Annotated in this window: 51 protein-coding genes and 2 pseudogenes (2 of these 53 cut by a window edge); 30 read left to right on the top strand and 23 right to left on the bottom strand. The window is 61.4% G+C overall.

What is annotated here, in order from left to right:
- Nucleotides 1-969: the 5' portion of an MFS transporter gene (locus tag M5B43_RS01525; protein WP_248748470.1), read on the bottom strand. It extends 174 nt beyond the left edge of the window; only the first 969 of its 1,143 coding nucleotides appear in the window; it begins with the start codon at nucleotides 967-969; the stop codon falls past the left edge of the window.
- A 161-nt stretch (nucleotides 970-1,130) separates the two neighbouring features.
- Nucleotides 1,131-2,624: an aldehyde dehydrogenase gene (locus M5B43_RS01520; protein ID WP_248748469.1), complete on the bottom strand. Its 1,494-nt coding sequence runs from the start codon at nucleotides 2,622-2,624 to the stop codon at nucleotides 1,131-1,133.
- A gap of 230 nt (nucleotides 2,625-2,854) precedes the next feature.
- Here M5B43_RS01520 and M5B43_RS01515 point away from each other — a divergent pair, with 230 nt between their 5' ends.
- Nucleotides 2,855-3,217, top strand: coding sequence for a cupin domain-containing protein (locus tag M5B43_RS01515; RefSeq protein WP_248748468.1), 363 nt, complete (start codon nucleotides 2,855-2,857; stop codon nucleotides 3,215-3,217).
- Between the two features lie 71 nt (nucleotides 3,218-3,288).
- Here M5B43_RS01515 and rpmG read toward each other — a convergent pair whose 3' ends face one another.
- On the bottom strand, nucleotides 3,289-3,444 hold the full coding sequence (gene rpmG, locus M5B43_RS01510) for a 50S ribosomal protein L33 (protein ID WP_003176906.1): 156 nt from the start codon (nucleotides 3,442-3,444) through the stop codon (nucleotides 3,289-3,291).
- An 11-nt stretch (nucleotides 3,445-3,455) separates the two neighbouring features.
- Entirely contained in the window at nucleotides 3,456-3,689 is a 234-nt protein-coding gene (rpmB, locus tag M5B43_RS01505) for a 50S ribosomal protein L28 (RefSeq protein ID WP_003176907.1), read from the bottom strand.
- A gap of 458 nt (nucleotides 3,690-4,147) precedes the next feature.
- On the opposite strand from rpmB, the gene M5B43_RS01500 reads away from it, so the two are divergent.
- Entirely contained in the window at nucleotides 4,148-5,740 is a 1,593-nt protein-coding gene (locus tag M5B43_RS01500; RefSeq protein ID WP_248748467.1) for an ABC transporter substrate-binding protein, read from the top strand.
- Nucleotides 5,741-5,805: 65 nt separating this feature from the next.
- Here the strand turns inward: M5B43_RS01500 and radC are convergent, their stop codons facing one another.
- Complete coding sequence (gene radC / locus M5B43_RS01495; RefSeq protein WP_248748466.1) at nucleotides 5,806-6,480, bottom strand: DNA repair protein RadC; 675 nt, start codon at nucleotides 6,478-6,480, stop codon at nucleotides 5,806-5,808.
- A gap of 143 nt (nucleotides 6,481-6,623) precedes the next feature.
- Here radC and coaBC point away from each other — a divergent pair, with 143 nt between their 5' ends.
- The 6 genes and pseudogenes from coaBC to M5B43_RS01465 all read left to right on the top strand — a co-directional run bounded on the left by coaBC (nucleotide 6,624) and on the right by M5B43_RS01465 (nucleotide 12,686).
- The gene (gene coaBC, locus M5B43_RS01490; protein ID WP_043048060.1) at nucleotides 6,624-7,832 is read left to right on the top strand and encodes a bifunctional phosphopantothenoylcysteine decarboxylase/phosphopantothenate--cysteine ligase CoaBC; all 1,209 of its coding nucleotides are present in this window, start codon (nucleotides 6,624-6,626) and stop codon (nucleotides 7,830-7,832) included.
- A gap of 6 nt (nucleotides 7,833-7,838) precedes the next feature.
- Nucleotides 7,839-8,294 carry a dUTP diphosphatase gene (gene dut, locus M5B43_RS01485; protein ID WP_248748465.1) on the top strand — a complete coding sequence of 152 codons (456 nt, stop codon included), beginning with the start codon at nucleotides 7,839-7,841 and terminating at the stop codon, nucleotides 8,292-8,294.
- A 240-nt stretch (nucleotides 8,295-8,534) separates the two neighbouring features.
- Nucleotides 8,535-9,956, top strand: a pseudogene (locus M5B43_RS01480) (phosphomannomutase/phosphoglucomutase); the annotation flags it as partial.
- A gap of 21 nt (nucleotides 9,957-9,977) precedes the next feature.
- A complete protein-coding gene (gene argB, locus M5B43_RS01475; RefSeq protein WP_003213275.1) occupies nucleotides 9,978-10,883 on the top strand; it encodes an acetylglutamate kinase in 906 nt (301 codons plus the stop codon).
- A gap of 198 nt (nucleotides 10,884-11,081) precedes the next feature.
- A complete protein-coding gene (locus tag M5B43_RS01470; protein WP_248748464.1) occupies nucleotides 11,082-11,915 on the top strand; it encodes a hypothetical protein in 834 nt (277 codons plus the stop codon).
- Nucleotides 11,916-12,272: 357 nt separating this feature from the next.
- Nucleotides 12,273-12,686: a hypothetical protein gene (locus M5B43_RS01465; protein WP_248748463.1), complete on the top strand. Its 414-nt coding sequence runs from the start codon at nucleotides 12,273-12,275 to the stop codon at nucleotides 12,684-12,686.
- Between the two features lie 70 nt (nucleotides 12,687-12,756).
- On the opposite strand, the gene pyrE is transcribed toward M5B43_RS01465, so the two are convergent.
- Nucleotides 12,757-13,404, bottom strand: a complete 648-nt coding sequence (gene pyrE, locus M5B43_RS01460; RefSeq protein ID WP_248748462.1) for an orotate phosphoribosyltransferase — start codon at nucleotides 13,402-13,404, stop codon at nucleotides 12,757-12,759.
- Nucleotides 13,405-13,486: 82 nt separating this feature from the next.
- Between pyrE and M5B43_RS01455 the strand changes: the two genes are divergently transcribed.
- Nucleotides 13,487-14,266: an exodeoxyribonuclease III gene (locus M5B43_RS01455; RefSeq protein ID WP_003195493.1), complete on the top strand. Its 780-nt coding sequence runs from the start codon at nucleotides 13,487-13,489 to the stop codon at nucleotides 14,264-14,266.
- 58 nt (nucleotides 14,267-14,324) lie between these two features.
- Here M5B43_RS01455 and M5B43_RS01450 read toward each other — a convergent pair whose 3' ends face one another.
- Complete coding sequence (locus M5B43_RS01450; RefSeq protein ID WP_248748461.1) at nucleotides 14,325-14,693, bottom strand: DUF4870 domain-containing protein; 369 nt, start codon at nucleotides 14,691-14,693, stop codon at nucleotides 14,325-14,327.
- Nucleotides 14,694-14,715: 22 nt separating this feature from the next.
- Nucleotides 14,716-15,438 (bottom strand): ribonuclease PH, encoded by a 723-nt coding sequence (gene rph / locus M5B43_RS01445; RefSeq protein WP_016975928.1) that lies wholly within the window; start codon nucleotides 15,436-15,438, stop codon nucleotides 14,716-14,718.
- A 227-nt stretch (nucleotides 15,439-15,665) separates the two neighbouring features.
- Here rph and M5B43_RS01440 point away from each other — a divergent pair, with 227 nt between their 5' ends.
- The 6 genes from M5B43_RS01440 (at nucleotide 15,666) to M5B43_RS01415 (ending at nucleotide 20,977) form a co-directional block, all read left to right on the top strand.
- Complete coding sequence (locus M5B43_RS01440) at nucleotides 15,666-16,529, top strand: YicC/YloC family endoribonuclease (RefSeq protein ID WP_248748460.1); 864 nt, start codon at nucleotides 15,666-15,668, stop codon at nucleotides 16,527-16,529.
- A 10-nt stretch (nucleotides 16,530-16,539) separates the two neighbouring features.
- Nucleotides 16,540-17,160 carry a guanylate kinase gene (gmk, locus tag M5B43_RS01435; RefSeq protein WP_248748459.1) on the top strand — a complete coding sequence of 207 codons (621 nt, stop codon included), beginning with the start codon at nucleotides 16,540-16,542 and terminating at the stop codon, nucleotides 17,158-17,160.
- Between the two features lie 167 nt (nucleotides 17,161-17,327).
- Nucleotides 17,328-17,591 carry a DNA-directed RNA polymerase subunit omega gene (gene rpoZ, locus M5B43_RS01430; protein WP_248748458.1) on the top strand — a complete coding sequence of 88 codons (264 nt, stop codon included), beginning with the start codon at nucleotides 17,328-17,330 and terminating at the stop codon, nucleotides 17,589-17,591.
- A gap of 60 nt (nucleotides 17,592-17,651) precedes the next feature.
- Nucleotides 17,652-19,757 carry a bifunctional GTP diphosphokinase/guanosine-3',5'-bis pyrophosphate 3'-pyrophosphohydrolase gene (gene spoT / locus M5B43_RS01425; protein WP_017735756.1) on the top strand — a complete coding sequence of 702 codons (2,106 nt, stop codon included), beginning with the start codon at nucleotides 17,652-17,654 and terminating at the stop codon, nucleotides 19,755-19,757.
- A gap of 39 nt (nucleotides 19,758-19,796) precedes the next feature.
- Nucleotides 19,797-20,177, top strand: coding sequence for a RidA family protein (locus tag M5B43_RS01420; RefSeq protein WP_003176922.1), 381 nt, complete (start codon nucleotides 19,797-19,799; stop codon nucleotides 20,175-20,177).
- A 56-nt stretch (nucleotides 20,178-20,233) separates the two neighbouring features.
- Complete coding sequence (locus M5B43_RS01415) at nucleotides 20,234-20,977, top strand: hypothetical protein (protein ID WP_248748457.1); 744 nt, start codon at nucleotides 20,234-20,236, stop codon at nucleotides 20,975-20,977.
- Between the two features lie 99 nt (nucleotides 20,978-21,076).
- On the opposite strand, the gene M5B43_RS01410 is transcribed toward M5B43_RS01415, so the two are convergent.
- The gene (locus M5B43_RS01410) at nucleotides 21,077-21,934 is read right to left on the bottom strand and encodes an SDR family oxidoreductase (RefSeq protein WP_248748456.1); all 858 of its coding nucleotides are present in this window, start codon (nucleotides 21,932-21,934) and stop codon (nucleotides 21,077-21,079) included.
- 187 nt (nucleotides 21,935-22,121) lie between these two features.
- On the opposite strand from M5B43_RS01410, the gene exbB reads away from it, so the two are divergent.
- From exbB to M5B43_RS01380, 6 genes are all read left to right on the top strand, one after another.
- Nucleotides 22,122-23,138: a tonB-system energizer ExbB gene (gene exbB, locus M5B43_RS01405; RefSeq protein ID WP_248748455.1), complete on the top strand. Its 1,017-nt coding sequence runs from the start codon at nucleotides 22,122-22,124 to the stop codon at nucleotides 23,136-23,138.
- A gap of 6 nt (nucleotides 23,139-23,144) precedes the next feature.
- Nucleotides 23,145-23,570, top strand: a complete 426-nt coding sequence (exbD, locus tag M5B43_RS01400) for a TonB system transport protein ExbD (RefSeq protein ID WP_017526806.1) — start codon at nucleotides 23,145-23,147, stop codon at nucleotides 23,568-23,570.
- Nucleotides 23,567-24,310: an energy transducer TonB gene (locus tag M5B43_RS01395; protein WP_248748454.1), complete on the top strand. Its 744-nt coding sequence runs from the start codon at nucleotides 23,567-23,569 to the stop codon at nucleotides 24,308-24,310. Before exbD ends, M5B43_RS01395 begins: the two co-directional genes overlap by 4 nt.
- A gap of 142 nt (nucleotides 24,311-24,452) precedes the next feature.
- The gene (locus M5B43_RS01390) at nucleotides 24,453-25,373 is read left to right on the top strand and encodes a hydrogen peroxide-inducible genes activator (RefSeq protein WP_248748453.1); all 921 of its coding nucleotides are present in this window, start codon (nucleotides 24,453-24,455) and stop codon (nucleotides 25,371-25,373) included.
- A gap of 8 nt (nucleotides 25,374-25,381) precedes the next feature.
- Complete coding sequence (recG, locus tag M5B43_RS01385) at nucleotides 25,382-27,457, top strand: ATP-dependent DNA helicase RecG (protein WP_248748452.1); 2,076 nt, start codon at nucleotides 25,382-25,384, stop codon at nucleotides 27,455-27,457.
- 77 nt (nucleotides 27,458-27,534) lie between these two features.
- Nucleotides 27,535-28,935: an aminoacyl-tRNA deacylase and HDOD domain-containing protein gene (locus M5B43_RS01380; RefSeq protein ID WP_248748451.1), complete on the top strand. Its 1,401-nt coding sequence runs from the start codon at nucleotides 27,535-27,537 to the stop codon at nucleotides 28,933-28,935.
- 11 nt (nucleotides 28,936-28,946) lie between these two features.
- Here the strand turns inward: M5B43_RS01380 and M5B43_RS01375 are convergent, their stop codons facing one another.
- On the bottom strand, nucleotides 28,947-29,804 hold the full coding sequence (locus tag M5B43_RS01375; protein ID WP_248748450.1) for a hypothetical protein: 858 nt from the start codon (nucleotides 29,802-29,804) through the stop codon (nucleotides 28,947-28,949).
- Nucleotides 29,805-29,911: 107 nt separating this feature from the next.
- On the opposite strand from M5B43_RS01375, the pseudogene M5B43_RS01370 reads away from it, so the two are divergent.
- Nucleotides 29,912-30,136, top strand: a pseudogene (locus tag M5B43_RS01370) (histidine kinase); the annotation flags it as partial.
- 164 nt (nucleotides 30,137-30,300) lie between these two features.
- Here the strand turns inward: M5B43_RS01370 and M5B43_RS01365 are convergent.
- From M5B43_RS01365 to tagH, 13 genes are all read right to left on the bottom strand, one after another.
- Nucleotides 30,301-30,675, bottom strand: a complete 375-nt coding sequence (locus M5B43_RS01365) for a hypothetical protein (RefSeq protein ID WP_010207528.1) — start codon at nucleotides 30,673-30,675, stop codon at nucleotides 30,301-30,303.
- A gap of 123 nt (nucleotides 30,676-30,798) precedes the next feature.
- Nucleotides 30,799-31,722: a type VI secretion system-associated lipoprotein TagQ gene (gene tagQ / locus M5B43_RS01360; protein ID WP_248748449.1), complete on the bottom strand. Its 924-nt coding sequence runs from the start codon at nucleotides 31,720-31,722 to the stop codon at nucleotides 30,799-30,801.
- A gap of 84 nt (nucleotides 31,723-31,806) precedes the next feature.
- Nucleotides 31,807-33,519: an SUMF1/EgtB/PvdO family nonheme iron enzyme gene (locus M5B43_RS01355; RefSeq protein ID WP_248748448.1), complete on the bottom strand. Its 1,713-nt coding sequence runs from the start codon at nucleotides 33,517-33,519 to the stop codon at nucleotides 31,807-31,809.
- Nucleotides 33,512-34,696, bottom strand: a complete 1,185-nt coding sequence (locus tag M5B43_RS01350) for an ABC transporter permease (RefSeq protein ID WP_248748447.1) — start codon at nucleotides 34,694-34,696, stop codon at nucleotides 33,512-33,514. Before M5B43_RS01350 ends, M5B43_RS01355 begins: the two co-directional genes overlap by 8 nt.
- A complete protein-coding gene (locus M5B43_RS01345; RefSeq protein ID WP_248748446.1) occupies nucleotides 34,696-35,400 on the bottom strand; it encodes an ABC transporter ATP-binding protein in 705 nt (234 codons plus the stop codon). The genes M5B43_RS01350 and M5B43_RS01345 overlap by 1 nt, the downstream gene beginning before the upstream one ends.
- Nucleotides 35,400-38,390: a serine/threonine-protein kinase gene (locus M5B43_RS01340; protein ID WP_248748445.1), complete on the bottom strand. Its 2,991-nt coding sequence runs from the start codon at nucleotides 38,388-38,390 to the stop codon at nucleotides 35,400-35,402. The genes M5B43_RS01345 and M5B43_RS01340 overlap by 1 nt, the downstream gene beginning before the upstream one ends.
- On the bottom strand, nucleotides 38,387-39,106 hold the full coding sequence (locus M5B43_RS01335; RefSeq protein ID WP_248748444.1) for a protein phosphatase 2C domain-containing protein: 720 nt from the start codon (nucleotides 39,104-39,106) through the stop codon (nucleotides 38,387-38,389). Before M5B43_RS01335 ends, M5B43_RS01340 begins: the two co-directional genes overlap by 4 nt.
- Nucleotides 39,107-39,760, bottom strand: a complete 654-nt coding sequence (gene tagF / locus M5B43_RS01330) for a type VI secretion system-associated protein TagF (protein ID WP_248748443.1) — start codon at nucleotides 39,758-39,760, stop codon at nucleotides 39,107-39,109. It abuts the gene before it with no gap.
- Nucleotides 39,757-43,257, bottom strand: coding sequence for a type VI secretion system membrane subunit TssM (gene tssM / locus M5B43_RS01325; protein ID WP_248748442.1), 3,501 nt, complete (start codon nucleotides 43,255-43,257; stop codon nucleotides 39,757-39,759). The genes tagF and tssM overlap by 4 nt, the downstream gene beginning before the upstream one ends.
- Nucleotides 43,254-44,543: a DotU family type VI secretion system protein gene (locus M5B43_RS01320; protein ID WP_248748441.1), complete on the bottom strand. Its 1,290-nt coding sequence runs from the start codon at nucleotides 44,541-44,543 to the stop codon at nucleotides 43,254-43,256. Before M5B43_RS01320 ends, tssM begins: the two co-directional genes overlap by 4 nt.
- 6 nt (nucleotides 44,544-44,549) lie before the next feature.
- A complete protein-coding gene (gene tssK, locus M5B43_RS01315; RefSeq protein ID WP_248748440.1) occupies nucleotides 44,550-45,884 on the bottom strand; it encodes a type VI secretion system baseplate subunit TssK in 1,335 nt (444 codons plus the stop codon).
- 18 nt (nucleotides 45,885-45,902) lie between these two features.
- Nucleotides 45,903-46,412 carry a type VI secretion system lipoprotein TssJ gene (gene tssJ, locus M5B43_RS01310; protein ID WP_248748439.1) on the bottom strand — a complete coding sequence of 170 codons (510 nt, stop codon included), beginning with the start codon at nucleotides 46,410-46,412 and terminating at the stop codon, nucleotides 45,903-45,905.
- A 51-nt stretch (nucleotides 46,413-46,463) separates the two neighbouring features.
- Nucleotides 46,464-47,789, bottom strand: a complete 1,326-nt coding sequence (gene tagH, locus M5B43_RS01305) for a type VI secretion system-associated FHA domain protein TagH (RefSeq protein ID WP_248748438.1) — start codon at nucleotides 47,787-47,789, stop codon at nucleotides 46,464-46,466.
- A 392-nt stretch (nucleotides 47,790-48,181) separates the two neighbouring features.
- On the opposite strand from tagH, the gene tssA reads away from it, so the two are divergent.
- The 8 genes from tssA to tssH all read left to right on the top strand — a co-directional run.
- Nucleotides 48,182-49,204 carry a type VI secretion system protein TssA gene (gene tssA, locus M5B43_RS01300; RefSeq protein WP_248748437.1) on the top strand — a complete coding sequence of 341 codons (1,023 nt, stop codon included), beginning with the start codon at nucleotides 48,182-48,184 and terminating at the stop codon, nucleotides 49,202-49,204.
- A gap of 54 nt (nucleotides 49,205-49,258) precedes the next feature.
- Nucleotides 49,259-49,765, top strand: coding sequence for a type VI secretion system contractile sheath small subunit (gene tssB / locus M5B43_RS01295; protein WP_248748436.1), 507 nt, complete (start codon nucleotides 49,259-49,261; stop codon nucleotides 49,763-49,765).
- A gap of 2 nt (nucleotides 49,766-49,767) precedes the next feature.
- On the top strand, nucleotides 49,768-51,264 hold the full coding sequence (gene tssC, locus M5B43_RS01290) for a type VI secretion system contractile sheath large subunit (protein WP_248748435.1): 1,497 nt from the start codon (nucleotides 49,768-49,770) through the stop codon (nucleotides 51,262-51,264).
- A 150-nt stretch (nucleotides 51,265-51,414) separates the two neighbouring features.
- Nucleotides 51,415-51,903 (top strand): type VI secretion system tube protein Hcp, encoded by a 489-nt coding sequence (locus M5B43_RS01285; protein ID WP_005792512.1) that lies wholly within the window; start codon nucleotides 51,415-51,417, stop codon nucleotides 51,901-51,903.
- 90 nt (nucleotides 51,904-51,993) lie between these two features.
- Nucleotides 51,994-52,509 carry a type VI secretion system baseplate subunit TssE gene (tssE, locus tag M5B43_RS01280; protein WP_248748434.1) on the top strand — a complete coding sequence of 172 codons (516 nt, stop codon included), beginning with the start codon at nucleotides 51,994-51,996 and terminating at the stop codon, nucleotides 52,507-52,509.
- Complete coding sequence (tssF, locus tag M5B43_RS01275; protein WP_248748433.1) at nucleotides 52,506-54,365, top strand: type VI secretion system baseplate subunit TssF; 1,860 nt, start codon at nucleotides 52,506-52,508, stop codon at nucleotides 54,363-54,365. The genes tssE and tssF overlap by 4 nt, the downstream gene beginning before the upstream one ends.
- Entirely contained in the window at nucleotides 54,329-55,372 is a 1,044-nt protein-coding gene (gene tssG / locus M5B43_RS01270; protein ID WP_248748432.1) for a type VI secretion system baseplate subunit TssG, read from the top strand. The genes tssF and tssG overlap by 37 nt, the downstream gene beginning before the upstream one ends.
- Nucleotides 55,365-56,952: the 5' portion of a type VI secretion system ATPase TssH gene (tssH, locus tag M5B43_RS01265; protein WP_248748431.1), read on the top strand. 1,082 nt of this gene lie beyond the right edge of the window; 1,588 of the gene's 2,670 nt are visible here — the first part of the coding sequence; its start codon is at nucleotides 55,365-55,367; the stop codon falls past the right edge of the window. Before tssG ends, tssH begins: the two co-directional genes overlap by 8 nt.

The following is a 56,952-nucleotide window of genomic DNA, read 5'->3' as shown; positions in this document are numbered from 1 at the left end:
ATTGGCACGCACCAATGCGTCGTCACGGTAGCGTTCGCCAATCAAGATCAACGACAGGGTAAACAACCCTCCCGCACTGGCACCGAACACCACCCATACCGGCCAGATCAGCGGGGTGTGCATCAACGGCGCAATCGCCAGGCTCGACGCCAGCAACAGCAGCGCGCACCCCAGGAACAGCGTGCGTCGCGGCAGGTAGTCGGCCAAGGCACCGATAGGCAATTGCAGCAGCGCATCACCGACCACCACCGTACTGACCATCGCCAAGGCGATCTCGGCAGTGAAACCCTGTTGCAGGCAGTACACCGGCAACAGCGTCAGAATCATCGCTTCGAACGCGGCAAAAAGCGCCACTGCCCAGGCAATCGCCGGCAGGCTCAAACAGAAGCGCCACAGGTCACCAAAGGTGACGCTGAAGGACTCCGCGGTCGGTGCACCAGAACGCCTCAGCAGCAACAACGGAGCCACCATCAGCAGGCCCACACCCACCCAGAAACCGTAGTCATGATCGGTGCCGATCAGCCCCAGCAGTAAGGGCCCCGACAGTTGGCTCAAGGCGTAACTGCAGCCATACAACGCCACCAGTCGGCCACGCCACTGCTCCACCACCAATTGATTGATCCAGCTTTCGCCAAGAATAAACACGATGGTCAGGATCACCCCGATCATCAGCCGCAGCACCAACCACACCGGGTAGCTGGGCAGGATCGCCAGCAAGCCGATGGACACGGCACCGGCCCACAGGCACAGGCGCATCAAGTGGGCGGTACCGAGCCAAGAGGCCATTCGGCTGGAGACCTTGGCCCCCAACAGCACGCCAAACGCCGGCATCGCAGCCATCACGCCAATGGCGAAACTGCCGTAGCCCCAACCTTCCAGCCGCAAGGACACCAGCGGCATGCTGACACCCAGCGCCAGGCCAACGCTGAGCACCGAGGCCAGGACGGCGAAATAAGTCGCCCAACGCATTTCCACGCTCCTGTGGAGGATTATTTTCAGCGCTGCAAACGAACTGTAGGAGCGAGCTCGCTCGCGAAGAACTCAAGGACACCGCGTTTAACTGGAGTTCACGCGTATCGTTGACGCTTTTCGCGAGCAAGCTCGCTCCTACAGGGGATCAGCGGTGCTGCTTACAGCTTGATCCAGGTCGCCTTCAGCTCGGTGTACTTGTCGAACGCATGCAGCGACTTGTCGCGACCATTGCCCGACTGTTTGAAACCGCCAAACGGCGCAGTCATGTCACCGCCGTCGTACTGGTTCACCCACACGCTACCGGCACGCAGGGCCTTGGCAGTCAGGTGCGCCTTGGAGATATCCGCCGTCCACACTGCGGCAGCCAGCCCGTATTGGGTGTCGTTGGCGATGGCGATGGCCTCTTCAGCGCTGTCGAAGGTGATCACCGACAGCACTGGGCCAAAGATCTCTTCCTGGGCAATCTTCATGGCGTTGGTCACGCCGTCGAAGATCGTCGGTTCCACGTAAGTCCCGCCCGTGTCTTCCAGAGTACGCTTGCCGCCGGCCACCAGCTTGGCACCGTCAGCATGGCCAGCCTCGATGTACGACAGCACGGTGTTCATCTGCTGAGTGTCCACCAGCGCCCCCACAGTGGTGGCGGGGTCCAGCGGGTTGCCCGGCTTCCAGCCTTTGAGGGCCTCGATCACCAGTGGCAGGAATGTGTCCTTGATCGAGCGCTCTACCAGCAGGCGCGAACCCGCGGTGCAGACTTCGCCCTGGTTGAAGGCAATGGCGCCGGCGGCGGACTCGGCGGCAGCTTGCAGGTCCGGAGCGTCGGCAAACACGATGTTCGGGCTTTTGCCGCCCGCTTCCAGCCAGACGCGCTTCATGTTCGATTCGCCGGAGCGGATCAACAGTTGCTTGGCGATCTTGGTGGAGCCGGTAAACACCAGGGTGTCGACATCCATGTGCAACGCCAGCGCGTTACCCACGGTGTGCCCGTAGCCTGGCAGCACGTTGAACACGCCTTTTGGAATACCGGCTTCAACCGCCAGGGCCGCAATGCGGATGGCGGTCAGCGGGGACTTTTCGGACGGCTTGAGAATCACCGAGTTACCGGTCGACAGCGCGGGGCCGAGTTTCCAGCAGGCCATCATGAGCGGGAAGTTCCACGGCACGATAGCGCCGACAACCCCCACGGGTTCACGGGTCACCAGGCCCAGTTGATCGTGCGGGGTGGCCGCGACTTCGTCGTAGATCTTGTCGATCGCCTCGCCGCTCCAGCTCAAGGCTTGCGCCGCGCCGGGCACGTCAATGCCCAGGGAGTCGCTGATCGGCTTGCCCATGTCCAGGGTTTCCAGCAGCGCCAGCTCTTCGGCATTGGCCTTGAGCAGTGCGGCGAAACGGATCATGGCGGCTTTGCGCTTGGCCGGCGCCAGGCGCGACCAGACACCGGAATTGAAGGTAGCGCGGGCGTTTTCTACGGCACGCTGGGCGTCGGCGGCGTCACAGCTGGCGACGGTAGCCAGCAGACGGCCATCGACCGGGCTGATGCATTCGAAGGTGTTACCGGAAGCGGCGGCGGTGTATTCGCCATTGATATAGGCGCGGCCTTCGATCTTCAGATCCTTGGCGCGTTGTTCCCAGTCGGCACGGGTCAGGGTGGTCATGCGAGTGTCCTCCTCTTATTGAATACAAGGGCCAGGTGATGTCCCCCGGCAGCCTCAAAGAATTCTTGCCCGGCCAGCCTGCTGTTCGGCTCAAGGCAGCTGCCACCCTAAACCAGCGGCCGGGGATGTTTCAATATATTTGACATAACGGCGGCAAACGCCCTTGCGATGTTCATTTTAATAAACATAGACTTTGGGCTCTCCAACCGCAGGCCAGACGGGAACCGCACATGAGCATCCAGGACATCGTCGACTTCAGCCAAGCCAGCACCGCGCCCGACCGCTACCGCCCTGCCGCCGAAAAAATCCTCAAGGGCGATCCCGAGCAAACGATCTACAACCACTACAACAGTCCGTGCGGCCAGATGAGTGCAGGGGTCTGGGAAGGTGAAGTCGGGCAGTGGAAGGTCAACTACACCGAACATGAGTACTGCGAGATCGTGCAGGGTGTTTCGGTGCTGCGCGATGCCGACGGCAACGCCAAGACCTTGCGCGCCGGCGACCGCTTCGTGATCCCCGCCGGCTTCAGCGGCACCTGGGAAGTGCTGCAAGCGTGCCGCAAGATCTACGTGGTGTTCGAACAGAAAGCTTGATCAGCAAATCGAAGGCAAAAAAAAGCCCGGATCGTGAGATACGGGCTTTTTTTCACAAGGAAGAAAATCAATTACTTGATTTTGCCTTCTTTGTAGATCACGTGCTTGCGAACGCGCGGGTCGAACATTTTCTTTTCGAGCTTGTCCGGGGTAGTACGCTTGTTCTTGTCGGTAGTGTAGAAGTGACCAGTACCGGCGCTAGAGATCATTCGAATCAATTCACGCATGATAGAGCTCCTTAGATCTTGCCAGCGGCGCGGATTTCGGCCAGCACGACAGTGATGCCACGCTTGTCGATGATACGCATGCCTTTGGCAGATACACGCAGGCGAACAAAACGTTTCTCTTCTTCAACCCAGAAGCGGTGATGCTGCAGGTTCGGCAGGAAACGACGACGGGTTTTGTTATTTGCGTGGGAAATGTTATTCCCAGTCACCGGACCCTTACCGGTAACTTGACAGACTCTCGACATGCCTCAGCCCTCTAAAACCACATGCCCAACCCGGCATGGGTTGGCCGCTTAATCTCTCAGTCATTTGGCGCCAGGCGCCGCGTTTCTTTAGGGTCTTACCGGCTACACCTACAAGCGAAGGAACCGGGCCCCTAGAAAAGAGCGCTGCTTTATACCAGAAAGACCCCAGTGCAACAACAGGCCGTGTATTTTTACACGCGTAAATCTCGCCGACAGACGCCTGAACCACTGCCAGGAGGGGCCGCTACAACAGCCGACCGCTCGTCGCACAGAATGATTTACGGCGCTCGCGAGCACGGGGAAGTGCACGGCGAAACGCGCTGAGACGCCATCAAAACAGCATTTGCACCAAAAGCACAGGCAAAAATGGGCTAGTCATTTATCAACCAGACCACTACGGTAGGCTTTTTCCAGACTGCACTCGCAGATGGGCCTTCGATCTGCACAGGAAACCGAATATGCGCCTCGCAGCCCTACCGCTATTGCTTGCCCCTCTCTTTATCGCGCCGATGGCCGTTGCCGCCACCAGCTTGAGCGTATGCACCGAGGCCAGCCCCGAAGGGTTCGATGTGGTGCAATACAACTCGCTGACCACCACCAACGCCTCGGCGGACGTGCTGATGAACCGCCTGGTGGACTTTGACGCAGCTAGCGGCAAATTGATACCAAGCCTCGCAGACAGCTGGGAAGTTTCACCCGATGGCCTGACGTACACCTTCAAGCTGCACCCTGACGTGAAATTCCACCGCACTGACTATTTCACTCCAAGCCGCACCCTCACCGCCGAAGACGTGCGCTTCAGTTTCGAGCGCATGCTCGACCCGGCCAACCCATGGCACAAGATCGCCCAGAGCGGATTCCCTCACGCCCAGTCTCTGCAGTTGCCGGCGCTGATCAATAAGATCGACGCCCTTGATCCGCTGACCGTGCGCTTCACCCTCGACCACGCCGACTCCACTTTCCTGCCGGCGCTGAGCATGGGCTTTGCCTCGATCTACCCGGCTGAATATGCCGACAAGCTGCTCAAGGCCGGCACCCCCGAAAAGCTCAATAGCCAGCCAATCGGCACAGGCCCTTTCGTTTTCGTGCGTTTCCAGAAAGATGCCGTGGTGCGCTACAAGGCCAACCCGGACTATTTCGCCGGCAAACCGGCTGTGGATAACTTGATCTTCGCCATCACGCCGGATGCCAACGTACGCCTGCAGAAACTGCACCGCGACGAATGCCAGATCGCCCTGTCGCCCAAGCCCCTTGACGTGGGCGAAGCCGAAAAAGATCCTGCCTTGAAGGTGGAAAAAACCGCCGCCTTCATGACCGCATTCGTCGCCATCAACAGCCAACACCCACCGCTGGACAAGCCCGAAGTACGCCAAGCGATCAACCTGGCCTTCGACAAGGACAGCTACCTCAAGGCGGTATTTGAAGGCACTGCCGAAGCCGCCAATGGTGTTTATCCGCCGAATACCTGGAGTTACGCCAAGGACTTGCCAGGTTATCCACAGGACCTCACCAAGGCCAAAGCGTTGCTGGAACGCGCCGGGTTCAAGGACGGTTTCAAGACGACTATCTGGACTCGTCCGACCGGTAGCCTGCTAAATCCCAACCCAAACCTCGGCGCCCAACTGCTGCAGGCCGACCTGGCCAAGGTTGGCATACAGGCCGAGATCCGCGTGATCGAGTGGGGCGAGTTGATTCGCCGGGCCAAGGCCGGTGAGCACGACCTGCTGTTCATGGGGTGGGCTGGCGACAACGGCGACCCGGACAACTTCCTGACCCCGCAGTTTTCCTGCGCAGCGGTGAAGTCCGGCACCAACTTCGCTCGCTACTGCGACCCCGCGCTGGACAAGCTGATCCGCGCTGGCAAGACCACCAGCGAGCAAGGGGTTCGCAGCAAGTTGTACCAACAGGCCCAGGCGCAGATCCAGCAGCAGGCACTGTGGCTGCCCCTGGCGCATCCGACGGCGTTTGCCTTGACACGCAAGGATGTCGAGGGCTACCAGGTCAGCCCGTTTGGACGGCAGGATTATTCGAAAGTCAGCATCAAGCCCTAACCCCAAGTTGCACGCTGCAAGCCCACTTGAGGCTTGCAGCTCAAAACTTGCCGCTGCCCCTCTTTCTACAACCATCCATATTCAGCCATCGACAGTGGATCACCGTCCCCGACGATGATGTGGTCCAGTACCCGCACATCCACGACTTCCAGCGCCTTTTGCAGCAGCTTGGTCAATTTTCGATCAGCCGCACTGGGCTCCGCGCTTCCGGAAGGATGGTTGTGGCACAAAATCAACGCCGCCGCGTTGTAGGCCAAGGCACGCTTGACCACTTGCCGCGGATAAACGATCGCGGCGTAAATGGTGCCCTGGAACAGCGCCTCGAACCCAAGCACCCGATGCTTTGAGTCAAGAAACAGGCAACCGAAGGTCTCATGAGGCTCATGACGCAACAGCGCCTTGAGGTATTCGCGCACGGCCAGCGGGCTCTCCAGCACCGAGTCAGCCCGCACGCGTTCGGCCAAATGGCGCCGGGACATTTCCAGCACAGCCTGCAGTTGGGCAAACTTCGCTGGCCCCAGCCCCAAATGTTGGCTGAACAGCGTCTGGCAGGCCTCCAACAGTGGGCGAAGGCCACCGAATTGCGTCAACAGATGGCGCGCAAGATCCACCGCGCTGCGCCCGGAAACGCCAGTACGCAGGAAGATCGCCAATAGTTCGGCGTCGGACAAACTCGCCGCGCCCCATTCCAAAAGCTTCTCCCGTGGACGCTCCGCCACGGGCCAATCACGAATACTCATCCCACCTCCGTGTGTATGCGAGTCGCTGTTGCCCGGCGGTCGCTGTGTTATCTTAAGCCCTCTTTTTTGCCTGCGATTTCACCTGGGGAGGGGTCATCGCAGGCGTCACTGAACTGGCATCACTGAACTGGAAAGGCAAACCAATGCAGCGTCTGTATCGGAAACGCATCGTTCTCGGCGTCGGCGGCGGCATTGCCGCCTACAAGAGCGCAGAGCTGGTTCGCAGGCTCCTGGACCAGGGCGCCGAAGTGCGCGTGGTCATGACCCGCGGTGGCAGTGAGTTCATCACCCCGCTGACCATGCAGGCCCTGTCCGGCCACCCGGTTCACCTGGACCTGCTTGACCCGGCCGCCGAAGCTGCCATGGGCCATATCGAACTGGCCAAATGGGCCGACCTGGTACTGATCGCACCGGCTACCGCCGACCTGATCGCCCGCCTGGCTCAAGGTATCGCCGATGACCTGCTGACCACCCTGGTACTGGCCACCGACGCCACCGTCGCCATCGCCCCGGCCATGAACCAGGCCATGTGGCGCGACCCGGCTACCCAGGCCAATACACAACTCCTGCAAAGCCGTGGCCTCAAAGTATTCGGCCCCGCTTCCGGCAGCCAGGCTTGCGGCGACGTTGGCATGGGCCGCATGCTCGAGGCCACCGACCTGGCGCAGTGCGCCGCCGAGTGCTTCCAGCACCTGGCCCTGACCGGCAAGCATGTGCTGATCACCGCCGGCCCGACCCAGGAAAACATCGACCCGGTGCGCTACATCACCAACCATAGCTCAGGAAAAATGGGCTTTGCCCTGGCTGAAGCGGCGGTCGAGGCAGGCGCACGCGTCACCCTGATCACCGGCCCGGTGCATTTGCCGACCCCTGATCGCGTCACGCGCATCGACGTAGTCAGCGCCCGGGACATGCTGGCGGCCTGTGAAGCGGCTATTCCCTGCGATCTGTTTATCGCCTCGGCAGCGGTTGCAGACTACCGCCCGGAAGTGGTCGCCCCGCAAAAGCTCAAGAAAGACCCTACGAGCGGCGACGGCCTGCTCCTGCAAATGGTGCGCAACCCGGACATCCTGGCCACCATCGCCACGCGCCCGGACCGCCCGTTCAGCGTCGGTTTTGCCGCCGAGACCGAGCACCTGCTGGACTACGCTGCGCGCAAATTGAAAGACAAAAACCTCGACTTGATCGTCGCCAATGATGTCGCCAACCCGAGCATCGGCTTCAACAGCGAGGAAAACGCCTGCAGCGTGATCGACCGCGAGCTGCACGCCACCCTTTTCGCCCAGACCAGCAAAGGCAAGATTGCCCGCCAACTGATCTCTTTTATCGCCCAACGGCTGAACCAGGTTTAATTTCCCATGCACGCTTTGCAAGCCAAGATCCTCGACCCCCGCATCGGCAGCGAATTCCCCCTGCCGGCCTACGCCACACCAGGCTCCGCCGGCCTTGACCTGCGCGCCATGCTCAAAGAGGACACTGTTCTTGAGCCGGGCCAGACCATCCTGATCCCCACGGGCTTGTCGATCTACGTCGGCGACCCGGGCTTGGCGGCGCTGATCCTGCCGCGCTCCGGCCTGGGCCACAAACATGGCATCGTGCTGGGCAACCTGGTGGGCCTGATCGACTCCGACTACCAGGGCGAACTGATGGTGTCGTGCTGGAACCGTGGCCAGACCGCGTTCAACATTGCCGTCGGCGAACGCATCGCCCAGCTCGTCCTGGTGCCAGTGGTGCAGGCGCACTTCGAACTGGTACAGGAATTTGATGAGACCCAACGCGGCGCAGGCGGTTTTGGGCATTCTGGCAGCCACTGACTAAGCTGAATCAGGTCGGGCGCCCCTGTCCGGCCTGATGCCACCGCATGGCATTTCAGGATGAAGAATGCGCGAACCTCACATGCGAGATTTCACCAGTGAAATCAATGCATTACGCAACAACAAGGCTGGAGCCCAGGCCCCAGTGGCACTTTTGCACCACGAACTCTCTGCCGAAAACGCCGTCATACCCTTCAGTTTGAGCCCGCCGGCCAGCCACATTCAGGCCAGCCTTGCCCCCTTCAGATGGAGTTTCCCCCCGCGATGAGTACCGCAGCCCGAGTAGCCCCGACCTTTCCCGACAGTATCTTCCGCGCCTACGACATTCGCGGCGTAGTACCCAAGACCTTGACCGCCGAAACCGCCTACTGGATTGGCCGCGCCATCGGCTCGCAGAGCCTGGCCCAAGGCGAACCCAACGTTTCGGTTGGCCGCGACGGCCGCCTGTCCGGCCCGGAACTGGTGGAGCAACTGATCCAGGGCCTGGCCGATAGCGGCTGCCACGTCAGCGACGTCGGCCTGGTGCCGACGCCGGCGCTGTACTACGCCGCCAACGTACTGGCCGGCAAATCCGGGGTGATGCTCACCGGCAGTCACAACCCGTCGGACTACAACGGCTTCAAGATCGTCATCGCGGGCGACACCCTGGCCAACGAACAGATCCAGGCCCTGCATACCCGCCTCAAGACCAACGACCTGACCAGCGGCACTGGCAGCATCACCAAGGTCGACATTCTTGCGCGCTACTCCGACGAGATTACCCGTGACGTCAAACTCGCACGCCGCCTGAAAGTCGTGGTGGACTGCGGCAACGGCGCGGCCGGCGTGATCGCCCCGCAACTGCTCGAAGCCCTGAACTGTGAAGTGATCCCGCTGTTCTGCGAGGTCGACGGCCACTTCCCCAACCACCACCCGGACCCGGGCAAGCCTGAAAACCTGGTGGACCTGATCGCCAAGGTCAAGGAAGTGGGCGCCGACGTGGGCCTGGCCTTCGATGGGGACGGCGACCGCGTGGGCGTAGTGACCGAAACCGGCGAGATCGTGTTCCCGGACCGCCTGCTGATGCTGTTCGCCCGCGACGTGGTAGCACGCAATGCCAACGCCGAAATCATCTTCGATGTGAAATGCACTCGCCGCCTGACACCACTGATCAAGGAGTACGGTGGCCGTCCGCTAATGTGGAAGACCGGCCACTCGTTGATCAAAAAGAAAATGAAGGAAACCGGCGCCCTGTTGGCCGGCGAAATGAGCGGCCACGTATTCTTCAAGGAACGCTGGTTCGGGTTTGACGACGGCATTTACAGCGCCGCTCGTCTGCTGGAGATCCTCAGCAAGGAAAAATCCACCGCGCAGGGGCTGTTTGAGACCTTCCCGAATGATATTTCTACGCCAGAGATCAATATCCATGTGACCGAGGAGAGCAAATTCAGCATCATTGACGCACTGCACGATGCGCAATGGGGTGAAGGCGCCAACCTGACCACCATTGATGGTGTGCGAGTCGATTACGCCAAAGGCTGGGGCCTGGTTCGCGCGTCCAACACCACACCGGTGCTGGTACTGCGCTTCGAGGCGGATACCGAGGCTGAGTTGCAGCGCATCAAGGACGTGTTCCACGTCCAGTTGAAACGTGTTGCCCCTGATCTCCAATTACCGTTCTGATTTTTTGCACCGGAGCCCTGAATGACCCTCGAACGCGAAGCCGCTGCCAATACCGCCAAGGTCCTTTCCGAAGCGTTGCCTTATATTCGACGCTACGTCGGCAAGACACTGGTGATCAAGTACGGCGGCAATGCCATGGAAAGCGACGAGCTGAAAACCGGCTTTGCCCGCGACATCGTGCTGATGAAAGCCGTGGGGATCAACCCGGTGGTGGTCCACGGTGGTGGCCCGCAAATCGGCGACCTGCTCAAGCGCTTGTCGATCGAGAGTCACTTCATCGATGGCATGCGTGTCACTGACGCGCAGACCATGGACGTGGTGGAAATGGTCCTTGGCGGCCAGGTCAACAAAGACATCGTCAACCTGATCAACCGCCATGGCGGCAGCGCCATCGGCCTGACCGGCAAGGACGCCGAGCTGATCCGTGCGAAGAAGCTCACCGTGACCCGCAAGACCCCGGAAATGACCCAGCCGGAAATCATCGACATCGGCCAGGTAGGCGAAGTGATCGGTATCAACACCGACTTGCTGAACCTATTGGTCAAGGGCGATTTCATCCCGGTGATCGCGCCAATCGGCGTGGGCGCCAACGGTGAGTCCTACAACATCAATGCCGACCTGGTGGCAGGCAAAGTAGCCGAAGCCCTGAAGGCCGAGAAGCTGATGCTGCTGACCAACATCGCAGGCTTGATGGACAAGGAAGGCAAGGTGTTGACCGGCCTGACCACCCAACAAGTGGACGACCTGATCGCCGACGGCACTATCTACGGCGGCATGCTGCCGAAGATCCGCTGCGCGCTGGAAGCCGTGCAAGGCGGCGTCGGCAGTTCGTTGATCCTGGATGGCCGGGTTCCGAACGCGATCCTGCTGGAAATCTTCACCGATACGGGTGTAGGTACGCTGATCAGTAACCGCAAGCGCCCCTGATTTATAAAGCACCAAAAGACCGCAGTTTTTTACGGCGCCTACGACAATACGTACCCATGTACGGAACCTTCGTCAGGCGCAGTAGAATCTGCGGTTTTTTATGCGCAATGGAAACGCGACCTCCAACAATGATCACGAAAAACGCGGTTTTTTCAGCATGAGTGGGCCTTTCAACATTCGCTGAAAAGGGCCTAATCAATGAAAGAACTCGAAATTCACTCTAGAGATGCGCTGCGAAGCCTCCTGAGCAAAATACCGATTCTAGAGATTAAAAGCCTCAAATCTACGCCGCCTTCAAAAGGCTGGACTCCCGACTTCATTATCGAGATTAACGCAGCAGGGAAATCACGCCCCCTGGTGTGTGAGGTAAAAGCAAATGGCCAGCCCAGATTCATAAACGCGGCCATACTTCAGCTTCGCGACTATGTAAGTGAGCAAAGGCCAGAGGCTACGCCTATCGTGGTAGCCCCCTATCTTTCACCCGTAGCCAGACAACTGTGTCGGGAAAAGGGTGTGGGATATTTGGACTTGGAAGGTAATGCCTGGATCTCGTTCGATGGTGTATTCATTGATCACCAGGTAGCTGACAAGCCGCTCTCGGAGCACAGGGAGCTTAAGTCTTTCTTCAAACCGAAATCAGCGCAGATCATACGCACGATGCTTCGGGATCCGGATCGAGCCTGGCGGGTGGTAGAACTGTGCGAAGCCGCCGGGGTGAGCCTGGGTCAAGTAAGCAATGTCCGCACAGCACTGCTGAATCGAGAATGGGCAAGAACGACAAATGACGGTGTATGTCTATCCGATCCTCAAGCGCTTCTGGATGCATGGGCCGAAACATACGAGCCTCCATCAGGAGAGCGTAAGAGCTTCTATACCACCTTACATGGCAGTGCATTAGAAAATGCCGCGCGCACCGCTATTGGAGAAAAGAGCGGCGGACACGCGCTTTTTTCGTCCTTTTCTGCCGCTCAATGGCTCGCACCCTACGCCCGCATCAGCACGAATTACTTTTATGCCGACATTGAGGACTAGAGAGACTGGTTAAAGCACTCCAGTGGGTTCCTGCATCAAAGGGCGAGAACGTTGTGATCACTTTACCCAAGGACGAAGGACTCCTACTGGACACCGCTGAACCCGCACCGGGCGCCCTGTGCACCAGCCCAGTTCAGACCTATCTAGATCTATCGGTTGCAGGAGAGCGTGGAAAGGAAGCTGCCGAATATCTACGACAGGAAAAACTGACATGGTCTCGTTAATCCCTCAAGAACCTCAATCCGCCTCAGATTATGACGACAGAACAACAGCTGCTGTGAAGGCGGTATTAATCGAGATCGGTCAGATCCTTGGTTCCTTCAAGGGCAAGTTTGCAGTAATAGGTGGAGCGGTGCCTTGCGCGTCTATCAAATGGTTGCCATTGCAGGCCCCATGCCCACGGGTGGCAAAAATCGTGTCGAGGTCGCTGTGTGCTCGATCCCCGCCCTGCTAGCGATGAAGGGATACGCCCTAAACGGAAGGCATAAACAGAAGGACGCATATGACATCTACTACTGCGTCCGTAATTTCCCGGGTGGCATGCAAGCGCTTGCAGAGGAATGTCGATCAGTACTTGAAACCGGGAGTGGAGAGCAAGGATTTCAGTTCATCGGCGAAAAGTTTGATATCGTCGAAGGCTATGGCCCGACTGCCGTAAGACGATTCGTCGAAGACAGCCAAATACTTGGAGATCGCACACCGGACCAATGGCAACAAGACGCTTTCGGGCAAATTGACGCTTTATTGCGCGCCTTACGACTGCGTGAGTAACAGCCCACCGAAGCCCGATCTGAAAAAAGGCCCCACTCAATTGAATTGAATGGGGCCTTTTTTATTGCAATTACTGAACGCCGAACTGCTCGCGGTATGCCTTGACCGCCGGCAGGTGCTGCTTGAGCTGCGGGTCGTCTTCCAGGAACTGCAATACCTGGTTCAGCGACACGATGCTCACCACCGGAATACCGAAATCGCGCTCTACTTCCTGGATTGCCGACAACTCACCGTTGCCGCGCTCCTGGCGGTTCAGCGCGATCAGTACACCGGCGGCCTTGGCGCCGTCCTGGGAAGCGATGATCTGCATCACCTCACGGATAGCGGTGCCGGCGGTGATCACGTCGTCGATGATCAGCACTTCGCCTTTGAGTGGAGCCCCGACCAGGCTACCGCCTTCGCCGTGGGCCTTGGCTTCCTTACGGTTGAAGCACCACGGCAAATCCTTTCCGTGATGTTCCGCCAGGGCCACTGCTGTCGCGGCGGCCAAGGGAATGCCCTTGTAGGCTGGGCCAAACAGTACGTCGAAGGGAATACCGCTTTCAACGATGGCAGCCGCGTAGAAACGACCGAGCTGAGCCAGCGCCGAGCCTGAGTTGAACAAGCCCGCATTGAAGAAGTACGGGCTGGTGCGCCCGGACTTGAGAGTGAACTCACCGAAGCGCAAAACGCCGCGATCGATGGCAAAACGAATGAAATCGCGTTGATACGCCTGCATGAAAAAAGCCTCAGATACCACGGATTTAGCTAATTAGGTGGACGGCGTGTATCATACACGCACGCGATTTTTGGGGCCATTTATGCGGATCATCAGTGTGAACGTTAATGGTATTCAGGCTGCAGTCGAGCGTGGTTTGCTCAGTTGGCTGCAAGCACAGAATGCCGACGTCATCTGCCTGCAGGACACCCGCGCCTCCGCCTTTGAACTGGACGACCCAGCCTTCCAACTGGATGGCTACTTCCTTTATGCCTGCGATGCCGAAGTGCCCACCCAAGGTGGCGTGGCTTTGTACTCGCGGTTGCAACCCAAGGCGGTCATCAGCGGCCTCGGCTTCGAGACAGCCGACCGCTACGGGCGCTACCTGCAAGCCGATTTCGACAAGGTCAGCATCGCGACCTTGCTGCTTCCTTCGGGGCAGAACGGCGATGAAGACTTGAACCAGAAGTTCAAGCTAATGGACGATTTCGCCCGTTATCTGGACAAACAGCGACGCAAGCGTCGCGAGTACATTTATTGTGGCTCGCTGTACGTGGCGCAACAGAAGCTGGATATCAAGAACTGGCGCGACAGCCAGCAATCCCCGGGCTTCCTGGCGCCGGAACGCGCCTGGATGGACGAGATTGTCGGCAACATGGGTTATGTCGATGCCCTGCGCGAAGTCAGCCGCGAAGGTGACCAGTACAGTTGGTGGCCGGATAACGAACAGGCCGAGATGCTCAACCTGGGTTGGCGCTTCGACTACCAGTTGCTGACGCCTGGCTTGCGCCGGTTTGTCCGCAGTGCACGCCTGCCGCGTCAGCCACGCTTCTCGCAGCATGCGCCACTGATCGTGGACTACGACTGGACATTGACCATCTGAGGTCTTTCTCCAGGCACAAAAAAACCGACAGCGATGTCGGTTTTTTTGTGCGTGTTCATTATTTGATCAGGCGCAACGTCCACGGGTAGCGATAGGCAATACCCTTGTTGGCCTTGATGCCGGCAATAATGGTCAGTACCAGGGCGCCAATCACCAATACGGTCATCAGCAACCAACCGATCACCACGAACCCCAGCACGATGCACACCAGCCAGGCAATCGCCACGGTGATCTGGAAGTTGAGTGCTTCCTTGCCCTGGTCATCAATGAGCGGGTCCACATCCTTCTTGACCTGCCACAGGATCAGCGGCCCTATCAGGCTACCGAAGGGGAACACCAACCCCAGGAACGCCGCGAAGTGACACAACATTGCCCACTGGCGTACTTCCTTGGACGGTGCCGGAACCGGCAACTGGCTGTCACTCATGGCGCTTCTCCTCGAGACCGGCTTAGTCAGCCAGTGCGGCGTTTTGCAGTTCGAAAATTTCGGTCATGCCTTTCTGGGCCAGGGCCAGCATCGCATTCAGCTCAGCCGGCTGGAACGGCGCGCCTTCGGCAGTGCCCTGCACTTCGATGAAACCACCGGTGCTGGTCATCACCACGTTCAGGTCGGTCTCGGCGGCCGAGTCTTCCAGGTAGTCCAGGTCCAGTACAGGCTCGCCCTGGTACATGCCGACCGAAACGGCGGCGATCATTTGCTTGAGCGGATCGCCGCCCTTCAGGCCGCCGCGCTTCTTGATCACTTTCAGCGCGTCAACCAAGGCCACCATGGCGCCGGTGATGGACGCGGTGCGGGTGCCGCCGTCGGCCTGGATCACGTCGCAGTCGACGTACAGGGTCACGTCGCCCAGCTTGGACATGTCCAACGCTGCGCGCAGCGAACGGCCGATCAGGCGCTGGATTTCCAAGGTGCGGCCGCCTTGCTTGCCACGGCTGGCTTCACGCTGGTTACGTTCGCCGGTAGCACGCGGCAGCATGCCGTATTCAGCGGTCAACCAACCCTGGCCCTGGCCTTTGAGGAAACGCGGCACGCCGTTTTCGACGCTGACGGTGCAGATAACCTTGGTATCGCCAAACTCGACCAGTACAGATCCCTCGGCGTGTTTGGTGTAGTTGCGGGTGATGCGGATCGAGCGGAGCTGATCGGCAGCGCGACCACTTGGACGTTTCATAGGGGATACCTGTACGAAGGACGAAAAACTGCCGAGCATTATAGAGCCGCCAGCCGTTTCGGGGCACTTCTAAAAATTCGGTTACGAATGCACGGCTTGTCACTCTTTGTGACTGCCAGGGTTTGGGGCCTCCCGCCCACTGCGCTACACTCCTGCGCCTTCGCAGCCTGTCGGCTTCAATTTACCCACCAGCCCGCATTCGCGGGACTGCATCGCGAGGTACCCCCATGGTGCACAGCATGACCGCCTTCGCCCGTGTCGAAAAAGCCGGGGCCCAAGGCACCCTCAGCTGGGAACTGCGCTCGGTCAACAGCCGTTACCTGGAGCCGCACCTGCGCCTGCCGGAATCTTTCCGCGACCTCGAAGGCGTCGTTCGTGAAGCGCTGCGCCAGGGCATCTCCCGCGGCAAGCTGGAATGCACCCTGCGTTTTACCGAAGATACCACCGGCAAACCCCTGCAGGTCGACCGTGACCGTGCCGCGCAACTGGTTGCCGCCGCCGAGACCATCGCCGGCCTGATCAAGCAGCCCGCCGCGCTGAACCCCCTGGAAGTGCTGGCCTGGCCTGGCGTATTGGTAGCCGACGCGAGCGACCCGCAGGCCCTGAATGCCGAAGCCCTCACCCTGTTCAACCAGGGCCTGAAGGAACTCAAGGCCGGCCGGGAGCGTGAAGGCGCCGAACTCGCCCGCCTGATCAACGAGCGCCTGACGTCGATCGAAGCAGACGTGGTCACCCTGCGCGAGCTCGTGCCGCAGATGCTCGCCACCCAGCGCCAGAAGGTCCTCGACCGCTTTACCGACATGAAAGCCGACCTTGACCCCACTCGCCTTGAACAGGAAATGGTCCTGCTCGCACAGAAGAGCGATGTGGCCGAAGAGCTCGACCGCCTGAGCACCCACATCCTCGAAGTGCGCCGCGTGCTCAAGTCTGGCGGTGCCGCCGGTCGGCGCCTGGACTTCCTGATGCAGGAACTCAACCGCGAAGCCAATACACTGGGCTCCAAGGCTTTCGATCCGCGCAGCACCACGGCTGCGGTCAACCTCAAGGTGTTGATCGAGCAGATGCGCGAACAAGTACAGAATATTGAGTAAGGCAACCTCCATGACCCACAGCACCGGCACCCTTTACATCATTTCCGCCCCATCGGGCGCGGGCAAGAGCAGCTTGGTCAAGGCACTGACCGACGCCGACGAGCAGATCCGCATTTCGGTTTCCCACACCACCCGCGCCATGCGCCCGGGTGAGGTGAACGGCGTGCATTATCACTTCGTCGAGCGCACCGAGTTCGTCAAGATGATCGAACACGGTGATTTCCTGGAACGCGCCGAAGTCTTTGGCAACCTCTATGGCACCTCCCAAAGTCATTTGCAGCAGACCCTGGACGAAGGCCACGACCTGATCCTGGAGATCGACTGGCAGGGCGCCGAACAAGTGCGCCAGCTGATGCCCAAGGCGCGTTCGATCTTCATCCTGCCACCCTCGCTTGAAGCCTTGCATCAGCGCCTGACCAACCGTGGCCAGGACAGCGACGAAATCATCGCAGGCCGCATGCGTGAAGCCGTCAGTGAAATGAGCCACTACGTCGACTACGACTACCTGATCATCAATGACGATTTTGCCCACGCCCTGGATGATCTGAAGGCGATTTTCCGCACCAATCAACTCCAGCAAAAACGTCAACAGCAGCGTTTCGGCAAATTACTCGCCGAACTGCTCGGCTGATTAGCCCTTCCCAAAACTGCTGCAAGGGCTTTACATTGGCACTTGTAGCGGTTTTGCGAGGGTCTGCGAAAAATCAGCGCTTCCCTAAACGCTGGTGATTTTTTAAACTGCTCAGTCCGCTCGCCCAACCGGGCAGCGCGCATCTTGCATTCGCTCCGAGGAATACCATGGCCCGCGTAACCGTTGAAGACTGCCTAGAACACGTGGATAACCGCTTTGAGCTGGTCATGCTCTCTACCAAGCGTGCCCGTCAATTGGCCACTGGCGGCAAAGAGCCGCTGCTCAATTGGGAAAATGACAAGCCTACCGTGATGGCCCTGCGCGAAATCGCCGCCGGCGTGATGAGCTACGATTACATCGCCAGCGCCGAAATCGTTGAAGACGAGCCGCTGTTTGCAGCGTTCGAAGGCGAGCCCAACGAGGACGTCTAAGCCTATGCCTGGTCGACGTAGCACGGCGCAGGGTCACAGCCTTCGGCAGGAGTTCACACTTTGCCGAGCATAGACGCCCTCGCCGATCGCTTATCGACCTACCTCGGCCCAGACCAGGTCAACCTGGTCCGCCGAGCGTACTTCTACGCCGAGCAAGCCCACGACGGCCAACGCCGCCGCAGCGGTGAAGCGTACGTCACCCACCCTCTTGCGGTGGCGAATATCCTGGCCGACATGCACATGGACCATCAGAGCCTGATGGCCGCGATGCTGCATGACGTGATCGAAGACACCGGCATCGCCAAGGAAGCGCTCAGTGCGCAGTTTGGCGAAACCGTGGCCGAGCTGGTCGATGGGGTCAGCAAACTGACCCAGATGAACTTCGAGACCAAGGCCGAAGCCCAGGCGGAAAACTTCCAGAAGATGGCCATGGCCATGGCCCGGGACATCCGCGTGATCCTGGTCAAGCTGGCCGACCGGTTGCACAACATGCGTACGCTGGAAGTGCTGTCCGGCGAAAAGCGCCGGCGCATCGCCAAGGAAACCCTGGAAATCTACGCGCCTATCGCCAATCGGCTGGGCATGCACGCCATTCGTATCGAATTCGAAGACCTCGGCTTCAAGGCCATGCACCCGATGCGTTCGGCGCGTATCTACCAGGCGGTCAAGCGCGCCCGTGGCAACCGCAAGGAAATCGTCAACAAGATCGAAGAATCCCTGAGCCATTGCCTGGCGATCGACGAGATCGAGGGCGAGGTCAGCGGCCGGCAGAAACACATCTACGGCATCTACAAGAAGATGCGTGGCAAGCGTCGGGCCTTCAACGAGATCATGGACGTGTATGCGTTCCGGATCATCGTCGACAAGGTCGACACCTGCTACCGCGTACTGGGCGCTGTACACAATTTGTACAAACCCCTGCCAGGTCGCTTCAAGGACTACATCGCCATTCCCAAGGCCAACGGCTATCAGTCGCTGCATACCACGCTGTTCGGTATGCATGGCGTGCCGATCGAGATCCAGATCCGCACCCGCGAAATGGAAGAGATGGCCAACAACGGCATCGCCGCCCATTGGCTGTACAAGTCCAGCGGCGACGAGCAGCCCAAAGGCACCCATGCCCGCGCCCGCCAGTGGGTCAAGGGCGTGCTGGAAATGCAGCAACGTGCCGGCAACTCCCTGGAATTTATCGAAAGCGTGAAGATCGACCTGTTCCCGGACGAGGTCTACGTGTTCACGCCCAAGGGCCGGATCATGGAGCTGCCCAAAGGCTCCACGGCGGTCGACTTCGCCTACGCGGTGCACACCGACGTCGGCAACAGCTGCATTGCCTGCCGGATCAACCGCCGCCTGGCCCCGCTGTCGGAACCGCTGCAAAGCGGCTCTACCGTGGAGATCGTCAGCGCACCGGGCGCACGCCCGAATCCGGCATGGCTCAATTTTGTGGTCACCGGCAAGGCCCGCACGCACATTCGCCACGCCTTGAAACTGCAACGTCGTTCCGAGTCCATCAGCCTCGGCGAACGCCTGCTGAACAAGGTACTCAACGGCTTCGACAGCGCCCTGGACAAGATCCCCGCCGAACGCGTGCAGGCGATGCTCCACGAATACCGCCAGGAAACCATCGAAGACCTGCTGGAAGATATCGGCCTGGGCAACCGCATGGCCTATGTAGTCGCCCGCCGGCTGCTGGGCGAAGGCGAACAGCTGCCGAGCCCGGAAGGCCCGCTGGCGATTCGCGGCACCGAGGGCCTGGTGCTCAGCTACGCCAAGTGCTGTACGCCGATACCGGGCGACCCGATTGTCGGTCATTTGTCCGCCGGCAAAGGCATGGTGGTGCACCTGGACAACTGTCGCAATATCACCGAAATCCGCCACAACCCGGAAAAATGCATCCAGCTCTCGTGGGCCAAGGATGTCACCGGCGAATTCAATGTCGAGTTGCGGGTCGAGCTGGAACACCAACGCGGCCTGATCGCCCTGCTCGCCAGCAGCGTCAACGCCGCCGACGGCAATATCGAGAAAATCAGCATGGACGAACGCGATGGTCGCATCAGCGTGGTCCAACTGGTGGTCAGCGTGCACGACCGCGTGCACTTGGCTCGCGTGATCAAGAAACTACGCGCCCTGACTGGGGTCATCCGCATCACCCGTATGCGTGCGTAGCCCTTCCAATAAGTCATCATCTCTTACAAGGAGTCATAAATGACCAAGACTGTTATCACCAGCGATAAAGCCCCTGCCGCCATCGGCACTTACTCCCAGGCGATCAAGGCGGGCAACACCGTCTACATGTCCGGCCAGATCCCGCTGGACCCAAAGACCATGGAACTGGTTGAAGGCTTCGAAGCCCAGACCGTACAGGTCTTCGAAAACCTCAAATCCGTGGCCGAGGCCGCAGGCGGTTCGTTCAAGGACATCGTCAAGCTGAACATCTTCCTTACCGACCTCAGCCACTTCGCCAAGGTCAACGAGATCATGGGCAAGTACTTCGAACAACCGTACCCAGCCCGCGCCGCCATCGGCGTTGCCGCCCTGCCAAAGGGCGCACAGGTTGAGATGGACGCCATTCTGGTCATCGAGTAAAACACCCGGCGCAGCTTAAACAGGCTGCGCCGACTTCGTTTTAGAAGGATTTCGTAATGCGCAAAGCGCTTGTAGCCTCTTCGTTGCTCGCCTTGTTGCTGGGCGGCTGTGCCAGCAACCCCGCCGACCTGGATGTGAGCGGTACCTGGGTCAACCAGGCCGCCATCGACGCGGCAGCCAAAGGCGGCCCTTTGCGTGAAGCCCTGCAGAGCTTTGGCCCGAACCTCGAATGGGAGATCAACACCAAGGCATCGCAGGCGCGCTACTACAACGGCTTTGAAGTCGCCGAAGGCAAGTTGCTCGGGGAAAAATCCGGCGCCTGGAGCGTCGACTTCTATGGCAGTTCCGCCACCGAACTCAAACGCAAAGGCAAACAATTGCTGCAGGTGGCCAACGACAATGAGCCAGAGCAACTGTTCGCCCGCGCCAAAGACCCGGCCCCGGAAGGCGCACCCCTGGGTGCCAACTTCGAACGGGCGCTGTATGCAGCCTACATGGGCGGCGATTGGAAGATCACCGACGGTAATGGTGATGGCGCCACGGTCCAGTTCCAGGCCAACGGCAAAGTAGCCGGCCTGCCTGGCGTTGATCAGTATTCGTTATGCCTGGCGGGCGATTGCGCGTCCATGAGCGGCGGTTACGACAGCATCTGGCTGCAACTGAACGGCAAGGGCAACCCGTGGATCTTTGCGCGCAAGGGCAAGCAACTGGAGATATACCAGGCCGTGAACACCGCACACGTTGACGAAGTGCCTTCGTTTACACCCGGGCCACGGCAGTGGCTACTGGAAAAGCAGTGACACACAACAAAGGAACCCACGGGCCAATGCCAGTCAGCTAAGCGCTAGAACGAGCAACCGCTCGCCACAGTGATAGTGTTCCTTCTTAACTGACTGGCATTAGCCCTTACCTTCGAGAATCGCCGCATACCCTTCGCGATAACTCGGGTAGGTCGGCGCCCAACCCAACGCCTCGGCGCGCGCATTACTGCATCGTTTGCTGCCGGCGCGGCGCACACTGGCGTCATCAGCCCATTCGGTCACACCCAAGTAGTCGCGCAACCAGCCGACCACATCCGCCAATGGCGCCGGAGCGTCGTCTACGCCGATGTAAATCTTGTCCAAGGCGCCGCCCTGCTCCACATGCCGCAACAAAAAGGCCAGCAAACCTGCGGCGTCCTCCGCGTGAATGCGGTTGCCATATAAAGGCGGATCAATCGCCACGCGATAACCTTGGCGCACCTGGGTCAACAACCATTCACGACCTGGCCCGTAAATCCCGGTCAGCCGCACAATGCTCGCAGGAATGCCACTGTTGAGGGCCACTTGCTCGGCTTCAAGCATCACTTGGCCGGAATAGCCTTTCGCCTGGGTGTCGCAGGTTTCGTCGACCCACTCGCCATCCTGTTGCCCATACACACTACTGCTGGACACAAACAACAGGTGCTTCGGTGCCTGGCCATAGTCGTTCAGCCACTCCAGCACATACTGCAACCCCTGCACATAAGCGGCGCGATAGCCGGCTTCGTCGTGTTCAGTGGCAGCGGCGCAATACACCAGGTAATCCACCCCGCCGATGGGCCAAGTGTCAGGGCAGTCTTTTTTGAACAGGTCGCCGGCAATACCGATCACTCCGGCGGGCAAGCGCGAGATGTCGCGGCGCAGGCCATGAACCTCCCATTTCGAGGCCAGCAATTGGCTGGCCAGCCGACTACCCACATCGCCACAACCGGCAATCACAACAGAAGGCGCAGACATCACAAAACTCCATTCTCAAAGGCGCAGATTAGCCGCCGAAGATGACCAGCGACCAGCAAAACGACAAATTAAGTAACTGTATTACTTTTGTTAACAAGAATTACTTGCAATAATAACCGCCCATTTGTCCTCGACCCAAAGGGTCTGGAAGGACGACCACCCATTTTTCTCCTCAGGTCCGGCCAGCATGACACGTAATACAACCCCCGCTTCGCCAACCAAGCTTCACAGCCCATCCCGCGCCTGGCGTGCGATTGCTGCGATGCTGTTCAGCGTAATGCTGGCGCCGACCGCCGCATTCGCCGATGCCACCGCCCCTGCTGCTGCCCCAACCGACGCGGCACACACGCCCGCCGCACAGGTGGAGCAAATGCCTGTGCCCAAGAATCCGGACGGCACGGTAGACACCTCCAAGCTGCCGCCAGAACTCAAGGACGCGGTTGACCGTCTCAACGCCTTGGGTGAACAGGCACAGGCCGAACAGGACAACAGCCTGGGCATGTCTCACGACCTGTCGCCATGGGGCATGTACCAGAACGCTGACATCGTCGTAAAAGCGGTGATGATCGGCCTGGCTATCGCCTCGATCATTACCTGGACCATCTGGATCGCCAAAGGCTTCGAGCTGCTGGGCGCCAAGCGTCGGCTGCGCACTGAAATCCTGCACCTGAAAAAAGCCACCACCCTCAAGGAAGCCAGCGACACCGCGACCCAGAAGGGCACCCTGGCCAACCTGCTGGTACACGACGCCCTGGAAGAAATGCGCCTGTCGGCCAACACCCGCGAAAAGGAAGGCATCAAGGAACGCGTCAGCTTCCGCCTGGAGCGCTTGGTGGCCGCCTGCGGTCGCAACATGAGCAGCGGCACCGGCGTACTGGCGACCATCGGTTCCACCGCACCCTTCGTCGGCCTGTTCGGCACCGTATGGGGCATCATGAACAGCTTCATCGGTATCGCCAAAACCCAGACCACCAACCTCGCCGTCGTTGCCCCCGGCATCGCTGAAGCCCTGCTGGCAACAGCCCTGGGCCTGGTTGCGGCGATTCCTGCGGTGGTGATCTACAACGTCTTCGCTCGTTCGATTGCCGGCTACAAGGCCCAGGTATCGGACGCGTCGGCAGAAGTCCTGCTGCTGGTCAGCCGCGACCTCGATCACCAGCCTACCGAGCGCAGCTCGCAACCGCACATGGTGAAAGTGGGGTAATCGGCCATGGGCCTGCATTTGAATCAAGGCGACGACGAGCTCGTCGAGAACCACGAAATCAACGTCACACCGTTTATCGATGTGATGCTGGTGCTGCTGATCATCTTCATGGTCGCGGCACCGCTGGCCACCGTGGACATCAAGGTTGATCTGCCCGCGTCCAGCGCCAAGCCGGCACCGCGGCCGGAGAAACCAATCTTCCTTAGCGTCAAGGCAGACCAACGCCTGTTCCTGGGCGAAGAAGAGGTCAAGACTGAAACCTTGGGGCCGGTGCTCGACGCCAAGACCCAGGGCAAGAAAGACACGACGATCTTCTTCCAGGCCGATAAGGGCGTGGACTACGGCGACTTGATGAGCGTGATGGATGCCCTGCGGGCAGCCGGCTACCTCAAGGTGGGCCTGGTCGGACTTGAGACGGCAGCCAAGAAATGAACACGACGCGCCACAAACTGACGCGTTATGGCACCAGCCTCGCCGTCGTGCTGGGCGTGCATGCCGTCGCGATCATCATCGCGCTCAAATGGTCCGCACCGCAGGCGATCCAGCTGCCACCGGCCGCCATGGTCATCGACCTGGCGCCGATGCCCGCACCGCCACCTCCGGCACCGCCCAAGGTGGTTGCGCAGCCGCCTGCCCCGGTAGAAGAACTGCCCTTGCCGAAACTGGCCGAGGCGCCCAAGCCGACGATCCAGGTACCCAAGCCGGTCAAGCCCAAGCCCAAGCCGCAACCGCCCAAGCCGGTGGAGAAAAAGCCCGAGCCACCCAAGGAGAAACCGTCCGAGGAGCCCCCGAGCGAAACCCCACCGACCAACACGCCTGCGCAAAAATCGGCCCAGCCCGTTCCCGGCCCATCAGCACAGCAGGTTGCGGCCCAGGCCTCCTGGCAGAGCACCCTGTTGGCGCACCTGCAGAAGTACAAGACATACCCCAAATCCGCGCAGCAGCGTGGCAAGGAAGGTATGAACCGCTTGCGCTTCGTGGTCGATGCCGAAGGCAACGTACTGTCGTATGAGTTGGAGGGTCGCTCCGGCAACGCCGATCTGGACCGAGCCACCCTGGACATGATCCGCAAGGCCCAGCCACTGCCCAAGCCACCGGCTGACCTGTTGAAAAACGGCAGCGTCGAACTGGTCGCACCGTTCGTTTACAACATCGATAAGCGCCGTCGGTAAGGGTGGAGGTGGCGAGGGGTAAGCCTCGTCACCTTCAGCAAAATCTCACGCATCCCCCGCTCAATCCCTGGCAAAGTTCTGATAACGTGCGTCTATCGATTGCAGCCGGTATGCTTGGCTAGCAACCTCATGGACGCCCGCTATGACTCTTACAGAATTACGCTACATCGTGACCCTCGCCCAAGAGCAGCATTTCGGCCACGCGGCCGAGCGTTGCCACGTCAGCCAGCCGACGCTGTCGGTGGGTGTCAAAAAGCTTGAAGACGAACTCGGTGTGCTGATTTTCGAGCGCAGCAAGAGCGCCGTGCGCCTCACCCCGGTGGGCGAAGGCATCGTTGCCCAGGCCCAGAAGGTGCTGGAACAGGCCCAAAGCATTCGCGAACTGGCCCAGGCCGGCAAGAACCAACTGACGGCACCGCTGAAAGTCGGCGCCATCTACACGGTCGGCCCCTACCTGTTCCCGCACCTGATCCCGCAACTGCACCGCGTTGCACCGCAGATGCCGCTGTATATCGAAGAGAACTTCACCCACGTGCTGCGCGACAAACTGCGCAACGGCGAGCTGGACGCGATCATCATCGCCCTGCCGTTCAACGAAGCCGACGTGCTGACCCTGCCGCTCTACGACGAGCCGTTCTACGTGTTGATGCCGGCCTCCCACCCGTGGACGCAGAAAGAAACCATCGATGCCGCCTTGCTCAACGACAAGAGCCTGCTGCTGCTCGGCGAAGGCCACTGCTTCCGCGACCAGGTACTGGAAGCCTGCCCGACCCTGACCAAGGGTAATGACGGCGCCAAGCACACCACCGTGGAATCCAGCTCCCTGGAAACCATTCGCCATATGGTCGCCTCCGGCCTGGGCATCTCGATCCTGCCGCTGTCGGCAGTGGACAGCCATCACTACGCCGCTGGCGTAATCGAAGTGCGCCCACTCACGCCGCCAGTGCCGTTCCGCACCGTGGCAATCGCCTGGCGCGCCAGCTTCCCACGGCCAAAAGCGATTGAGATCCTCGCCGACTCGATCCGCCTGTGCTCCGTGGCCAAGCCCCCTGCCGCGAGCTAAGTAGCCGTATGACTGAGCTGTCGCAGGTGTCGGTGACCGCACTCAAAGGTGTCGGTGAAGCCATGGCCGAAAAGTTGGCCAAGGTCGGCCTGGAAAACCTCCAGGACGTGCTGTTCCACCTGCCCCTGCGCTATCAGGACCGCACGCGCGTGGTGCCCATCGGCCACTTGCGCCCCGGGCAGGATGCGGTGGTCGAGGGCACCGTCAGCGGTGCCGATGTGGTGATGGGCAAGCGCCGCAGCCTGGTGGTGCGTTTGCAGGACGGCACCGGTGGCCTGAGCCTGCGCTTCTACCATTTCAGCAATGCACAGAAGGAGGGCCTCAAGCGCGGCACCCGTGTGCGCTGTTACGGTGAAGCACGGCCTGGCGCGTCGGGCCTGGAAATCTACCACCCGGAGTACCGCGCCATTACCGGCGACGAGCCGCCTCCGGTGGATACCACCCTCACGCCGATCTACCCGCTGACCGAAGGGCTGACCCAACAACGCCTGCGCCAGTTGTGCATGCAGACCTTGACGATGCTAGGCCCCAAAAGCCTGCCCGACTGGCTGCCTGCGGAGCTGGCCCGCGACTATCAACTGGCGCCGCTGGACGATGCGATTCGCTACCTGCATCACCCACCTGCCGACGCCGATGTCGATGAACTCGCCCTGGGTCATCACTGGGCCCAGCACCGCCTGGCCTTCGAAGAATTGCTGACGCACCAACTGTCCCAGCAACGCCTGCGCGAGAGCATGCGCTCCCTGCGTGCACCGGCGATGCCCAAGGCCACACGCCTGCCCGCGCAATACCTGGCCAATCTCGGCTTTGCCCCTACCGGCGCCCAGCAACGTGTGGGCAATGAAATCGCCTACGACTTGAGCCAGCAGGAGCCCATGCTGCGGCTGATCCAGGGTGACGTAGGCGCGGGCAAGACCGTGGTCGCTGCACTCGCTGCCTTGCAAGCGCTGGAAGCCGGCTACCAAGTGGCACTGATGGCGCCGACCGAGATCCTGGCCGAACAGCACTTCATCACCTTCAAACGCTGGCTCGAGCCCCTGGGCCTGGAAGTCGCCTGGCTGGCGGGCAAGCTCAAGGGCAAGAACCGCGCGGCGGCCCTGGAACAAATCGCCGGCGGCGCACCGATGGTGGTGGGCACCCATGCGTTGTTCCAGGACGAAGTACAGTTCAAGAACCTGGCCCTGGTGATCATCGACGAACAACACCGCTTCGGCGTGCAACAACGCCTGGCCCTGCGCCAGAAAGGCGTGGGCGGGCGCATGAACCCGCACCAATTGATCATGACCGCCACGCCAATCCCCCGCACCCTGGCCATGAGTGCCTATGCCGACCTGGACACCTCGATCCTCGACGAACTGCCACCTGGTCGAACCCCGGTCAACACCGTGCTGGTCACCGACACGCGGCGCGTCGAAGTGATCGAGCGCGTACGTGGCGCCTGCGCCGAAGGCCGCCAGGCTTACTGGGTGTGTACGCTGATTGAAGAGTCCGAAGAGCTGACCTGCCAGGCCGCCGAGACCACCTATGAAGACCTCACCAGCGCCTTGGGCGAGCTCAAGGTCGGGCTGATCCACGGCCGCATGAAACCTGCGGAAAAAGCTGCCGTGATGGCCGAGTTCAAGGCCGGCAACCTGCAATTGCTGGTGGCGACCACGGTGATTGAAGTCGGCGTGGACGTGCCCAACGCCAGCCTGATGATCATCGAAAACCCCGAGCGCCTGGGCCTGGCCCAACTGCACCAATTGCGTGGCCGTGTCGGCCGGGGCAGCGCCGCCAGCCACTGCGTGCTGCTGTATCACCCGCCACTCTCACAGATCGGTCGCCAACGCCTGGGCATCATGCGCGAAACCAACGACGGGTTTGTCATCGCCGAAAAAGACCTCGAGTTGCGCGGCCCCGGCGAAATGCTCGGCACGCGCCAGACCGGCCTGCTGCAATTCAAGGTCGCGGACCTGATGCGCGACGCCGACCTGCTGCCCGCTGTACGCGATGCAGCGCAAGCGCTGTTGGAGCGCTGGCCGGAGCATGTCAGCCCATTGCTGGAGCGCTGGCTGCGGCATGGGCAGCAATACGGCCAAGTGTGACGCCTGACTCACTTATACGACCAACATATGTATCAAGCTGGTTATACTTCGGTGACTGTACGAAATTGGATCAGGCCATGTCAGAAGTTGCCCTCGCCACAGCCCCACTGACCGCCCCGCCGGTCATTCGGGCGCTGCTCGCAAAGCTCGCCATCCCCTACGTGGAAGTGGCCGAACACGCTGGCCTGAATCCCGCACGAAAGGTTCAGGCGGTGCTGCTGGAAGATGCCGTGGGCGCACTCATGGTACTGTTCCCCCAGAGCCAATTGCTCGACCTCAACCGCCTCGCTGAACTCACCGGTCGGCGCCTGATAGCCGTTGCACCTGAGCGCGTCGAGCGCATGCTGGGCAAGCATGAGCTGAGCCTGCTGCCGGGCCTGCCGGCCCTGACCAGTTCGCCATGCCTGTACGAAGGCAGCCTGCTCGATGAGCCCAGCCTGCTGGTGCATTCGGGTGAAGCCGGGCTGCTGCTGGAGATTGCCAGCGACGCCTTCAAGACCATGCTCACCAAGGCCAGCGCCGGTCACTTCGGCGAGCCCCTGAGCAACATTCGCCCCAACCTCGACCGCCCCAATGATGACCGCGAGGAAATCACCCAGGCCATGCAGGCGTTCACCGCCCGCCGTATCCAGCAACGCCTGGAAGCGACCATCGAAATTCCGCCGCTGGCCGACACCGCACAGAAGATCATCAAGCTGCGCGTCGACCCCAACGCCACCATTGATGACATCACCGGCGTAGTGGAAACCGACCCGGCGCTGGCCGCCCAGGTGGTGAGCTGGGCCGCGTCGCCCTACTACGCCTCGCCGGGCAAGATTCGTTCAGTGGAAGACGCCATCGTGCGCGTACTGGGCTTTGACCTGGTGATCAACCTGGCGCTGGGCCTGGCACTGGGCAAAACCCTGAGCCTGCCCAAGGACCGCCCGCACCAGTCCACGCCATACTGGCACCAGTCGATCTACACCGCCGCAGTGATCGAGGGCCTGACCCGTGCCATGCCCCGCGCCCAGCGCCCGGAAGCTGGCCTCACCTACCTCGCAGGTTTGTTGCACAACTTCGGCTACCTGCTGCTGGCCCATGTATTCCCGCCACACTTCTCGCTGATCTGCCGTCACCTGGAGGTCAACCCGCACCTGTGTCACAGCTATGTCGAGCAGCATCTGCTGGGCATCAGTCGCGAACAGATCGGCGCCTGGCTGATGCGCTACTGGGACATGCCGGACGAACTGTCCACTGCCCTGCGCTTCCAGCATGACCCCACGTATGACGGGCAATACGCCGAGTACCCGAACCTAGTGTGCCTGGCGGTGCGCCTGTTGCGCAGCCGGGGGATCGGCTCCGGGCCGGATGAATCCATTCCGAACGCGTTGCTGGAGCGCCTGGGCTTGAGCCGCGAGAAGGCCGAGGATGTGGTGGGTAAAGTGCTGGATGCCGAGGTGCTGCTGCGCGAATTGGCTTCTCAGTTTAGCCAAGGATAAATACAGCACTTCTATTCTTGATAGAGGGCATCCTTGGATTCGATTTTCAAATACCCCTTGAACTCGAACCCCTGCTTATCCTCTTTCAGAAAATGTTCCAGCGTTCTTACCGAAGTACCTTGTGCATCCACTTTCAATGCCCCGGTAAGTTCAATGCCCATATTTTTTGCGGCTGCCTGATACGCCGCGAGTACAAAATGAGAGCAAAAGGAGCCTTTGGACGGAAACCGAGGCCGATTTTCAAAAGCCTGACTCGCATATTGGGCACTCGCGGCTTTGGCGGCAGTTTTGAAGCCTGAGTTTCTCACTATGCTCAATATTGTGTGAGGTTTTGAATAAGGAATCCCTCCTTCAACACTCCACACTTGTCCGACTTGTGCAGCCCAGTCCCCCAGGTTCTTATCTTTAGGAGAGTACACTTTGTAAAGCCCCTGTCGAACGGCGCTCGATGAGGATGAGCGCTTGGTTCCACCTCGCATTTCGACTATTTCCGACTCACCCGCGCCATTCACATCAAGCTTGGCGGCGTTATTTGGCCTTTTAGACCACATCACCGCGTGTACCAATTCGCAATCGCCGTTATTACGACGTAATGGTGATAGCGCGGGTAAGCGCTGGCCCAACTTGATTAATTGATGAGTCAGATTGGTGTTCTGCGGCTGATCCACCAAGAGCAGAATATCTCCTGCTGACAAATCAGTTTTGTCGAGCCTCTCATTGAAGACAGCTTCTGGAGGCCGCAGTCCCTCGGTCCTCAGCGTTGTTCTATAGGTGCCCTGGCTATTTTCCAACTCGCCTACGCGGTTCAACGGCTCCTGCGACGCCACCCAAGTGCTATACGAAGGTTTAACTGGGCTATCAATCTTCATAACACCACCGGGCTGATCAGTTTCCAGTAGGTGGTATGTGTTTATAAAAAGTTCCAAGGCCCGAGATCAGTAGCCAAGTAAAAGCCAATCGCCAAGCACCCCGCTAACTGTCCAGCGCCCTGCGCTTCCAGCATGACCCGACCTATGACGGGCAATACGCCGAGTATCCGAACCTGGTGGGTTTGGCAGTGCGCTTGTTGCGCAGCCGGGGGATTGACTCCGGGCCGGATGAGACGATTCCGGATGCGTTGCTGGAGCGTTTGGGGTTGAGCCGTGAAAAGGCTAAAGACGTGGTCGGCAAGGTGCTGGATGCCGACACAGTTGTTGGCTGATCAAGTACTCACTGTCTCAGGACAGGTAAGCCCGTGAGATGACGGACTGACCCCTTTTGCGAGCAAGCCACTTCCCACATTTAACCGAGCTCCAGCTATGGAATGCATTCCAAGTGTGGGAGGGGGCTTGCTCCCGATGAATCCAACTCGGTCTAACTGAACGATTACTTCTTTTTCTTCGGCTTCAAATACTTGGTCAACCCCTGGAACCAGATCACCAGCGCCGGGTTGCCCTTGATCTGAATCGACTTGTCCTGAATCCCCGTCATGAACGCCAGTTGCTTGTTCTTCGCCTGCATCGTGGCGAAACCATAAGCGGCATCTTTGAACGCGATAGCGAAGGCAGGCGATGGGTGTACCCCTGACCGACTGGTGATGCGCTGGTCTTTGACGATGAAGTGACGGGCAACCTTGCCGTCGAGGGTCTGCAGCTGGAACGCCAGGTCTTTGTCACCCAGTTGCTGCTGGAAAGCGGGGTTGGTGCGGCTGGCTTTGCCCATCATCAGGCCCAGCACCCACAGAAGAAGACGAAATTTCATGCACACGGCCTCGGTGTATTTATTAAGTGGCCGCAGCAGTGTAACGATTTGCAAAAAGAACGCCACCGATCTCGCGGTTTAGCCGGAGATCGGTTGGCGTTTAACGCTTATAGCAACAAGTGCTTAGACGTTAGGGCAAGGTACCGGCGCCCAGTCGACCAGGTTTGGATCGCGGCAAGTGCCTTCGATCTGCGCTTTACCGGCGCTGGCGACCTGCTTGCTTTCCGCTTGCTTGTTCTGGGCAGTGAGGATGCTCTTCTCGGTGGTCACCGCTTCTTTCGGCACGGTTGGGAGCACTGGCTTTTTCGCGGGTTTTACCGCTTTCTTGCCCTTTGCCGGAGCCACTACCGAAGTGGTGTCAGCCGTCGCCACGGTGACCACATCGTTACGCTGCACACCCACTTGTTGCAGGTCTTTCTCGTACGCCTGGGTGTAGTTGTTCAGGTCTTCGCTGGCTTTACCGTTGACCGCAACGATCAGGTCATTGGACTCCTTCAGGCCCGCAACGATTTCCGCCAGGCGCTTGCGGCCTTCGGTGTCATTGACAGTCTTGGCCTTGCGATCGGCCACCAGCTTGGTGAACGCGCTCTGGTAGCACTGCTGCGATGCCTTGGCGTAGGCCGTGCTGCGATCGATGTCGGAGGCACTTTTGTTGAAGTCGGTCGAGTAAGAAGCGATGCGCTGGTTGTCATCGCTGATCTGCTTCTGACGCTCGGTGTAGTAACCCGCCGCGCCGCCAGCCAGGGCGCCACCTGCTGCACCGATGGCCGCGTTACGGCCGCGCTTGTCGGAGTCACCCGTCAGCGCACCGAGCAATGCACCACCGGCCGCGCCAAGGGCCGCACCGGTCACGACCGACTTGGTCATGTCCGAATCAGTCGCGCGCAAGTGCTGCACCGGCTCGTAGCAGTTCGGGTAGTACTCGACCTTGGTGCTCGACGCGACCTTGGACGCAGGCGACGTGGCGCAACCCGTCAACACAGTGCTGAAGCCTGCTGCGATCAGCAGCAGGTGACGCTTGGAAACCGCCTTACGGGAAAAAAACATAGGTGTGATCTCTATTAAGTTTGACTTGCCCAGCACGGCCCACCGCCGCCTGAGTCCCTTCCAAGCTCGCCGCACAACCAACGGTCAAGACCGCTGACCGCTCGCTGCGAGCAGTTCCTTCAAGATCGTTGCCGGGTCGGCCCGCTGTTGCTTGCGGTAGTTGCCGACATGGCGAACGAACAGTGTCGCGCGCGTCACCAGGCTCTTACCGAGCACTGGCTTGCGATCCAACTCTTCCTTGATCCGCTGAAACTGCGCCTGAATCACCGCGTCGGTGTAACGCGTGCCGGTCGCCAGGTTGTCGATATAGATCGCCACTGCGCCGTCGAGGGCGCTGCGTCCATTGTCGATGGCCGTGGCAAACAGCTGCGCGCTGGCCTCATCCTTGTTGTCCAAGGCTTGTTGGCGGCTCTTCTGCAGGTTGGTCAGGCGGATGTTGTAATTGCTGATGGTCTCGGCCACCAACGCGGCCGACTGAATCAGGTTGCCCGCCGCTTCTTCGCGTTGCTGGGCGATCAGTGAAACATTGCGCTTGAGCTCCTCGTTGACCAGCCCAAGCTCGGCTTGCAACTTGGGGTCGACGCTGGCGGCAATGATGCTGTCGAGGCGTTTGGTCGGGTCCTGGGCATCGTCGATGGCATCCGTCAGCGAGGCCAGGCGACCTTCTTTCTGCCACTGCGCAAACAGCTCCTTGTAGCGCGAGCGCGGTGCCGACAACGCACCTATCGCCACACGGAAACCCGTGGTTTCGTTACTTTGCTCAGTGCCATCAGCGGCGAACAGCGGGTATTCACGGCGCATGCCGGTGAACAGCGTGCCCTCGCCTTCCAGGTAGTTGCCACCCTTGACCACAAAGCCGCCATAAGTCCCCTGGCGACGCCCGGCGTGCACCAGCTGGAAGGACTCCTGGACCATTTCCGCCGCGTTACCAATCACATCGAACATCCCAATGGGGTTGGGCAATTTGGTGCCGATGGGCATCAGCCGCGCGGCCTGGCCGGTGCCGCCGGCAACTTGGTTGAACACCGCGTAATCCGCCAAGGGGCCATCGCTTTCGCTGCCTTCGATGCGGCGTGGAAACAGGCGCCCTTCCAGCTCCTGTCGGCTCACCGCCTGGCCACCGCGTGCGGCGTATTCCCACTCCACTTCGGTGGGCAGGCGCACAAAGCCCAGGCCACCGTCTTCCGCCGAGGTGCCACGCCCACTCACAGGCAGCAAGTCGCGGTGGTATTTCATCAGCCAGGCGCTGTACACCGCCGAGAAGCGCTCGGCTTCAAAGCGTGACAATTTCACCTTGGGCAAGCGTGCCGCCATACCGGTGGGCACATCACATGCCGGTGCCGGTTCGCCACTGGCCAGGGACTGCGCCTGAGACATCACCTGGGCATATTGGCGCGCGGTGACTTCGTACTTGCCAATGAAATACAGCATGGGCTTGAGTGGGGTCTTGGCGTCAGTCTTCGGCATCAGTGGCGCGATGACCTTGCCCCAGTCGTTGGGCAAGTCCTTGAGGGTGAACTGGCCGTTGATAAAGTCGCGGCGGTAACCGGAAATGAACGATTGCTGATAACCCGCCTCGCCTTCGGCAAAGGGGTAACCGAGGCTGATTTCGCGGTCGTCCAGGGTGCCTTGGGCCAGTACGTAAGCGTAGCGGAATACCATATTGCCTTCGCACGGCAGCGGCAGGCTGACGTCGTCGGGCAACGGCTTGGGGTTGTCGAGCTTATCGCTGGCCTCATCCGCCCAAGCCATCGAGGCCAGGCTCAGCGCCACGGCGGCGCCCAATAACTTATACATCTCTGATTCCTTCAGAAGCCTGGATACGCGCCACTCGCCACCCCCCACAGGCTGCCGCCACGGCGCTGACGCCGAGGACAGCCACCAGGGCCAGGCCGTAGTGACGTGCCAGCAGGTGGCTGGCGTATTCGCCCGGCGCCTGCACAAATAATTGATTCAGCCCCGCCTCGGCCAGGCCATACAGCCCAGCGCTGAGCAGTGCGGCAAAACCTGCGCTGTAGAGCGCCTGCACCACTACAAACAGCAACAATGCCCCGGTGGAAAACCCCAACAGGCGCAATACCGACAAATCCCGCCGCTTGCGCGCCACCGCAGCCAACACACCGGCAAAGATCGCCGCAAATGCCCCGACCAACGCCAACCCGGCGATAACCCAGAACACGATCGACAGGTTGCGGCTCAACGACTGCACCTGGGCGATGGTTTGCGCCTGGGTCGACACCAGCAGGTTCTGCCCGGCAAAAAACACCCGCAGCGGCTCCACATCGGTGAGACGACGGGCATACAGGCGAAACGCCGGATACACCCGCTGTTCGCCCACCCCCATCGCCTCGCCTTCCCAGCCCAACGCGGTTACGGCACGGCCATCGCGATAATCTTCCACCGCTTCCAACAGGCCCAACCCGGCAAACAAACCGTCACGCGCGAAGGCTTCCAGTGGCAGCACCGCCAACACCTGCAAACGCGTGCGCTGGGCTTCGACGCGCCCCGCCACTTGCCGCGTAAAACGGGTATCCAGCCAATCGCCGGGGCGGGCCGCAAGCTTCTCGGCCGCGGTATGGCTCAGCACGACCTGGTCCAGGCCCTGCGGCATTGGCAAACCCTCCAACAGCGGATCGCCGGCTGCGCTCGGCAGCATTTCCAGCGTCAGCGCGCCCACCTGCGCCGTCGCCGCAATCTGCCGCGTACGGGGTATCGCAAACGCCACATCGCTGCGCTGGCCCAACTGCTCGATAAAAGCCGCGCTGAATCGACCACCGCCCAACGGAATAATTTCACGGGTAGCGGGGTCAGTCTCCAAGCGTTCGGTCAAACTGCTAACCAGTCCAAATTTCAGGCCGAATAACACCAGCAATGGCGCAATAACAGCCACCAGCGCCAGCACCGAACAGGCCGACAGCCACGCATCGTTGCGGTAATCCTGCCAGGCGAGAGATGCCACCAGCCCCATGCGCATCAGCACGCCTCCCCAAGCGTCGCGGTGACACCGCCGTCGACATCACGACGGCAACTGATGCGCCGTACCTGCAAGCCACTGGCACGGGCCAGGGGCTCATCATGGGTGGCGATCACACACGCTGCACGGTGTTCCCGGGCCTGGGCCAGCAATGCCTGCATCACGCGCTCGGCATTCAACGGGTCCAGGGACGCGGTCGGCTCATCCGCCAGCACCAGTTGCGGCGCGTGGGCCAGGGCACGGGCGCAGCTCACACGCTGGCGTTGGCCCACCGACAGCACCGCAGGCTTTTTAGCCAACTGATCACTGATCTCCAACTGGTCAGCCAAGCGCGCCACACTGCCGTCATCCTTCAAGCCCAGCAGTTGCCGAGACAGGGCAATGTTGCTGCGCACATCGAGAAAATCCAGCAGGCCACCGGTTTGCAGCACATAGCCCAAATGCTGGCTACGCAGTGCTGCCAGCATGGATTGCTGATCGCTACGCCACAGCTCGGCGACGTCCTGTTGATTGAATTCGAACCGCTCCACCTGATCCGGCGCCAATACCAAGGCTAGCAAGTCCAGCAACGTGCTTTTGCCGCAGCCACTGGGCCCGACAATCGCCAGTTGCTCACCCGCACGCAGGTGCAGCGCTGGAATCACCAGGCTATAGCGCTGGCTACCGGTGCCCCGGTTCTTGTGCACTGCGTTCAGATTCAGCATCAAGGCAGCGTCGACAGTGGCACGCGGTACAACGCATCGCCCGGTTCGGCATCACCGAAACGGACCCAGTTGGCCACGTCATTGTGGAAGGTTTCGTAGAGGCGGATTTTCGAATCCAGCTCGTCGATGAAGTCTTCCTGCTCGGCCACGCTCAACGACAACCACAGGTCCTGGGTCATGTTCAGCGACTTGCTGCGATACGGCAGGCCCTCCAGGTATTCGCCGAGCAGGCCCCCATCGGCCAGGTTGCCACCCTTGCGCAGGGCTTGCGGATCACGGCTCATATAGGCCGAGGCGCTGGCGATTTCCTGGAAGAAGTCCTTGGGCGAGCTTTGGGTTTTGCGTGCCGCATCCACGATCAGCTTCAGTGACTGCTGCAGATCGTTGAGTTGCAACTTGGTCAGCATCACGCACACCTGGAACGCCGGCAGTGCCGGGTTGGTCAGGTCGCGGTCGGCCGTCCAGGCGCTGACCAGTTGTGGGGCCTGGCTCGCGGTTTTGCGGCCAAGGAAGTCCATGTGCATGGCATATCCGACAGCGGCGGACTTGTCGGCCAAGGTCGGCGCCGCCCCCAGCAGCGGTACCGGTTGTGGGGTGTTGCTGCGAACCTGATGCACCAGGTTGGCGAATACCGTACCGATCTCATCAACACGTTCACCCAGTTTGTGCACGTCGCCACCCGGCACCGCTGTGTAGAGGTCGCCGATCTGCGGGTTGGCGTCGGCAGTGAGGGTGCGGTACTGGCTCTCCGCACCGGCGTGGGTTTTCTTGCCGGCGTCGGTGCGCAGGTGCAAGGCGTAAATCTTGATCTGCTTGCCCAACGCGGCCTGCCGCACTTCGGCCTCGTTCATCTGGGTGGTGGCGAACGGGTCGTTCTTGCGCAAGGCTCCGGCGTCGGTGACCAACAGGATGATACGACCGCCGTAGCCCGACCAATCCATGCCATCCACCGCCTGCATCACCCCGGCGAACGCGTCCTCGTTGAAGGAATGGCTAGACACGGTAGAGGCTTTGACCTGGCGCGCCATGTCGAGAAAGCGCTGCGGGTCGCGGCCTTGATCCAGCGTAATCAGGGTCTTGGCCACGTATTCGAGGCCAGGGGTTTTCTTGATGCTGTTGCGAAAACCCACCAGGCCGAAGCTGACACTGTCCAGCTCGCCACGCTCGGTGATACGGGTTTGCAGCTCATGCACCACATCGCGCACCTGGTCGATATACGGCTGCATCGAAACGGTGGTGTCAACCACCAGCACCACGGCGGTACGAAAGGCGTCTGCGCCAGCACTGACGGCGCGTGCGGCAGGCGTGGCGGCGGTGTTGCCCGGGTCGATGGAAGCCACATTCAGCAGCTGCACCGGCTGGCCGTTTTCGTCGAAGCTCTCCTTGGCGTCGAAGATCGGCAGCAGGTAGAACTGGTTCTGCGGCACCGCGCTGGCGGTGGGCTCCAAGGCCAGGACTTGTTGATTGTCCTCGCGGTTATTCTGCGCCTTGGCCAACACGCTTTTCGCGGCGGCAGGATCGGCCAGCAGCTTTTCCACTTCACCGGGTTGACGCAGGAACATCACCGGCGCCCGGCCCGAGCGCTCGGTGAACTTGAGGACCAGGCTCTGCTTCCAATCGCTGACCTGCGCAGCCGGTAGCCAGCCATCCGTGCGGCCATCAGTGGCGGTGCCGACGCGCACCCAGGGGCTGCCGTCGACATCCTTGCGCTGGTAAACGTAGAGCACGGAAAACGCCGCCAGTGCTTGGCCTGCTGCACCACCGGCGTCATGAGACAGCTTGGCGCCCGGCTTGCTGAGCACGCGCTGGAACAAGGTCTTCTTGCCGGCCATCAGCAACGGTCGTTGACCGCCATCGACGTCCGCCACCACCGGTTTCACCTCAGGTGGCGTGACTTTCGGGAGTACTGCGGCAGGCGGTGCAGCAGGCGGTGCGACAGGCGTATCGCTGCCGCTCAGCCACCAGTAACTGGCACCACCGATGGCCAGCGCCACCGCCACGGCGACAGCCGCCAGCGCCAATACCGGCCCACGGCGCTGTTCGGACACGCCTTGGGGTTGAACCGGCGGCGCAACCACCGGTTGGCGCACGGGCGGGGGCTGATCCGTCGGGATCTCGATGGACACTGGCGTCATACCCGCCAAATCCACCTTCACTGGAATCGGCAGCGGCCGCACCAACGTGGCTTCCGGCGAGTCCACCGGCAGTTGGTCCAGTGCCCGCAGCAAGGCCGCCGCATCCGGGAATCGCTCCGCCGGGTCCTTGGCCAGCAACTGGCGCAACACGCCCTGATAACGCCCGTGGTGCACCGGCAACTCCGGCAGCGGTTCAGTCAGGTGCGCCAGCGCGGTGGAGAGCGCATCGGTGCCGTTATAGGGCAGCTTGCCGACCAGGATTTCATAAAGCACCACGCCGAGCGCGTACAGGTCGGCGCGGCCATCGATCTCTTGGCCACGCGCCTGTTCCGGGCTCATGTAGCTCGGCGTGCCCACGGCAAAACCGGCCTGGGTGAATTGCGTGCGATCGTCCAGCGACTTGGCGATACCGAAGTCCGACAGCACCGCCGTGCCATCGGCGCGGAACAGAATGTTCGCCGGCTTGACGTCGCGGTGCACCAGGCCCTGGGCATGGGCATAGCCCAACGCCGATGCAATCTGGCGGATCAACGTAATGCCCTGCTCCGGCGTCAGGCCGGCGGCGATACGCTCCTTGAGCGTGCCGTTGGGCAGGTATTCCATGGCCATGTAATACAGCTCACCGACGTTGCCGATGTCATGGATGGTGACCGTGTGCGGGTGCGATAGACGCGCCAGGGTCTTGCCCTCGCGCAGGAAGCGCTCGCAGAAACTCGGGTCGGCCGCCAGCGCCGCCGCCATCACCTTCAACGCCACCTTGCGCTCCAGTGAACGCTGGGTCGCCAGGTACACGTTGGCCATGGCGCCTTCGCCGATCTCGCCGTCGATGTCATAACCCGGGATCAGGATGTTCATGGCGAGACCTTCACGACGATAGCGGTGATGTTGTCCGGTGCCCCACGGTTGAGCCCCAGGTGCACCAGGCTGCGCACGATTTCATCCGGCGCGTCATGGCTGAGTACCTCGCGGATTTCATGGTCTTCGACGGTCTTGTTCAGGCCGTCGCTGCACAGCAGGTAGCTGTCGCCGGGGGCAATCAACAGGTCGACCACCGCCAGCTCCAGCTGCGCCTCCACACCAATCGCGCGGGTGACGATATTCGCGCGAGGATGCACGCGAGCGTCGGCTTCGCTGAGCAGGCCACTGTCTTGCAGGTCCTGCACATAGCTGTGGTCGCGGGAGATGCTTTCCAGCACACCGTCGCGCAGGCGGTACAGGCGGCTGTCGCCGGCCCACAGGCACACACCGCGCAAGCCGCGTGCAGCGAACACCACCACAGTGCTGCCCATCATGGTCACGCCACGGTTGGCGGTTTCTTCGCGCACGGTCGCGTTGATGCGCAGCAGGTCGTTGCGCAACGCCGCCGAGTATTCGTCGAGGGAGCGGCCCAGCGGCACACTGCGCAGGCTGTCGACGATCAGGCTGCTGACATAGTCCCCTGCCGCGTGCCCGCCCATGCCATCGGCCACCACCCACAGACGGTTCTCCGGCAGGTCCAGGCAGGCGTCTTCGTTGACTTGGCGAACCATGCCCACATGGCTTTTGCTCGCGGATTTGTACGTCGCCCCCATCTACACCACACCTTCTTGTCCGAGCAAAAACTGCGCAAATTCGCTGGCGGCAGGCAAGCCCTGGCACCGTAATAAACCAGGGGAAATATGGTGTGAGCCACGCCCCCACCATAGGCTCGCGCCCTCGCAAGCCTGTTCAGCGAGCGCGGCCATTCGGCTATGGGGCAGCGTGGCGGCCACCCGCTGCAGGCCCGCGAAGCGACTGTCCAGCGCACGCGGCTCACTCGCCGGAAGACCCAGGCTGTCGAGGCCATCGTTGAAACTTTCGAAGGTGGCACCTGTATCCAGGGTGCTGAGCAACAGCGCTTCGGCCTGCTCGAACCAACTGTCCGGCCCGCCCACCAGCGACGCCGGGTTGGTGTCGTGATCCAGCAAAACCACCACCGCCAAGGGAAAATATCGCCCGACCCGATCAATGCTCGGCATCACCACACCGGCAGCCGCTTGCGGCCCGCACACCCCAGGTGCCAGCACAAAGCGCCACAACGGGCTGACCAGGTACACGTTGAGCCAGTCGGCACCCAGGCTGCTCTGGCTGGCGAGCAACCCCGCCGCCAGCCAGCTGTCCCACGGCGCGATAAAGCTCTGGGGCAAGGCGCGGCTGACAAAATCTCCGCGACTGGCCAACTTGCCGTAGAAACCCAGCGTCGTCATAGCCGCTCCGGCAGGCTGAAGCCGCTGAGTACACGGCTCTTGAACGGGTTGAAGGCACTGTTGGCGCGTAACTCGTAGGCGATACTCGCCCCATCGACCCGCAGACGCAGGTTGAAGCGGTCTGGCGAATTACCGGCGCTGAGGTCGGATTGCTCCAGCAGGCGGAACCACGCCCACGGGCCATCCAGCGTGACGCCGGAACGGCCACTGGCCGACGGCGGCATGATGGAAATACGCACCACACCAATGCTGCCGGGGTTCGGCCATTGCATCGCCACCGGCCGGCTTGGGCCGTGATCGTAGCTCAACTGCTGGCCATCAAGGTCCAGCAGGAATTGGGTGATGCTCGGGTCCATCGACACGGGTTTGAGTTCGAAGCGCACGATCGGCTGGGTGCCACCGGCGCGGAAGAACGCATCACGAATCGTCGCGGCACGCTGGAAGGTTTGCAGCACGCCCGGCGCGATCCCGAGCTTCTGCGCCGCGCCCGGCTGCCAGCGCCAGGTCTGCGCGGAGGTGTCCACGTAGGGCTGCAGGTATTTGCGGAAGTAGTTATCCATCACCCCGCCGACACCGAAGAACTGGCCGAAGTCATCCAGGGTCGCGTCGCGGGCACTGCCTGGCGACATCGGGTAACGCCCCGCCAGTGACTGACGATAGACATTGACCACTTCACTGACCCAGGCCGCATTCAGCTGGTTACGCACCCCGCCCATCATGCTGTTGGTGGTGGAATTGACCACCGACTTGACCATGCCCTGCACCAACGGCGGCTGGCGCTCGGCATTCAGGCTGACCCGTGTGGCCGCAGCCGCCGCCTGGTTCTTGGCCTCGCCGAGCAAGGCGTCGCCACTGGCGCCAACCATGGCGCTGACTTGCACATACAGCGCGTTCATGTCCGCCAGCAGGCCGTCGATGGCCGCCGGTTCCCCTTCATTTTTGCTGACGATGCTATTGAGTTCGGCAAAGTGCGCGGTCACCGGATCATCCGCCGCCACGGAGGTAGTCGTCGACGCTTGCTCCTGGCCCAACAAGCTACCGAGGCGCTCCTTGAGTTTGTCGACGCCCCCTTCCACCGGCACGCCTTTAGCGGCCAATTGGCGCTCTTCGGCTTGCAGGTCAGTTTCCTTGGCCACCGCCACCAGCAATTTTTTCAGCGGCGAAGTGGGGCCGGAAATCACCCGCAGCACGTCCGCCGCCTGGGCCACACTGGTGATCGGGACAAAGTCGATGTCTGCGAGCAAGGCATCCCACTGACGCTGATAGTCCTGGAAGTACAAACGGCGCACATCCGCGGCCAGGCTCACCACGTTTTGTTGATCCGCCTGCTCACGCCCCAGCACCCATTGCTCTTCGGCGAGGGTGCCGGTCTGGTTCAGACTGCTCAGCAGGAACGCCTGGCGGTAGCCCTTGGCCGTGAAGAAGCCACTCAGTGGGTCACCCAATGGCTTGCCGCTTTTGCGGCTGAACACCAGCGCTGCGTCACGGCCGGCCGCTTCATTGAGGCGAAAGTCCGGGATGCCTTCGGGCAGCTTCTGGCGCTTGACCCGGTCGTAGACGCGCTGCGCCACCGGCAATTGCTGCAGTTGGCGACGCAGGTCGTCGATCAGCCGTGGGTCAAGGCGCGCACTCGGCGGATGACGCTCGAACAATGCCTGCAAGTGGCCGGCCAACGCCTCGCGTCGATCGGCCGGCAGGTCGCGCGGCAGGTTGCGGTCCCAGTCCAGGGCGATCCAGGCTTTGATGAAGTCGGGGTCGTAATGCTCGGTGTCGGCGAGCATCAGGTACGCCTTGAGGCCCTCGTAGAGGAAGTCGGAGTTGCCGCCGCCATGCAGTTGCTCTTCGATACGCGTCACCAAACGTGGCGCGAAGACGGCGATCAACAGCTTGCGGTAGACACTGGCGGACTCGGCCTCAAGCATATCGCCCTGATACAAGCCCAGCCCTTCGGACCAACTGGGCGAATCACCCGCCAGGTGCTTGACGGCATTGAGCAACGGCAGCACCGCAAGGACTTCGCGCTGCGCCGGGCTGAGGTTCTGCACGGCCTGGCCCAGAGGCGCGACCTTCTGATCGACCTGGGCGATGTACGCCTGGTTGGCACGGTAACTCACCCACCACAGGCTGCTGACCACCACCACCAGCGCCACGGTCGCCGCCAGTACACCCCGCGCGATCCACTTGCGGCGGCGCTCGACCTTGGGGTTCACACCGACCAGGCCACGCTCGGCAAACGCCACGGCGCTGAACAGCTTCTCGATGAAGTAACTGCGCCCGGTGCCGCTCTGGCGCGCCAACTGCTGACGGTCCAGGTTCATGCTCTGGGCCATGGCACCGATCAAGCGATCAATCGGGCTGCCTTCCTGGGTGCCGCTGGTGAAGTACACCCCACGCAGCAACACGCGCTCTTCAAAGGCATTGGGCTTGAATACGCCCTCAAGGAAGCTTTGCAGGCAATCCTTCAGTGCCCCGAACTGCTGTGGGAAACCGTAGATCAGGTCACGCCGTGCCGGGTCACGCTCCTGCTGCAGACGCTCGACCAAACGCTCATTGAGGCGCTGCTCCAGGCCCGCGAATTCACTTTGCAGGTGCGCCAACGGACTGTCGCTGTGCTTGCCATCGTCCAGGGCAAAGGTCATGCCCCACACTTGGGCGCGCTCTTCCTTGCTCAGGTTGTCGAAAAATTCCATGAAGCCCGGCACCAGGTCGAGCTTGGTCAGCATCAGGTAGATCGGGAAACGCACACCCAACTGGGTGTACAGCTCCTGGATGCGCAGGCGGATCGCCGCCGCATGAGCCGCACGCTCCTCGTCACTGCCCAATAGCAGATCCGACAGGCTGATGGCGATAAACGCGCCATCGATCGGGCGGCGCGAGCGCTGCTTTTTCAGCAGGTCGAGAAAGCCCAGCCACGCTGCTTTATCCACCGTGGAGTTGCTGTCCTGGGTGGTATAGCGGCCGGCGGTGTCGAGCAAGACGGCTTGATCGGTAAACCACCAGTCGCAATTGCGCGTACCGCCGACGCCCCTCACCGCTCCAGCGCCCAATTGGGCGGCCAGCGGAAAATGCAGGCCGGAATTGACCAGCGCGGTGGTCTTGCCCGAACCCGGTGGGCCGATGATCACATACCACGGCAACTCGTAGAGGTTGCGGCGCTCATCGCCACCCAGCTTGGCCTTTTTCAACAGCGTCAAGGCTTCATCCATGCGCTGGCGCAGGGTCGACAGCTCTTCGGCCGTGGCCACGCTGTTGGGGTCGACCGGGGTTTCCGCCGCCAGGCTGCGCATCACTTCGGCGGCCTGCCGACGCGCCTGGATAATGCGGAACACACGGTAAGCGATCCACACCGCAAAGATCAGGATGATCAAGGCCCAGCGGCGCCCTTCAGGCACCAATACATCGAGCAACGGCCCGACAAACCAGATGATCAGGCTCAAAGCGATCAGGCCCAACACGGGGATCACCCAGCGAATCATGAAACTGAAAAACGCCTTCACTCGACGCCCTCCGCCAATACGGTGATTTCAACCCGACGGTTGCGGGCACGGCCTTCGGCGGTGGCGTTGGTCGCCACCGGCTCGGTGTCGCTCCTGCCTTCAGCGCTGAAGCGATCTGCCTGGCCGGTCTTGGCCGCCAGGATTTCCAGTACCGACTTGGCTCGCGCCTCGGACAACGCCCAGTTCGATGGGAAGCGCAGGGTGGCAATCGGGCGGTTGTCACTGTGGCCGGTGACACGCACCTGGCCCTTGACCTTGCGGATAGCGTCGGCAATGCGCAGCATCAACGGCTGGTAGTCATCGACAATGCTGGAGCTGGCGGAGGCGAACAGTTCATCGCCGCGGATCGTCACCACGGAGCGGTCGACCTTATCCTCCACTGCCACGCGACCGGCCTTGATGTCTTCCGCCAGGAAGCCCGCCAGGCGTGGGCGCTCGACCACTTTGGGCTGCACCACGGGGCGGTCGATGGCCTGCACCGGGATCTCGCCCAAGGCGTGGATATTCTTGAACACCGGTTCGGCATCCGAGGCCAGTTTCAGGCGTAAACCAAACAGCAACGCCAGCAGCAGCGCCAGGCCGATGGCCACCGCGATCCACGGCGGCATGAACTGCGCCAGGCGATCACGCGCCACCGTCACGCCGCGCCAGTGCGGCGACAGCTCGCGCTCGTGTTCGCCACGGGCACTGCGGATGGCTGCGGCAGTACGCTCGCGCAACGCTTCCAACTGGCTGCGCCCGTCGTTCATCACGCGGTAACGGCCTTCGAAACCCAGGCACATGCACAGGTACAACAGCTCCAGCAGGTACAGGCGTTCCCGTGGGCTTTGCAGGCAATGGTCGAGCAATTGGAAGACCTTTTCGCCGCCCCAGGCTTCGTTGTGCACGGTGATCAACAGGCTCTGCTTGCCCCAGTCGCTGGTGCTACCCCACGGCGTACTGAGCACCGCTTCATCAAGGGCCGTGCACAGCGCATAGCGTGCCAGCAGCACTTCGTTGCGTGCCACACCGGCGGCTTCGGCGCGCTCTTCGAACTGGCGCAAGTAGGCCAGCAACTGCGCACGCAGGCTGGCCGGCGCCGGGTGGGCGATGGTGTTGCGCAGGCGTGTCAGCAACGCCAGCAACGGGCCGGCAGCGCTTTCCAGTGGGTTCAGGCCCTGGCTCTTGCCGGTGAGGATCGGCGCTGCCGGCATCGACAGCGGTGCCGGTGTTGCCCGCACGGGTTCCGGGGCGCGGCCACCCGGGCGCGGCATGAACTGAGTGCGGTCATCATCATTGGGATGCATCGCGGATTATCCTCGGATCGCCCAGAAGGCCAGGTTCAAGCCCGGGAACTGCCCGGCAATGTGGAAGGCAAAACCGCCGGAGTTATTCAGTTGCTGCCAGTGCTCGCTGCCCCGGTCCAACTCGTAATAGGTACTGCCGGCGTGGTACGGAATCTGGCGGGGCGCCACCGGCAACGGCAGCAGGCCGATACCTGGCAGTTGCAGGTTGACCATGTCGCGGATGTGCTCCACCGAACCGACTTTGCTCTGCTGGCCGAAGCGTGCGCGCAGGGTTTCGCCAGGCACATCGGCACGGACCACGAGGATGAAACTGGCGCTCTCAAGCAAGGTTTTGTCGGCCAGCATGGCGACGTGGATGCCGTAGGCTTTCTCCACAATCGGGATCGGCGTGGCCTTGCTGTCGATCAACATCGACAACGCTTCACGCAGCGCCGCCATCACCGGGGCGAAGCTCAAGGCCAGATCGTCGTGCTGGTACTGCGGGTATTCCTGAGGGCGACGACCGGACGTTGAGAAGGTGGAAAACTCACCGGCCAGGCTGACCAGCTCACTGAAGAACCGCTCTGGGTGCAACGGGCTCAACTGGCTGAGGTGCTGGATCAACGGCTGGGCGCGGTTGACCAGTTGCAACAGCATGAAGTCGGCAATTTCCGAAGCGCCACCGGCGCCCGACGCCACCACACGCCCGGCCAGGGCTTCGCCGCGCTGGTGCAGCAGGCCCAGCAATTCACTGCGAAAGGCGGTCAGCGGTTTGCTCGCGGCCACGTCCAGCACCGGCGGGATATACGTGTCGTCGAGCACCAGCGCGCGGTCGGCGCGCTTTTCCTTGATGCGCACCAAGCCGATGGCGGCGTAATCGCTGATGCCATCCTGCGCCGTCAGCAAGCGCAATGCCCGCGAACCCAGCGCCACCGGCGCGCGGTTTTCGAAGGGCGCGTTGTCATCACGCACTTCACGCACCTGGCTCACATAGCGCGCGGCTTCCAGGGCTTGGCCCTCATCGACGGTGTCGCGGGCGCCCGCACGCTTGAGCGGCAAGGCCAGGTACACCAGGCCGTCGCGCAGGTGGTCGTCGATATTCAGCGGGCTCGGTGCCAAGTCGTCCTGGGGGATATTGAACGGCGTACCGTCGGGCAACAGGCCGCGCGCCGACACGATAGCCAGCTTGCCCTGGGCCAGCAGGCCCTGGTCGATCAGCAACTCGGAAAAGCCCCAGGCGCCTGCAGACAGCGGACGGCTGCGGGCGTCGATCAGGTTTTCCAGGTAACGGTCATGCTGCTGGAAGTGCTGCGTTCCGATGAACATGCCTTCCGACCAGACCACACGATTGTTCCAGGACATGGGGGCTCCGATTGCTTGTTATTGGGCAGGGCTGGATGGGGTGACCACGGCGTCGGCGCGTACGGCACGGACATCGAGGCTGATCTGGTATTCGCTGTATTGGCGTGGCGGCACGTTGATGACGGTGCGCCACTGCGCGCGATCCAACTCGCGATAGCCCACCAGCAAGCCGATCTGGCGCGTGGACGGGTCGAGGTCGCGTTGAATGCTCAACTGCTGGCCGGGCTGGACCACCACTTCGTCCTGGTCCAGCAGGTCCAGGCCGAGTGTGGATTGCGCGCGATCAGCCAATGCGAAGTAGTCGGAACGTGCAAAGGTGGCGGCGTTTTTCAGCTCGAAAATCCGTACCCGCACCGGGGCTGGCTGGCCATTGGCACCGGGGTTAAGCCCGGCGATCGCGTGGAAGTGCAACTCGACAGCGGCGGTATCCGCTTCAGCTTCGGCAACCGCTGGGGGCTTGACCGTGTCCTTGGCACACGCCGTCAGTAGCAGCGCGGTGGCGGCTACGAGTAAAAACCTGGGAATCATCCTGCGTCCTCAATGACGTACTTAGCTATCCGTTGATCCATGTGTTGCGGTTTAGCGACGCTGTCGTGCGCTGTGTTCTTCGTAGGCCCGGCTGAACTCTCGGCCAAACAAGTCCTGGAAATCGTCCTGGGCCTCACGGGAAATATTGCTGTAAAGCTCGGTGAACTGCTGCCAGTACTGCGCCTGGCGGGAGCCGTTGAACAGACTGGACAGCCCGCCGGGCTTGCCCATGCGTTCTTCCAACTGCGCCGGCTCAAAGCGCGAGAGCAAGTGCTTGATCGCCGCTTCCACGCCCGCCATCACCGCGAGTTGGTGGGCGCGCAGGTCGTCAAAACTGTCACGCACGGCCACATCCGGCGCCATGAACGCCAGGTTGCCGTGGCGAAGCAGCAGCAGTAACGCTTCATCGGCATTCGGGGCGAATTTCAATGGATTGTTTTCGGCCGGCCGGATCATCGTCTGCTGCATACGGAACTCGCCCTTGAGGCTGGCTCGGGCACGCAATACGTCGATCAGGCCCTCGACCATCAGCCGGTAGCTGCGGCCGATACTTTCCATCTGGGCGCTGGCGTCGGCTTTATCGAGACGCAACTGGTCAAGGCCCGCACCGCGCAGGAACGCTTGCAAGAGGTCGGGTGAGGGTTCGCTGTCGGCCACAGGGCGCGCGGGCTCGACCACAGGCGGTGGCGCGATCACCGGTGCAGGCGGTGGTGCAACGCTGACGACGGGTGCTGGCGTGTCGGCAAACAGGTCCCAATCTTCGGGAATCACCGAACCTTGCGCCACCGGCTTCTCGACCACCGGTACGGCAACCGGAGTCGGCGGACGGAAATCGTGTTGTTCACACGGCACATGATCAGCCACAGTCGGCGGCGGAACGGCGGTGGGGCTGAGGAAGTCGAACAGATCCGGCAGGGTCTCCATCGATGAGGCGCCGTGGAACTGCGGCGCGATCATCGGCGTGGGCGCGGGCGTGCTCGCCACGGCGCCCATCAGCGCTTCGAAACTGTTCGGCGAGTCACCGGCAAACGGCTGGCTGTCGACGGCCTGCACATTGAAGTCGATACGCGCCTGGATTTCGTAATCGCCGATACGAATCAGCTCGCCATCCTGCAGGGGCTCGCTATTACCTCTGCGCAAACGGATACCGGCGTTAACCAACTCCACACCGTTGGTGCTGTTGTCGGTCAAATAGTAACGACCGTCTTTGTATTGAATAACGCAATGCTGGGAGGAGACGAGGCGTTCAGGGTCAGGCAATACCCAATCGTTATCCGAATTGCGGCCAATAGCCATCACGCCCTGGTCCATGGACTTTTCGGAGCATTGCCCAGGGGTGATTTTGTGATAACTAGTGATAGTCAAACACAGCGACATCTTGCCTCCTTGCTGATACATCGCGCGCGGTCCACCCAAGGGATCAGGCTTCCCAAGCGATTCCCGCCAAGCCGTGCGAACGGCCGAAAAATCTGCTTTTATCAGCATGATCGCTGATCTTAGCTGGCTTCCATGACAAAAATCCTGTCTGGGTACGTCGTCCGACCCATCAGTCGCACAGGTTGTTAAACACCGCACATCTGTCACAGAGGCCGAATAGCTTACCTTGACAAGGCATAAGTACTACACCAAAAATGCACAACTTCTTGAACATCAGTAGTGGCACCGTAGTGGCACTCTGGATATGTGACCAAGAAAACATGCAAAGTTCATCGCGCAACTAATGCATGCATTGCCCGCCATCTAACGGGCTGATAGGGAGATCAATTTCAGTGGATGTGCCGTTGCTGCTCACCGCCGTTTCCGCGACTTCGCCCTGTGGCGAAGACATGGAGTATGACGCGGATTTTCTCCACCTGGAGCGTGCCGCCAAGGGTCAGCCCGAGCGCAGCATGGGCGACTCGATCCTGCCCGCTGAACCGCCGGAGTGGCGCGGTATCCAGCAGCAGAGCCTCGACTTGTTGGCGCGCAGCAAAGACTTGCGCATCACTCACTTCCTGCTGCAAAGCGCCCTCGCCCTCCAAGGTGTGGCCGGGCTGGCCGAAGTCCTTGCGCTGATCAACGCATTGCTGCGCGAATACTGGGCCGACCTGCACCCGCGCCTGGATGCCGACGATGATAACGACCCCACCGTGCGCATCAATGCCCTGTCTGGCTTGACCAGCGACACGACCATTCGTCTGCTGCGCGAAAGCATTCTCACGCGCTCGCGCACCTTTGGGCCCGTGAGCCTGCGCGCCGCGCTCAACGCCAGCGGCCTGCAGAGTTTCGCCGACGAACAATTGGGTGCCCAGCAGCTCAACGCGGCCTTCCTCGACAGCGACCCCGAACACCTGCAAGCCACCCGTGACGCCTTGAGCGCAGCACGTGCGGCGTGCGAAGCCATTGAGCAACAGGTCAACGATCAGGTCGGTTCCGCCCAAGGCGTGGACCTCAGCGCCTTGAAGCAACCGCTCAAGCAGGCGCTGCAAATACTCAACCAAGCGGTGCCAGGCACCGACAGCAGCAGCCGCGAACCCGAGGCCGTCAGTGAAGACAATGCCCCCTCGGTTGACTACGCCGCTGCCCCCGCCGCACCTCGCCCAACCGGCGATATCGCGACCCGCGATGACGTGCTGCGCAGCCTCGACAAGATCCTTGCGTACTACACCCGGCACGAGCCTTCGAGCCCGCTGCCGGTGCTGTTGAACCGGGCGAAGAATCTGGTGCACGCCGACTTCGCGGCCATCGTGCGCAATCTGATTCCCGACGGCATGTCCCAATTTGAAAACCTGCGCGGCCCGGACAGCGAATAAGCCACCGGACCGTGCAGTAACAACACCGTCGCTCAAGCGACCAGGAGCAGCAACGTGGCGAAGCAAAGTTCTCAGAAATTCATCGCGCGCAACCGTGCGCCTCGAGTGCAGATCGAGTACGACGTCGAGCTCTACGGCGCCGAGAAAAAGGTCCAGCTGCCCTTCGTGATGGGGGTGATGGCCGACCTCGCCGGCAAGCCTGCCGAGCCTTTGGCGCCCGTGGCCGACCGCAAGTTCCTTGAAGTCGATGTCGATAACTTCGACTCACGCCTCAAGGCCATGCAGCCGCGCGTGGCGTTCCACGTACCCAACGAGCTGACCGGCGAGGGCAACCTGAGCCTGGACATCACCTTCGAAAGCATGGACGACTTCAGCCCGGCCGCCGTGGCGCACAAGGTCGATTCGTTGAACCAGTTGCTCGAAGCCCGCACTCAGTTAGCCAACCTGCTGACCTACATGGACGGCAAGACCGGCGCTGAAGAAATCATCATGAAGGCGATCAAGGACCCGGCACTGCTTCAGGCACTTGCCAGCGCGCCTAAGCCTGCAGGGGAGCAGTAATCATGACTGACAATACCGCCCGCGAAGGCTCCCAGATTCTGGGCGCCACCGAAGAAGCCAGCGAGTTCGCAAACCTGCTGCTGCAAGAGTTCAAGCCCAAGACCGAGCGTGCCCGCGAAGCGGTGGAAACCGCCGTGCGCACCCTGGCCGAGCAGGCTTTGGCACAAACCGATCTGGTCTCCAACGATGCGATCAAGTCGATCGAGTCGATCATCGCGGCCATCGATGCCAAGCTCACCGCTCAGGTCAACCAGATCATCCATCACCAGGATTTCCAGCAGCTGGAAAGCGCCTGGCGTGGCCTGCACTACCTGGTCAACAACACCGAGAGTGATGAGCAGCTCAAGATCCGCGTGCTCAACATCTCCAAGCCGGACCTGCACAAGACCCTGAAGAAATTCAAGGGCACCGCCTGGGACCAGAGCCCGATCTTCAAGAAGATGTACGAAGAAGAATACGGCCAGTTCGGCGGCGAACCGTATGGTTGCCTGGTGGGCGACTACTACTTCGACCAGTCGCCACCTGACGTGGAACTGCTGGGCGAGCTGTCGAAAGTCTGCGCCGCCATGCACTCGCCGTTCATCGCTGCCGCATCGCCGACCGTGATGGGCATGGGCTCGTGGCAGGAACTGTCGAACCCACGCGACCTGACCAAGATCTTCACGACCCCGGAATACGCCGGCTGGCGCTCGCTGCGTGAATCGGAAGATTCGCGCTACATCGGCCTGACCATGCCGCGCTTCCTCGCGCGCCTGCCCTACGGTGCCAAGACCGACCCGGTGGAAGCCTTCGCCTTCGAAGAAAACACCGACGGTGCCGACAGCTCCAAGTACACCTGGGCCAACGCCGCGTACGCGATGGCGGTGAACATCAACCGCTCGTTCAAACACTACGGCTGGTGCTCGCGCATCCGTGGCGTAGAGTCTGGCGGTGAAGTGGAAAACCTGCCGGCCCACACGTTCCCGACCGATGACGGTGGCGTGGACATGAAGTGCCCGACCGAAATCGCCATCAGCGACCGCCGTGAAGCGGAGCTGGCGAAGAACGGTTTCATGCCGCTGCTGCACAAGAAAAACACCGACTTCGCAGCCTTCATCGGCGCCCAGTCACTGCAGAAACCGGCCGAATACGACGACCCGGACGCCACCGCCAACGCCAACCTGGCCGCCCGCCTGCCGTACCTGTTTGCCACCTGCCGTTTCGCTCACTACTTGAAGTGCATCGTGCGCGACAAAATCGGCTCCTTCAAAGAGAAGGACGAGATGCAACGCTGGTTGCAGGACTGGATCCTCAACTACGTCGACGGCGACCCGGCGCACTCCACCGAGACTACCAAGGCCCAGCACCCATTGGCTGCCGCTGAAGTGATCGTGGAAGAAGTCGAAGGCAACCCGGGTTACTACAACTCCAAGTTCTACCTGCGCCCGCACTACCAGCTTGAAGGGCTGACAGTGTCGTTGCGCCTGGTATCGAAGCTGCCTTCGGCGAAAAGCGCGTAACCCACGGATGAGCTAGCACTTCTGTGGGAGGGGGCTTGCCCCCGATGGCATCGACGCGGTCTGACTGAAAGCCCCTGTCGCCTGCATCGGGAGCAAGCCCCCTCCCACAAAAAACCAAATCGAGTGGCAAGAGCCACACAGGGAGAAAACATGGCTGTTGATATTTTCATCAAGATCGGCGACATCAAGGGCGAGTCCATGGACAAGGCCCACAAGGACGAAATCGACGTGCTGAACTGGAGCTGGGGCATGGCCCAGTCCGGCAACATGCACGTCGGCGGTGGCGGCGGCGCAGGCAAGGTGAATATCCAGGACCTGTCGCTGACCAAGTACGTCGACAAGGCGTCGCCAAACCTGATGATGCACTGCGCCAGCGGCAAGCACATCGACAAGGTCAAGCTGACCGTGCGCAAGGCCGGTGGCGAAAGCCAGGTCGAGTACATGGTGATCAACCTGGAAGAAGTACTGGTCACGTCCCTGAGCACTGGCGGTTCGGGCACCGATGATCGCCTGACCGAAAACGTCACCCTGAACTTCGCTCAAGTGATGGTCGACTACCAGCCGCAGAAAGCCGACGGCACCAAAGACGGCGGCGCGATCAAGTTTGGCTGGAACATCCGTTCCAACACCAAGCGCTGATAGCCCTTGGGCCGTGGCCCTGCGCCACGGCTCTACGGTCTCAAGTGCAGCACTTTGTCCCTCTCGCAACCCGTCCGTGGAGCTGCTTTGGTGGTAACTGAAATCGCTTCCCGCGACCGTCTGCAACCGTCCCTGCTGGACCGGTTGACCGATGACGACCCAACCAATCCCAAGGAAAGCGCCGACAAACGCGTGCTGTCCCTGACCCAATTGAAAGCCTCGGTACTGCGTGACCTGGCGTGGCTGCTCAACACCACGTCGTTGCTCGATACCGATGCCACGCTGCACACTCAGGCCGGTACATCGGTGGTCAATTACGGCCTGCCGGCCTTGGCGGGCAACAGCGTTTCCAGCGTCGACATCAAGGCCCTGGAAGCCCTGATCTACCAGGCCATCGCCACGTTTGAGCCGCGGATCCTGCGCCACACCTTGCGCGTCAAAGCCCGCGTCGGCCATGGCGAGATGAACCACAACGCCCTGAGTTTCGAGATCGAGGGTGACCTGTGGGCGCAGCCGGTGCCGTTGCGCCTATTGCTGCAAACCGACCTTGACCTGGAATCCGGCCATGTCCGTGTAGTCAATGCCGAACAGAGGAGGCGCCCATGAACCCGCGCCTGCTGGAGCTGTACAACCAGGAACTGCACCACGTGCGCGAAAGCGCCGCGGAGTTCGCCAAGGAATACCCGAAGATCGCCAGTCGGCTGACCCTGTCCGGCATGGACTGCGCCGACCCGTACGTCGAACGCTTGCTTGAAGGCTTTGCCTACCTGACTGCCCGCGTGCAGCTCAAGCTCGATGCCGAGTACCCGACCTTCACCCACAACCTGCTGGAAATCGCCTACCCGCACTACCTGGCACCGACGCCGTCGATGACCGTGGTGCAACTGCAGACTGACCCCGATGAAGGCTCCCTGGCCAGCGGCTTTCCCCTGCCGCGTGACACCGTCTTGCGTGCCGCGCTGGGCCGTGAAACCCAGACCTGCTGCGAGTACCGCACCGCTCACCCGGTGACGTTGTGGCCGTTGCAGGTCAGCAGTGCCGAATACTTTGGCAACCCCGCCGCCGTGCTGGGCCGACTGGCCGCCAGCGAGCCGAAGGCCAAGGCCGGTTTGCGCCTGACCTTGCGCACGGGCGCCGAGTTACCGTTCAACAGCCTCGACCTCGACAGCCTGCCGATGTACCTGAGTGGCGCCGATGAGCAGCCGTTCCGTCTCTACGAACAACTGCTGGGCAATGCCTGCGCAGTGTTCGCGCGCAAGCCGGGTGGCGACTGGGTCGAGCGCCTGGGGCAAGACGCGTTGCGCTCCCGTGGTTTTGACGACGCCGACGCTGCCATGCCGGTGGTGGCTCGGGCGTTTCAGGGCTACCGGCTGTTGCAGGAGTATTTCGCCCTGCCCCACCGCTTCCTGTTCGTCGAGTTCGCCGAGTTGAGGCGTGCGGTCAAACGCTGCGACGGCCAGGAACTCGAGCTGATCGTGCTGTTCGACCGTCACGAACCGAGCCTGGAAGGCAGCGTTGGCGCGGCGCAGTTTTTGCCATTCTGCACACCCGCGATCAACCTGTTCCCAAAACGAGTGGACCGCATCCACTTGTCCGACCGCGTCAACGAACACCATGTGATCGCCGACCGCACGCGGCCGATGGATTTCGAGATTCACTCCCTGAGCGGCATCACCGGCCACGGCACCGGGCCGGAACAGCCGTTTTTGCCGTTCTACGCGGTGCGCGATCCGTCGCGCTATGGCCGTGACCTGGCCTACTACACCGTGCGCCGTGAGCCACGCGTGCTTTCCAGCGACCAGCGCCGCAACGGTCCACGCTCAACCTATGTGGGCAGCGAAACCTTTGTCAGCCTGGTGGACAGCCGCCAATCGCCCTACCGCCATGACTTGCGCCAGCTGGGCGTCACCGCCCTGTGCACTAACCGCGACCTGCCGTTGTTCATGAGCGTGGGCAACGGCAAGACTGACTTCACCCTGGCCGACAGCGCCCCGGTATTGGCCGTGCGGTGCGTCGCCGGGCCAAGCCGCCCGCGCGCCAGCCATGCCCATGATGCCAAGGCGTGGCGCCTGATCAGCCAGTTGTCGCTCAACTATTTGTCCTTGAGCGAACAGGGCCAGGGGGCGGGCGCTTTGCGTGAACTGCTGCGCCTGTATGGCGACAGCAACGACGCCGCCCTGCAATTGCAGATTGAGGGCCTGCGCGAAGTCAGTAGCAAAGCGGTGACCCGGCGCTTGCCGATGCCCGGTCCGATTGTGTTCGGCCGTGGCTTGGAGATCACCCTGGAATTCGATGAAAACGCGTTTCGCGGCACGGGCGTGTTCCTGCTCGGTGCTGTGCTGGAGCGCTTCCTGGCACGCTACGTGTCGATCAACAGTTTTACCGAGACGGTGATCCGTACCACCGAACGCGGCGAGATCATGCGATGGAAAGCCAAGCCCGGACGTCGTCCGACCCTGTGAGTACCCTGGATGCGATGCATCAGGAGCCCTGGGAATATGACTTCTTCCAGGCGCTGCGGCGTATCGAGTGCGAATCGCCGGACCTGCCGCGCCTGGGCCATTCCCTGCGCCTGGCGGATGACCCGCTGCGCCTCGGGCAGCAGGCCGATTGCACCTTCGCCCCGGCCACGCTGGCCTCGGTCGACCCCGGCGGCGATGGCAAACCGGCGCGGCTGGAGCAGTTCTTCTTCGGCCTCGGCGGCCCCAACGGGCCGTTGCCCCTGCACATCACCGAGTATGTGCGCGAGCGCCAGCGCAACAACGCCGACAGCACCAGCAAGCAGTTCCTGGATGTGTTCCATCATCGCCTGCTCAGTTTGTTCTACCGCGCCTGGGCCGAGGCACGGCCGACGGTCAGCCACGACCGCCCGGACGATGATTATTGGTCCGCACGCCTGGCTGCGCTGAGCGGCCGAGGCATGCCCAGCCTGCTCAATCAGGGGCTGATCCCCGACACCGCGAAACTGCATTACAGCGGCCACCTCTCGGCACAAACCCGCTACCCAGACGGTTTGAAGGCGATCCTTGGCGAGTACTTCGGCCTGCCGGTGGAGATCGAGGAATACGTCGGCCAATGGCTGGAACTGCCCGAGCGCAGCCGCGTGAGTGTCAGCGCCAACCAACTGGGCGTGGACTTCTGCCTGGGCAGCCACGTGTGGGACCGCCAGCACAAATTCCGTATCCGCCTCGGCCCACTCGCACTGGATGACTACATGGGCATGCTCCCTGGCAGCCAACCGTTCAACGAGTTGGTGGCATGGGTCGCCGAGTACCTGGGCCATGAACTGGACTGGGACCTGAACCTGGTTTTGCAACAACCCGAAGTCCCGGCGCTACACCTTAATGGCCAGTTCCGCCTGGGCTTCAACACATGGCTCGGCCAACCCGAGCATGACGCCAACGACCTAATCCTGGCCCGGCATTATGCCGATCAGGCCACCACCTCAAGGAATCCAGAGCATGGGTGAAATCAGTCGCGCCGCACTGTTCGGCAAACTCAACAGCGTGGCCTACAAGGCCATCGAAGCCGCCACCGTGTTCTGCAAACTGCGGGGCAACCCGTATGTGGAACTGGCCCACTGGTTTCACCAACTGTTGCAACTGCAAGACTCGGACCTGCACCGCATCATCCGCCAGTTCAACCTGGAACCGGCGCGCCTGGCCCGTGACCTGACCGAAGCCCTGGACCGCCTGCCGCGTGGCTCGACGTCGATCACCGACCTGTCCTCCCATGTGGAAGAAGCCGTAGAGCGCGGCTGGGTCTACGGCAGCCTGATGTTCGGCGAAAGCCAGGTGCGCACCGGCTACCTGGTGCTCGGTATTTTGAAAACACCGAGCCTGCGCCATGCGCTGCTGGGCTTGTCTTCCGAGTTCGACAAAATCAAAGCGGAGGCCCTGAGCGAGCGTTTTGATGAGTACGTCGGTGACTCGCCGGAAAATGCCCTGAGTGCCAGCGATGGCTTTAATGCCGGCGTTCCCGGCGAGGCCAGTGGTGCCATGGCGCCCAGCGCGATGGGCAAGCAGGAGGCACTCAAGCGCTTCACCGTCGACCTGACCGAGCAGGCGCGCAGCGGCAAGCTCGACCCGATTGTCGGTCGCGATGAAGAGATCCGCCAATTGGTGGATATCCTCATGCGTCGGCGCCAGAACAACCCGATCCTCACCGGTGAAGCCGGTGTGGGCAAGACCGCCGTGGTCGAAGGGTTCGCCCTGCGCATCGTCGCCGGTGACGTGCCGCCCGCCTTGAAAGATGTGGAACTGCGTAGCCTCGACGTGGGCCTGCTGCAAGCGGGCGCCAGCATGAAAGGCGAGTTCGAACAGCGACTGCGCCAGGTCATCGAAGACGTCCAGGCATCGCCCAAGCCAATCATCCTGTTTATCGACGAAGTTCACACCCTGGTCGGTGCCGGTGGCGCCGCCGGGACGGGTGACGCGGCCAACCTGCTGAAACCGGCCCTGGCCCGTGGCACCTTGCGTACCGTGGCCGCCACCACGTGGGCCGAGTACAAGAAGCACATCGAGAAAGACCCGGCCCTGACCCGCCGTTTCCAGGTGGTGCAAGTCGCCGAACCGTCGGAAGACAAGGCGCTGCTGATGATGCGCGGCGTCGCCTCGACGATGGAAAAGCACCATCAGGTGCAGATTCTTGATGAGGCCCTGGAAGCCTCGGTGAAGTTGTCCCACCGCTACATTCCGGCCCGCCAGTTACCGGATAAATCCGTGAGCCTGCTGGACACCGCTTGCGCCCGCGTCGCCATCAGCCTGCACGCGGTGCCGGCCGAAGTGGACGATAGCCGCCGTCGTATCGAGGCCCTGGAAACCGAGCTGCAAATCATCGCCCGCGAACACGCCATCGGCATTGCGATTGGCGCGCGCCAGAGCAATAGCGAAGCCTTGCTGGCCGCCGAACGCGAGCGCCTGGCAACCCTGGAAAGCCGCTGGGCCGAAGAGAAAGCCCTGGTCGATGAACTGCTCGCGACCCGCGCGACCTTGCGCGAGAAAGCCGGTGTCGTGGACAGCGATGCCGGTAACCATGCGAGCGATGAGC

The sequence above is a fragment of the Pseudomonas sp. MWU15-20650 genome (assembly GCF_023242475.1).
GTDB lineage: Bacteria > Pseudomonadota > Gammaproteobacteria > Pseudomonadales > Pseudomonadaceae > Aquipseudomonas.
This window is presented reverse-complemented; position numbering and strand designations above follow the sequence as displayed.

What these genes read in the sequence shown, in the direction of transcription:
- M5B43_RS01520 (WP_248748469.1), bottom strand. Translation starts at nt 2,624, where the DNA reads ATGACCACCCTGACCCGTGCCGACTGGGAACAACGCGCCAAGGATCTG.
- M5B43_RS01515 (WP_248748468.1), top strand. Translation starts at nt 2,855, where the DNA reads ATGAGCATCCAGGACATCGTCGACTTCAGCCAAGCCAGCACCGCGCCC.
- rpmG (WP_003176906.1), bottom strand. Translation starts at nt 3,444, where the DNA reads ATGCGTGAATTGATTCGAATGATCTCTAGCGCCGGTACTGGTCACTTC.
- rpmB (WP_003176907.1), bottom strand. Translation starts at nt 3,689, where the DNA reads ATGTCGAGAGTCTGTCAAGTTACCGGTAAGGGTCCGGTGACTGGGAAT.
- M5B43_RS01500 (WP_248748467.1), top strand. Translation starts at nt 4,148, where the DNA reads ATGCGCCTCGCAGCCCTACCGCTATTGCTTGCCCCTCTCTTTATCGCG.
- radC (WP_248748466.1), bottom strand. Translation starts at nt 6,480, where the DNA reads ATGAGTATTCGTGATTGGCCCGTGGCGGAGCGTCCACGGGAGAAGCTT.
- coaBC (WP_043048060.1), top strand. Translation starts at nt 6,624, where the DNA reads ATGCAGCGTCTGTATCGGAAACGCATCGTTCTCGGCGTCGGCGGCGGC.
- dut (WP_248748465.1), top strand. Translation starts at nt 7,839, where the DNA reads ATGCACGCTTTGCAAGCCAAGATCCTCGACCCCCGCATCGGCAGCGAA.
- argB (WP_003213275.1), top strand. Translation starts at nt 9,978, where the DNA reads ATGACCCTCGAACGCGAAGCCGCTGCCAATACCGCCAAGGTCCTTTCC.
- M5B43_RS01470 (WP_248748464.1), top strand. Translation starts at nt 11,082, where the DNA reads ATGAAAGAACTCGAAATTCACTCTAGAGATGCGCTGCGAAGCCTCCTG.
- pyrE (WP_248748462.1), bottom strand. Translation starts at nt 13,404, where the DNA reads ATGCAGGCGTATCAACGCGATTTCATTCGTTTTGCCATCGATCGCGGC.
- M5B43_RS01455 (WP_003195493.1), top strand. Translation starts at nt 13,487, where the DNA reads ATGCGGATCATCAGTGTGAACGTTAATGGTATTCAGGCTGCAGTCGAG.
- M5B43_RS01450 (WP_248748461.1), bottom strand. Translation starts at nt 14,693, where the DNA reads ATGAGTGACAGCCAGTTGCCGGTTCCGGCACCGTCCAAGGAAGTACGC.
- rph (WP_016975928.1), bottom strand. Translation starts at nt 15,438, where the DNA reads ATGAAACGTCCAAGTGGTCGCGCTGCCGATCAGCTCCGCTCGATCCGC.
- M5B43_RS01440 (WP_248748460.1), top strand. Translation starts at nt 15,666, where the DNA reads ATGGTGCACAGCATGACCGCCTTCGCCCGTGTCGAAAAAGCCGGGGCC.
- gmk (WP_248748459.1), top strand. Translation starts at nt 16,540, where the DNA reads ATGACCCACAGCACCGGCACCCTTTACATCATTTCCGCCCCATCGGGC.
- rpoZ (WP_248748458.1), top strand. Translation starts at nt 17,328, where the DNA reads ATGGCCCGCGTAACCGTTGAAGACTGCCTAGAACACGTGGATAACCGC.
- M5B43_RS01420 (WP_003176922.1), top strand. Translation starts at nt 19,797, where the DNA reads ATGACCAAGACTGTTATCACCAGCGATAAAGCCCCTGCCGCCATCGGC.
- M5B43_RS01415 (WP_248748457.1), top strand. Translation starts at nt 20,234, where the DNA reads ATGCGCAAAGCGCTTGTAGCCTCTTCGTTGCTCGCCTTGTTGCTGGGC.
- M5B43_RS01410 (WP_248748456.1), bottom strand. Translation starts at nt 21,934, where the DNA reads ATGTCTGCGCCTTCTGTTGTGATTGCCGGTTGTGGCGATGTGGGTAGT.
- exbB (WP_248748455.1), top strand. Translation starts at nt 22,122, where the DNA reads ATGACACGTAATACAACCCCCGCTTCGCCAACCAAGCTTCACAGCCCA.
- exbD (WP_017526806.1), top strand. Translation starts at nt 23,145, where the DNA reads ATGGGCCTGCATTTGAATCAAGGCGACGACGAGCTCGTCGAGAACCAC.
- M5B43_RS01395 (WP_248748454.1), top strand. Translation starts at nt 23,567, where the DNA reads ATGAACACGACGCGCCACAAACTGACGCGTTATGGCACCAGCCTCGCC.
- M5B43_RS01390 (WP_248748453.1), top strand. Translation starts at nt 24,453, where the DNA reads ATGACTCTTACAGAATTACGCTACATCGTGACCCTCGCCCAAGAGCAG.
- recG (WP_248748452.1), top strand. Translation starts at nt 25,382, where the DNA reads ATGACTGAGCTGTCGCAGGTGTCGGTGACCGCACTCAAAGGTGTCGGT.
- M5B43_RS01380 (WP_248748451.1), top strand. Translation starts at nt 27,535, where the DNA reads ATGTCAGAAGTTGCCCTCGCCACAGCCCCACTGACCGCCCCGCCGGTC.
- M5B43_RS01375 (WP_248748450.1), bottom strand. Translation starts at nt 29,804, where the DNA reads ATGAAGATTGATAGCCCAGTTAAACCTTCGTATAGCACTTGGGTGGCG.
- M5B43_RS01365 (WP_010207528.1), bottom strand. Translation starts at nt 30,675, where the DNA reads ATGAAATTTCGTCTTCTTCTGTGGGTGCTGGGCCTGATGATGGGCAAA.
- tagQ (WP_248748449.1), bottom strand. Translation starts at nt 31,722, where the DNA reads ATGTTTTTTTCCCGTAAGGCGGTTTCCAAGCGTCACCTGCTGCTGATC.
- M5B43_RS01355 (WP_248748448.1), bottom strand. Translation starts at nt 33,519, where the DNA reads ATGTATAAGTTATTGGGCGCCGCCGTGGCGCTGAGCCTGGCCTCGATG.
- M5B43_RS01350 (WP_248748447.1), bottom strand. Translation starts at nt 34,696, where the DNA reads ATGCGCATGGGGCTGGTGGCATCTCTCGCCTGGCAGGATTACCGCAAC.
- M5B43_RS01345 (WP_248748446.1), bottom strand. Translation starts at nt 35,400, where the DNA reads ATGCTGAATCTGAACGCAGTGCACAAGAACCGGGGCACCGGTAGCCAG.
- M5B43_RS01340 (WP_248748445.1), bottom strand. Translation starts at nt 38,390, where the DNA reads ATGAACATCCTGATCCCGGGTTATGACATCGACGGCGAGATCGGCGAA.
- M5B43_RS01335 (WP_248748444.1), bottom strand. Translation starts at nt 39,106, where the DNA reads ATGGGGGCGACGTACAAATCCGCGAGCAAAAGCCATGTGGGCATGGTT.
- tagF (WP_248748443.1), bottom strand. Translation starts at nt 39,760, where the DNA reads ATGACGACGCTGGGTTTCTACGGCAAGTTGGCCAGTCGCGGAGATTTT.
- M5B43_RS01320 (WP_248748441.1), bottom strand. Translation starts at nt 44,543, where the DNA reads ATGCATCCCAATGATGATGACCGCACTCAGTTCATGCCGCGCCCGGGT.
- tssK (WP_248748440.1), bottom strand. Translation starts at nt 45,884, where the DNA reads ATGTCCTGGAACAATCGTGTGGTCTGGTCGGAAGGCATGTTCATCGGA.
- tssJ (WP_248748439.1), bottom strand. Translation starts at nt 46,412, where the DNA reads ATGATTCCCAGGTTTTTACTCGTAGCCGCCACCGCGCTGCTACTGACG.
- tagH (WP_248748438.1), bottom strand. Translation starts at nt 47,789, where the DNA reads ATGTCGCTGTGTTTGACTATCACTAGTTATCACAAAATCACCCCTGGG.
- tssC (WP_248748435.1), top strand. Translation starts at nt 49,768, where the DNA reads ATGACTGACAATACCGCCCGCGAAGGCTCCCAGATTCTGGGCGCCACC.
- M5B43_RS01285 (WP_005792512.1), top strand. Translation starts at nt 51,415, where the DNA reads ATGGCTGTTGATATTTTCATCAAGATCGGCGACATCAAGGGCGAGTCC.
- tssF (WP_248748433.1), top strand. Translation starts at nt 52,506, where the DNA reads ATGAACCCGCGCCTGCTGGAGCTGTACAACCAGGAACTGCACCACGTG.
- tssG (WP_248748432.1), top strand. Translation starts at nt 54,329, where the DNA reads ATGGAAAGCCAAGCCCGGACGTCGTCCGACCCTGTGAGTACCCTGGAT.